Origin of the sequence: Streptomyces sp. NPDC048392 (genome assembly GCF_043200575.1) — a bacterium.
Classification (GTDB): Bacteria; Actinomycetota; Actinomycetes; order Streptomycetales; family Streptomycetaceae; genus Streptomyces.
In genome coordinates this window covers 1-55,859 of record NZ_JBICYB010000031.1, presented here as the reverse complement: position 1 = coordinate 55,859, position 55,859 = coordinate 1, and the positions used below count along the sequence as shown (strand labels likewise).

The 55,859-nt window shown below is 70.4% G+C and carries 53 protein-coding genes and 1 pseudogene (1 of these 54 running past the window's edge); 17 read left to right on the top strand and 37 right to left on the bottom strand.

What is annotated here, in order from left to right:
* A protein-coding gene (locus tag ACGFYH_RS29680) for an amidase (protein ID WP_393806252.1) crosses the window boundary here: on the bottom strand, nt 1-881 show its 5' portion. 571 nt of this gene lie to the left of the window's left edge; the window shows 881 of its 1,452 coding nt (coding positions 1-881); its start codon is at nt 879-881; the stop codon falls past the left edge of the window.
* A 117-nt stretch (nt 882-998) separates the two neighbouring features.
* On the opposite strand from ACGFYH_RS29680, the gene ACGFYH_RS29675 reads away from it, so the two are divergent.
* Both ACGFYH_RS29675 and ACGFYH_RS29670 read left to right on the top strand, forming a co-directional pair.
* The gene (locus tag ACGFYH_RS29675) at nt 999-1,622 is read left to right on the top strand and encodes a TetR/AcrR family transcriptional regulator (protein ID WP_393806251.1); all 624 of its coding nucleotides are present in this window, start codon (nt 999-1,001) and stop codon (nt 1,620-1,622) included.
* A 253-nt stretch (nt 1,623-1,875) separates the two neighbouring features.
* Nucleotides 1,876-3,091, top strand: a pseudogene (locus ACGFYH_RS29670) (IS1380 family transposase).
* A gap of 155 nt (nt 3,092-3,246) precedes the next feature.
* On the opposite strand, the gene ACGFYH_RS29665 reads toward ACGFYH_RS29670, so the two are convergent.
* From ACGFYH_RS29665 to ACGFYH_RS29635, 7 genes are all read right to left on the bottom strand, one after another.
* Entirely contained in the window at nt 3,247-4,146 is a 900-nt protein-coding gene (locus ACGFYH_RS29665) for an LLM class flavin-dependent oxidoreductase (RefSeq protein WP_393806250.1), read from the bottom strand.
* 41 nt (nt 4,147-4,187) lie between these two features.
* On the bottom strand, nt 4,188-4,850 hold the full coding sequence (locus ACGFYH_RS29660) for a hypothetical protein (RefSeq protein WP_393806249.1): 663 nt from the start codon (nt 4,848-4,850) through the stop codon (nt 4,188-4,190).
* Entirely contained in the window at nt 4,822-5,463 is a 642-nt protein-coding gene (locus ACGFYH_RS29655) for a hypothetical protein (protein ID WP_393806248.1), read from the bottom strand. Before ACGFYH_RS29655 ends, ACGFYH_RS29660 begins: the two co-directional genes overlap by 29 nt.
* An 84-nt stretch (nt 5,464-5,547) precedes the next feature.
* Nucleotides 5,548-6,912, bottom strand: coding sequence for a hypothetical protein (locus ACGFYH_RS29650; protein ID WP_393806247.1), 1,365 nt, complete (start codon nt 6,910-6,912; stop codon nt 5,548-5,550).
* Entirely contained in the window at nt 6,909-7,226 is a 318-nt protein-coding gene (locus tag ACGFYH_RS29645) for a hypothetical protein (RefSeq protein ID WP_393806246.1), read from the bottom strand. The genes ACGFYH_RS29650 and ACGFYH_RS29645 overlap by 4 nt, the downstream gene beginning before the upstream one ends.
* A 130-nt stretch (nt 7,227-7,356) precedes the next feature.
* Complete coding sequence (locus ACGFYH_RS29640) at nt 7,357-8,388, bottom strand: hypothetical protein (RefSeq protein WP_393806245.1); 1,032 nt, start codon at nt 8,386-8,388, stop codon at nt 7,357-7,359.
* A complete protein-coding gene (locus tag ACGFYH_RS29635) occupies nt 8,376-9,038 on the bottom strand; it encodes a hypothetical protein (RefSeq protein WP_393806244.1) in 663 nt (220 codons plus the stop codon). The genes ACGFYH_RS29640 and ACGFYH_RS29635 overlap by 13 nt, the downstream gene beginning before the upstream one ends.
* A 270-nt stretch (nt 9,039-9,308) precedes the next feature.
* Here ACGFYH_RS29635 and ACGFYH_RS29630 point away from each other — a divergent pair, with 270 nt between their 5' ends.
* Nucleotides 9,309-9,689 carry a DUF192 domain-containing protein gene (locus tag ACGFYH_RS29630; RefSeq protein WP_393806243.1) on the top strand — a complete coding sequence of 127 codons (381 nt, stop codon included), beginning with the start codon at nt 9,309-9,311 and terminating at the stop codon, nt 9,687-9,689.
* A gap of 26 nt (nt 9,690-9,715) precedes the next feature.
* On the opposite strand, the gene ACGFYH_RS29625 is transcribed toward ACGFYH_RS29630, so the two are convergent.
* From ACGFYH_RS29625 to ACGFYH_RS29565, 13 genes are all read right to left on the bottom strand, one after another.
* Entirely contained in the window at nt 9,716-10,252 is a 537-nt protein-coding gene (locus ACGFYH_RS29625) for a hypothetical protein (RefSeq protein ID WP_393806242.1), read from the bottom strand.
* 6 nt (nt 10,253-10,258) lie between these two features.
* Nucleotides 10,259-10,891: an OmpA family protein gene (locus ACGFYH_RS29620; RefSeq protein ID WP_393806241.1), complete on the bottom strand. Its 633-nt coding sequence runs from the start codon at nt 10,889-10,891 to the stop codon at nt 10,259-10,261.
* An 8-nt stretch (nt 10,892-10,899) separates the two neighbouring features.
* A complete protein-coding gene (locus tag ACGFYH_RS29615; RefSeq protein ID WP_393806240.1) occupies nt 10,900-11,481 on the bottom strand; it encodes a hypothetical protein in 582 nt (193 codons plus the stop codon).
* 16 nt (nt 11,482-11,497) lie between these two features.
* Nucleotides 11,498-12,103, bottom strand: a complete 606-nt coding sequence (locus ACGFYH_RS29610) for a pilus assembly protein TadG-related protein (RefSeq protein ID WP_393806272.1) — start codon at nt 12,101-12,103, stop codon at nt 11,498-11,500.
* The gene (locus ACGFYH_RS29605) at nt 12,100-12,300 is read right to left on the bottom strand and encodes a Flp family type IVb pilin (RefSeq protein WP_393806239.1); all 201 of its coding nucleotides are present in this window, start codon (nt 12,298-12,300) and stop codon (nt 12,100-12,102) included. Before ACGFYH_RS29605 ends, ACGFYH_RS29610 begins: the two co-directional genes overlap by 4 nt.
* Nucleotides 12,301-12,628: 328 nt before the next feature.
* The gene (locus ACGFYH_RS29600) at nt 12,629-13,531 is read right to left on the bottom strand and encodes a DUF5936 domain-containing protein (RefSeq protein WP_393806238.1); all 903 of its coding nucleotides are present in this window, start codon (nt 13,529-13,531) and stop codon (nt 12,629-12,631) included.
* A gap of 13 nt (nt 13,532-13,544) precedes the next feature.
* A complete protein-coding gene (locus ACGFYH_RS29595; RefSeq protein WP_393806237.1) occupies nt 13,545-14,489 on the bottom strand; it encodes a type II secretion system F family protein in 945 nt (314 codons plus the stop codon).
* 57 nt (nt 14,490-14,546) lie between these two features.
* The gene (locus tag ACGFYH_RS29590; RefSeq protein ID WP_393806236.1) at nt 14,547-15,884 is read right to left on the bottom strand and encodes a CpaF family protein; all 1,338 of its coding nucleotides are present in this window, start codon (nt 15,882-15,884) and stop codon (nt 14,547-14,549) included.
* Nucleotides 15,885-15,902: 18 nt separating this feature from the next.
* Nucleotides 15,903-16,268: a TadE/TadG family type IV pilus assembly protein gene (locus ACGFYH_RS29585; RefSeq protein WP_393806235.1), complete on the bottom strand. Its 366-nt coding sequence runs from the start codon at nt 16,266-16,268 to the stop codon at nt 15,903-15,905.
* A 1-nt stretch (nt 16,269) separates the two neighbouring features.
* On the bottom strand, nt 16,270-16,599 hold the full coding sequence (locus tag ACGFYH_RS29580) for a pilus assembly protein (protein WP_393806234.1): 330 nt from the start codon (nt 16,597-16,599) through the stop codon (nt 16,270-16,272).
* Nucleotides 16,600-16,919: 320 nt separating this feature from the next.
* Nucleotides 16,920-18,176 carry a CpaE family protein gene (locus ACGFYH_RS29575; protein ID WP_393806233.1) on the bottom strand — a complete coding sequence of 419 codons (1,257 nt, stop codon included), beginning with the start codon at nt 18,174-18,176 and terminating at the stop codon, nt 16,920-16,922.
* 7 nt (nt 18,177-18,183) lie between these two features.
* Nucleotides 18,184-18,891 carry a Flp pilus assembly protein CpaB gene (gene cpaB, locus ACGFYH_RS29570; protein WP_393806232.1) on the bottom strand — a complete coding sequence of 236 codons (708 nt, stop codon included), beginning with the start codon at nt 18,889-18,891 and terminating at the stop codon, nt 18,184-18,186.
* Nucleotides 18,892-19,035: 144 nt separating this feature from the next.
* Nucleotides 19,036-19,995 (bottom strand): hypothetical protein, encoded by a 960-nt coding sequence (locus tag ACGFYH_RS29565; RefSeq protein WP_393806231.1) that lies wholly within the window; start codon nt 19,993-19,995, stop codon nt 19,036-19,038.
* 302 nt (nt 19,996-20,297) lie between these two features.
* On the opposite strand from ACGFYH_RS29565, the gene ACGFYH_RS29560 reads away from it, so the two are divergent.
* Entirely contained in the window at nt 20,298-22,007 is a 1,710-nt protein-coding gene (locus tag ACGFYH_RS29560; protein ID WP_393806230.1) for a chitinase, read from the top strand.
* Nucleotides 22,008-22,257: 250 nt separating this feature from the next.
* Here the strand turns inward: ACGFYH_RS29560 and ACGFYH_RS29555 are convergent, their stop codons facing one another.
* Nucleotides 22,258-22,746 carry an ATP-binding protein gene (locus ACGFYH_RS29555; RefSeq protein WP_393806229.1) on the bottom strand — a complete coding sequence of 163 codons (489 nt, stop codon included), beginning with the start codon at nt 22,744-22,746 and terminating at the stop codon, nt 22,258-22,260.
* Nucleotides 22,747-22,953: 207 nt separating this feature from the next.
* On the opposite strand from ACGFYH_RS29555, the gene ACGFYH_RS29550 reads away from it, so the two are divergent.
* From ACGFYH_RS29550 to ACGFYH_RS29535, 4 genes are all read left to right on the top strand, one after another.
* On the top strand, nt 22,954-23,805 hold the full coding sequence (locus ACGFYH_RS29550) for a helix-turn-helix domain-containing protein (RefSeq protein ID WP_393806228.1): 852 nt from the start codon (nt 22,954-22,956) through the stop codon (nt 23,803-23,805).
* Between the two features lie 11 nt (nt 23,806-23,816).
* Nucleotides 23,817-24,008: a hypothetical protein gene (locus ACGFYH_RS29545; protein ID WP_393806227.1), complete on the top strand. Its 192-nt coding sequence runs from the start codon at nt 23,817-23,819 to the stop codon at nt 24,006-24,008.
* 86 nt (nt 24,009-24,094) lie between these two features.
* Nucleotides 24,095-24,604 carry a SigE family RNA polymerase sigma factor gene (locus tag ACGFYH_RS29540; protein WP_393806226.1) on the top strand — a complete coding sequence of 170 codons (510 nt, stop codon included), beginning with the start codon at nt 24,095-24,097 and terminating at the stop codon, nt 24,602-24,604.
* Nucleotides 24,605-24,685: 81 nt separating this feature from the next.
* Complete coding sequence (locus tag ACGFYH_RS29535; RefSeq protein ID WP_393806225.1) at nt 24,686-25,963, top strand: hypothetical protein; 1,278 nt, start codon at nt 24,686-24,688, stop codon at nt 25,961-25,963.
* 9 nt (nt 25,964-25,972) lie between these two features.
* On the opposite strand, the gene ACGFYH_RS29530 is transcribed toward ACGFYH_RS29535, so the two are convergent.
* The 6 genes from ACGFYH_RS29530 to ACGFYH_RS29505 all read right to left on the bottom strand — a co-directional run bounded on the left by ACGFYH_RS29530 (nt 25,973) and on the right by ACGFYH_RS29505 (nt 32,058).
* Nucleotides 25,973-27,295, bottom strand: a complete 1,323-nt coding sequence (locus ACGFYH_RS29530; protein WP_393806224.1) for an Nramp family divalent metal transporter — start codon at nt 27,293-27,295, stop codon at nt 25,973-25,975.
* Nucleotides 27,296-27,362: 67 nt separating this feature from the next.
* The gene (locus tag ACGFYH_RS29525; protein WP_393806223.1) at nt 27,363-28,154 is read right to left on the bottom strand and encodes a hypothetical protein; all 792 of its coding nucleotides are present in this window, start codon (nt 28,152-28,154) and stop codon (nt 27,363-27,365) included.
* 64 nt (nt 28,155-28,218) lie between these two features.
* Entirely contained in the window at nt 28,219-29,697 is a 1,479-nt protein-coding gene (locus ACGFYH_RS29520; RefSeq protein WP_393806222.1) for a GntP family permease, read from the bottom strand.
* A gap of 128 nt (nt 29,698-29,825) precedes the next feature.
* Nucleotides 29,826-30,236, bottom strand: coding sequence for a RidA family protein (locus tag ACGFYH_RS29515; protein WP_393806221.1), 411 nt, complete (start codon nt 30,234-30,236; stop codon nt 29,826-29,828).
* A complete protein-coding gene (locus ACGFYH_RS29510) occupies nt 30,233-30,997 on the bottom strand; it encodes an IclR family transcriptional regulator (protein ID WP_393806220.1) in 765 nt (254 codons plus the stop codon). Before ACGFYH_RS29510 ends, ACGFYH_RS29515 begins: the two co-directional genes overlap by 4 nt.
* Complete coding sequence (locus ACGFYH_RS29505; protein WP_393806219.1) at nt 30,994-32,058, bottom strand: sugar kinase; 1,065 nt, start codon at nt 32,056-32,058, stop codon at nt 30,994-30,996. The genes ACGFYH_RS29510 and ACGFYH_RS29505 overlap by 4 nt, the downstream gene beginning before the upstream one ends.
* Nucleotides 32,059-32,197: 139 nt before the next feature.
* Here ACGFYH_RS29505 and ACGFYH_RS29500 point away from each other — a divergent pair, with 139 nt between their 5' ends.
* From ACGFYH_RS29500 to ACGFYH_RS29485, 4 genes are all read left to right on the top strand, one after another.
* The gene (locus ACGFYH_RS29500) at nt 32,198-33,493 is read left to right on the top strand and encodes an alanine racemase (protein ID WP_393806218.1); all 1,296 of its coding nucleotides are present in this window, start codon (nt 32,198-32,200) and stop codon (nt 33,491-33,493) included.
* 56 nt (nt 33,494-33,549) lie between these two features.
* Complete coding sequence (locus ACGFYH_RS29495) at nt 33,550-35,160, top strand: amidohydrolase family protein (protein WP_393806217.1); 1,611 nt, start codon at nt 33,550-33,552, stop codon at nt 35,158-35,160.
* A 108-nt stretch (nt 35,161-35,268) separates the two neighbouring features.
* The gene (locus tag ACGFYH_RS29490; RefSeq protein ID WP_393806216.1) at nt 35,269-36,480 is read left to right on the top strand and encodes a pyridoxal phosphate-dependent aminotransferase; all 1,212 of its coding nucleotides are present in this window, start codon (nt 35,269-35,271) and stop codon (nt 36,478-36,480) included.
* Nucleotides 36,481-36,615: 135 nt separating this feature from the next.
* Nucleotides 36,616-37,038, top strand: a complete 423-nt coding sequence (locus ACGFYH_RS29485) for a hypothetical protein (RefSeq protein ID WP_393806215.1) — start codon at nt 36,616-36,618, stop codon at nt 37,036-37,038.
* Between the two features lie 145 nt (nt 37,039-37,183).
* On the opposite strand, the gene ACGFYH_RS29480 is transcribed toward ACGFYH_RS29485, so the two are convergent.
* Together ACGFYH_RS29480 and ACGFYH_RS29475 are read right to left on the bottom strand one after the other, a co-directional pair.
* Complete coding sequence (locus ACGFYH_RS29480; RefSeq protein ID WP_393806214.1) at nt 37,184-37,366, bottom strand: hypothetical protein; 183 nt, start codon at nt 37,364-37,366, stop codon at nt 37,184-37,186.
* Between the two features lie 282 nt (nt 37,367-37,648).
* Nucleotides 37,649-39,496, bottom strand: a complete 1,848-nt coding sequence (locus ACGFYH_RS29475) for a phosphoenolpyruvate carboxykinase (GTP) (RefSeq protein WP_393806213.1) — start codon at nt 39,494-39,496, stop codon at nt 37,649-37,651.
* Nucleotides 39,497-39,783: 287 nt separating this feature from the next.
* On the opposite strand from ACGFYH_RS29475, the gene ACGFYH_RS29470 reads away from it, so the two are divergent.
* Entirely contained in the window at nt 39,784-40,488 is a 705-nt protein-coding gene (locus tag ACGFYH_RS29470; RefSeq protein ID WP_393806212.1) for a hemolysin III family protein, read from the top strand.
* 171 nt (nt 40,489-40,659) lie between these two features.
* A complete protein-coding gene (locus tag ACGFYH_RS29465; RefSeq protein ID WP_393806211.1) occupies nt 40,660-41,391 on the top strand; it encodes a Mut7-C RNAse domain-containing protein in 732 nt (243 codons plus the stop codon).
* A 122-nt stretch (nt 41,392-41,513) separates the two neighbouring features.
* Here ACGFYH_RS29465 and ACGFYH_RS29460 read toward each other — a convergent pair whose 3' ends face one another.
* From ACGFYH_RS29460 to ACGFYH_RS29440, 5 genes are all read right to left on the bottom strand, one after another.
* Complete coding sequence (locus tag ACGFYH_RS29460; protein ID WP_393806210.1) at nt 41,514-43,556, bottom strand: thioredoxin domain-containing protein; 2,043 nt, start codon at nt 43,554-43,556, stop codon at nt 41,514-41,516.
* A gap of 98 nt (nt 43,557-43,654) precedes the next feature.
* The gene (locus tag ACGFYH_RS29455; protein WP_393806209.1) at nt 43,655-44,158 is read right to left on the bottom strand and encodes a nucleoside deaminase; all 504 of its coding nucleotides are present in this window, start codon (nt 44,156-44,158) and stop codon (nt 43,655-43,657) included.
* A 360-nt stretch (nt 44,159-44,518) separates the two neighbouring features.
* Entirely contained in the window at nt 44,519-45,328 is an 810-nt protein-coding gene (xdhC, locus tag ACGFYH_RS29450; protein WP_393806208.1) for a xanthine dehydrogenase accessory protein XdhC, read from the bottom strand.
* Between the two features lies 1 nt (nt 45,329).
* Nucleotides 45,330-47,765 (bottom strand): xanthine dehydrogenase molybdopterin binding subunit, encoded by a 2,436-nt coding sequence (gene xdhB / locus ACGFYH_RS29445; protein WP_393806207.1) that lies wholly within the window; start codon nt 47,763-47,765, stop codon nt 45,330-45,332.
* Nucleotides 47,762-49,258 carry a xanthine dehydrogenase small subunit gene (locus ACGFYH_RS29440; RefSeq protein ID WP_393806206.1) on the bottom strand — a complete coding sequence of 499 codons (1,497 nt, stop codon included), beginning with the start codon at nt 49,256-49,258 and terminating at the stop codon, nt 47,762-47,764. The genes xdhB and ACGFYH_RS29440 overlap by 4 nt, the downstream gene beginning before the upstream one ends.
* 536 nt (nt 49,259-49,794) lie before the next feature.
* On the opposite strand from ACGFYH_RS29440, the gene ACGFYH_RS29435 reads away from it, so the two are divergent.
* Nucleotides 49,795-53,334, top strand: a complete 3,540-nt coding sequence (locus tag ACGFYH_RS29435) for a tetratricopeptide repeat protein (protein ID WP_393806205.1) — start codon at nt 49,795-49,797, stop codon at nt 53,332-53,334.
* On the opposite strand, the gene ACGFYH_RS29430 is transcribed toward ACGFYH_RS29435, so the two are convergent.
* A complete protein-coding gene (locus ACGFYH_RS29430) occupies nt 53,331-53,576 on the bottom strand; it encodes a hypothetical protein (protein WP_393806204.1) in 246 nt (81 codons plus the stop codon). The genes ACGFYH_RS29435 and ACGFYH_RS29430 overlap by 4 nt on opposite strands.
* A complete protein-coding gene (gene mca / locus ACGFYH_RS29425) occupies nt 53,569-54,429 on the bottom strand; it encodes a mycothiol conjugate amidase Mca (protein ID WP_393806271.1) in 861 nt (286 codons plus the stop codon). Before mca ends, ACGFYH_RS29430 begins: the two co-directional genes overlap by 8 nt.
* Before the next feature lie 202 nt (nt 54,430-54,631).
* On the opposite strand from mca, the gene ACGFYH_RS29420 reads away from it, so the two are divergent.
* Both ACGFYH_RS29420 and greA read left to right on the top strand, forming a co-directional pair.
* Nucleotides 54,632-55,030, top strand: a complete 399-nt coding sequence (locus ACGFYH_RS29420; protein WP_393806203.1) for a DUF4307 domain-containing protein — start codon at nt 54,632-54,634, stop codon at nt 55,028-55,030.
* 180 nt (nt 55,031-55,210) lie between these two features.
* Nucleotides 55,211-55,708, top strand: a complete 498-nt coding sequence (greA, locus tag ACGFYH_RS29415) for a transcription elongation factor GreA (RefSeq protein ID WP_393806202.1) — start codon at nt 55,211-55,213, stop codon at nt 55,706-55,708.
* Nucleotides 55,709-55,859: the final 151 nt, after the last annotated feature.

Here is a 55,859-nt window from a genome sequence, read left to right as displayed (position 1 = left end):
ACCTCGGCCTCCTCCACCTGGTGACCGAGGGATTCGAGCAACCGCACGGTGCGGGAGAGGGCGTCGGTCACCGGTGCGGTGGTGCGGCGTCCGCCCCACGCCTGGGCGAGGACACCGATTCGCAACGAGCCCGGACGACGGGTGACTTCCTCCGCGTACGGCCGTGACGGCTGCTGGGCGAAGTAGGGGTCGCCCGATTCCGGGCCGCGTATCTGGTCGAGCAGTACCGCACTGTCGCGTACGGTGCGGCTGACGCTGCCGTGCACGGCCAGGCCGTTGAAGACCTCGTCGACGCCGGGCCCCATGGACACCCGGCCCCGGGTGGGTTTGATCCCGAAGAGGCCGTTGTAGGCGGCGGGGACACGGAGCGATCCGGCGGCGTCGGTGCCATGGGCGACCGGGGCCATCCCTGCGGCGACAGCGGCGGCCGCGCCTCCACTGGATCCGCCCGCGCTCCGCTCCAGATCCCACGGGTTGCGGGTCGCGCCGTACAACGCTGATTCCGTCGAGATGCCGTAGGCCATCTCCGGTGTCGCGGTGCGCCCGAACGTCACGAGGCCGGCGCGACGGAAGCGCAGCATCAGTGAGGAGTCGGAGCCTGCGACGTTCCCGGCCGCCAGACGGCTTCCCAGCTCCATTCGCCTGCCGGCCATGGCCACCGCGATGTCTTTGATCAGAAAAGGGACGCCGGCCAGGGGTGCGCTGCCGGGGACAGGTTCGTCGTCGGGCGGCCAGGTCTCCACGATGGCGTTGATCCGCGGATCGACTGCCTGTACAGCCTCGCGTGCGGCTGCCTCCAGTTCGGCGGGGAGCACCTCGCCCTTGGCCACCAGCTCCGCCAGCCCGACCGCGTCGAAGCTCACGTATTCAGAAACTTTCACTGTCACTCCCTGACAAGACCGATACCGTCGAGTGCCGAACGATACTATACGGTATCGAAAGGGTCTGGCTGGTACCGTAGGGGGTTGCAACCCCACGATCGGAGTGACGGAGTAGTCATGGCATCGACCCTCAGCAGGCCGAGCAGAGTGGCGAAGCTGCCGCCTCGTGAGCGCATCCTCGACGCGGCCGAAGAGCTCTTCCAGAGAGAAGGGATCCGGCAGGTGGGGGTCCAGACGATCGCCGACAAGGCCGAGACCACCAAAATGGCGATCTACCGGCACTTCGAGACCAAAGACGCGCTGGTCGCGGAGTGGCTGCGGATCGTCGCCGCCGATTATCAGGCGGCCTTCGACCGCGTGGAAACCGAATACCCCGACCGGCCCGAGGAGCAGATTCTGGGCCTGGCCCGCTTCATCGCCGAGGGGCTGCCGGCGATCTCATACAGAGGCTGCCCGTTCATCAACTCCCTCGCCGAGCTGCCCGACCGCCTTCATCCGGCACGGCAGGTGATCGAGGACCACAAGGCCCACCAGACCCGCAGGCTGATCGGCATGTGCACCAAAGCCCAGATGCCCGACCCCGAACAGGCCGCGGCCGAGATCACCTTCGTACTCGAAGGGGCGCAGGTCAGCACACAGAACGGAAGCATCGATCAGACGGGAGACCGCCTAATGAAGATCGTCGAGGGAATCGTGGACCGGCACCGCTCCCACCTCGGCGCATACAAGGCGGCAAACTGACCGCCCGTGCCGCCCGCCCGACCACCGCTCAACGTGGGCATACGAGTGTGACCTGGCGCGCCCGCTCACCTGAAAGCGTCTTTGACCGGAACGGGAACAGGGGCCTGGACGATCCTCGTTCTCGCTGGTCAGCTTCGCCTGTTACCGACGCGCTCGTCCATGCCCTGATCAAATAAGCAGAGAGTGCTTCTGACCTGCAACGATTGGTCTTGTCTAGGGTCCTGTCGGTTGCACGGAAAGAAGCACTCTCCAGGTGAAGAAGCGTATCGGGTCGTACCCGCGTGTCCGTATCGAGGGCGGCGGGGTGGTGGTCTCGCAGGCCGGAGGCGTGCTGCTGGTCGAGCCCGACGTGTTCGGCCCGGTGGCGTCCGACCCCACGGTCTCCCGGCTCATCGACTCCCTCGCCGCAACTGCACCGAAGGCGCTCACCGCGATCCGGTCGGCGCGGGCCGAAGCACGGTCGCAGGTCTGGGAACTGGCCGGAGCGGACGCTCCGGCCGCCGACGGTCACGTGATCGTGGACATCGACGGCGTGCTCGTACTTGCGCACTCCGAGGAAGCAGGATGCCACCGTGACCTGGAAGAAGACCTTCGGCCACCATCCGCTCGTCGCGTTCGTCGATTACGGCCAGGCCGGTTCCGGAGAGCCGGTGGCAGCGATACTGCGCCCCGGCAACGCCGGCTCCAACACCGCGAGCGATCACATCGAAACAGCTCAACTCGCCCTAGCCCAGCTCCCCAAGCACCTACGGCGAGGCCGCAAGACACTGATCCGCGCCGACTCAGCCGGTGGCACCCACGCCTTCCTCGACTGGCTCTCCCACCGGGGCCGGTGGCTGTCGTATTCCGTCGGGATGACCATCACCGACGCCATCCACCAGGCCGTTCTGAAGATCCCAAAGAAGGCATGGACGCCGGCCTACGACGCCAATGGCACCGAGCGGCCCGGCGCCTGGGTCGCAGAGATCACCGACATCCCCGACCTGAGCACGTGGCCCAAGGACATGCGGCTCATCATCCGCAAAGAACGGCCGCACCCCGGCGCCCGATTGCGCTTCACCGACTTCGACGGACTGCGGCTCACCTGTTTCGCGACCAACACCCAAGGTGGCCAGCTCGCCGACCTGGAACTACGTCACCGCCGCAGGGCCCGCTGTGAGGACCGCATCCGAAGCGCCCGCGACACCGGCCTGCGTAACCTCCCCCTGCACGACACCGCCCAGAACCGGATCTGGCTGGAGATCGTCTCTCTCGCACTCGACATCCTGGCCTTGATGCCGATGCTCGCCATGACCGCAGAAACCCGCCGCTGGGAGCCCAAACGGCTTCGTCTACGGCTGTTCTCTGCCGCTGCCCAACTGGTCACCACCGGCCGCCGCCGCTGGCTCCGTCTCAACGCCCGATGGCCCTGGACGGCTGTGATCACTCGCGCGATCCAACGAATCGCAGCCCTGCCGAACCCCGGCTGACCAGCAACTCGACCGTCCCGACGAGCCTCAGCACATCCCGGAGCCGTGGAACCCCGGCGCCCACCCGACGCGACAGCCAGGCCGCCAACCTGCCCCAGCCCACGAAATTCCGCACCACGCAAGCACAAGGTCCCCGTCAGCGAACCGACGAGGACTCATGAACGATCGAGGCCAGGACACCCTTGGGCAATCAAAGGCCGCACCTGCTCGGCGGCGAACCGTACGAATCCCTCCGGATCGGGCTCGCCGCCGGTCGGCTGAAGAATCACGGTGTCGGCCCCGGCCCCGGCCAGCCGACGCACGGCCTCGGCAACGGCCTCCGCGTCCCCGGCGACCCCGAGGTCCGGCACGGCCCCGACACCTTCGGCGACCAGCTCGGCCCGAAGACGTGCACGCGCATCGGGCCCGGTCGCCGCAAGGAGATACACGACGACCTTGTGCGCCTCGGTCCGCCCGGCCGCCGCGCGCCCTTCGTCAATGAGCCGCCGGGCCCGGCGCACTCCGTCCGGCGAAGTGTTCGCGGTGAGTACGGTCCCGTCGGCGGCCTCACCGGACAGCCGCAGTGAACGGGGTCCGGTGGCCCCGGCGAGTACCTCGACGGCCTGTTCCGGCGGCCAGTCGAGCGCGACGTCGTCGAGCCGGACGTAGCGCCCCTCCGACGTCACCCGCTGGCCACGCAGCAACGCCCGCAACGCGATGAGATGCTCCCGCAAAAGCGTGACGGGCGACTCGACCCGCGCCCCGACCTGCCCCATCCAGTCCTGCACCCCGTGCCCCACGCCGAGGACGGCACGGCCGGGGAACATCCGGTGCAGTGTGGCGGCTTCCATCGCGGTGACGGCCACGTTCCGCAACGGCACGGGCAACAGCCCGACCCCGACCCGCGCCCGCTCGGTCCACGCGAGGGCAGCGGCGGCGGTGGAGATCCCGCCCTCCCGGAAACAGTCCTCCCACAGCCACAGCTCGTCGAGCCCCACCTCATCGGCGACACGAGCCACGGCGCGCAGCCGCTCGGGGGCGAGCTGAGGACGGAACACGGCACCGAATCCAGTCATGGACTCTTCCTACCCTCGGCCCGCGCCGCCGGACAACAGCATTACGCCTCCGCACGCAGAGGATTCTCAAAACGCACGGTCTCGACAATCTGCCTCAACACCGCCCGGTACTCCTCCCGACGCGCGACCGCAGTGGTACTGAGCGTGAACACGGCCAGTCGCTTGCAGTCGGGGTGGGGGAGATGGGCGTGGATCTGGAGGAGGGGGAGTTGGGGGATCCCGCTCTCGGCGACGTAACGCAAGGTGGCCTCACTGAGGGCTGCGGGCCCGCAGGGAAACTCCTCAAAGGCAACGTGCGTATGCCCGTTGGCCGACGTGGCGACACGGGCGGCGGTGACTCCACGTGGAGCTACTTTCGTGTCGCGCCAGGAGATGGTGAAGAGGGAGAGCAAGTGTGCATTCGTCGGGTCGATGTCGTCTCGATGCAGGCCGACTGAACAGTGGACCGTACCGAATCCACACAGCGCCCCAAGCATCTGCTGACCCAGGGCTAATTGAGCAACGAACCGCTGGCGCACTACTTCATTGGGGGCCGCATCGAGTAGCGGGGCGACGGTCTCGCGCATCACTTCGGCGTCTGCCGAGCCAGGCGCAGTTAGCAGGGATTCGAGTGGCAGAGACATGAATCCAGAGGGTTCAGCGAACCACAACTCTGCTTGTTCGTCGTTGACAGAATCATGCATCATAATCCGGGGAGTGTTCACGCTGTGTCCCTGTACGGCTCAAGAGTGAACGGAACGGCCGACTGCCCGGTACCCCACGCACAATATCATCTGGACCAGCGCCCCAACCATTGAGCCGCTCATCGGTCTGAGCGTTCATACGCTGTTCGATGACGTGCATGCGCCGGGGTGATTTTCTCCGCCGTGCGGGTGCGGCGATGACTCCCACGAAGCGAGCATCCCCCGCAAACCAAATCTCCTCGATCTGAGCCTTCAGATGCGGCTTGGCACGAGGAGCCATACGCCGAGACCACCATTCCAGACGCAGATGCCGTGCGAAGACCATCGGGAGCCACTGACTTGGAACAGCAGGATTGGGAAACTCGAACCAGCCATAGTGCCTGCTGGCGATCTCCGGTCGGTTGCTTAATCCGTGCGGAACTCCTCGCAGAAGTTGCCATCGATAGGTGCGCAGGATACGCAGTATCGATAGTGCTGCGGGAAAGTATTGCAACTGTGTCAGCACACGGTAGGGCCCATAAATGAAGTATGGGAGAAATACCCACACGAGCCAGTCGGCCGAGTATACCGAGATGCCGAGCAAGATGACCCAGCCACTCACCCAGCCGAAGAGTCCGACGACGTTCATCACCATGTGGCTGAGCCAAGCTCGACGGGTAGGCGGGTGATCCCAGGCAGTCGCACAGACGACAGGATTCACGAACCCCTTCTCTCTTAATCAACGACAGAAAACGTACCGTGCGATGTTCACGAGGCCACCACTGTCAAGAACAAGACGTGAACCATCGATTCCGGCAACAGCGCCGTCCTTGATTACGTCGTCCTCTGCGTCTACGACCTTGTTGTAGAGGCCGAAACCTCCCGTACCAACGCCGACGACGCCCGAAGTACCGGCAATGACATTGGCTGCTCTGTCGGGATCACTGAAGCCGCGCACCGCTCGGGCAACCATTGTGTTATCCAGGCTAGTGATTGATCCGGCCTCGTCGAGAACCTTGGAACCGTAGGTGCCGGCCTTCTGCCAGAAATCCAGCACTTGACCGCTCCTCCGAACGGCTCGCGTCGCTTCGAAGGCACCCTTGGCCACTGCCGCGACACCGGGCAGGGAACCAGCGGCGTCTGCTCCTACTGAGACTGCGTTGCTCCAGAAGTCGGCGTCGAGTTCTCCCTCCGTCATGCCGTCCCACAGAGACGCACGCACTTGCGGGTCTGCGAGCCGCAGGCCAAGCGCTACTGCGCTCAGCCCTGAAGCGATGAGCATCAAGGCAGCAACCGTCGCGATGCCCCACCCCAACGGCCCAGCGAGTAGAAGCGCCACAACCCCAATGAGCCCCGCCACGAAGCTGAGGATGTCCGGCAGGTTGTCGCCCAGCCAGTCCAGTACCTCGTCGAACCATCCCGGCTCATGCGGCACCAACTTCTTTGTGGCGTCGCGGATCTTCCGCGCCCGGTACCCGGCCCTCTCCTCATGCTCCTCGGCCAGCCTCTTCGCCTTGCCAATGACCTTCCTCAGCTCGGCCTGCGCGTCGTCGAGGTCGCCGTTCGCCCGCGTGAGGGCCTTCTGCGCGGCATCGCCGTCGGCCCCGTCCTTCTCGAGGCCGGGGTCGCTGCCCGCCTTGTCCGCGCGCCCCTGTGCGCGATCGACCGCGGCCTGCGCTTCCCGCGCGTCGCCCTCCAGCTTCCTGGCCCGCCGCTGGAAGTCGTCGAGTTCGCCCTCCCAGCGGTCCAGCTGCCTGGCAGCCTTGCGGATCGAGTGCGCCGCGTTCTTCAGGTTGAGCGGCAACGGCCCGCCGTCGAGCTGCTCACGGAAGGCCACCGCGGCGTCGCCCTTCCAGTAGCCGCCGTCGAGAAGCTTGGTGACGAGGTCGTACGCCTCCTGGAGCACCTTCGCGCATCCACTGAGCTTCTTCTCCAGCCCCCGCACGGTCTCCGTGTCCCCCGGCACCGGATGGAAGCCGAGGCACGGATACTCGGGGTTCGGAATGCGTGGAGCGGACTTGAGTCCCTGCGGTTTGCCCAGGTCCGCCCGCGACTGCGGATCAAGCGCGGCACCGTACTGGTCGTTGCCGGCGGTGACGGTCACCTCTCGCCGCCGCTCTTGGCTTCGCGCGACTTCCGCAACGCCGCATCGAGCGCCTTGTCGACCTCGAGGTAGCTGTCCTTACTCTTGCCGATGATGTCGGCGAGGTCCTCCGTCTGCTTGCCGATCTCCTCGGAGCCGTACTTCCAGTCCTCCTGGAAGGCCTCGCACGCCGAATCGAGTTCATCCGTCCCCAGGCCGACGATCGTCGCGTCCGACAGCGCCTTGCGAACGCCCCTGAGTGATGTCGACGACTCCTTCAACGACTTCATGAAGCGCCCGAGTTCGTCGCCGTCCACGGCAAGCCGCTCCGTCACTTACCCGCCTCCCCTCACCGGTCCACCTGCACCGATGAGAGGAACGACGACAACGGCGTTTCGTGGCGCCCCCGCGGCTGCCACGGCCCTCAAGGGGTCCACATTCCGCTCTGAGGACTGGCTGAACCGATCAGCGGTTGACGGCCTGGATCTCCTGGACGACGACGTCCTGGGTGGCGCCGAACGTGCCGTCGGGGAGGTCGCCGCCCGCGTTGCCGCTGCCCGTCCAGTGGATCTTCCAAGTGACCGTCGCCTGCAACGGGAACGTGCCGTCACCCGAAGAACGCAGGTACTTCACCCCGCACGGCGGCGTGTCATCCGCCCTGCCCTTCTCGTACGGCGCACCGATACGACCGTCTCTGATCTCGCAGACACCCGACACCGGGTAGGTCACGGCATCCGGCGTACCCGCCTTGATCTGCAACGACACCGGCTCCGCCGTCGCCGTCGCGCTGATACCGATCTCCTCCACGGACGCGGTCACCGAAACCGGCTTGAACTCCGCACCGTCCAGCCACGCCCACGTCGGAAGATTCACCTTGGTCGCCCCAGCCGGCGCCAACGTCACCTCGGTACCCGGGACACGGATCTCCGCATAGGCAAGTTCGGCCAAAACCTCCGGAGTAACGGCATTCTCCCTGTCCGCGGGCGGCGCATCACCCTTGTCCACCCAGAAGTAATCCGTATCGCACTTGTCCCACCCTGGCGGATAGCTCCTGTTCACATACGAACCCCACCAAAAGCCCTTACCAGTCTTGTCCTTGTTGAAACCCTTCTTCTCATCCTCCGCGTTGTACTTCTCCCGCTGCTTGGCATCCCACTCATACCCCGTGGACTCAGCCTCCCAGATCGGCTCCAGGTAATCCTGCAACTCCTCAGGCGTATACTTCGGGGCATACCAACACGCCGGCGGCGACCAAGACGTCGACGACGTCACCGCACCGACCGAATCACCACGCCCATTTTTCGAACGGTCAAATACAACACCCCCGACGGTAACGGAAACGGTGCCATCACCATCTGCATTGGCCTGTTGGTCCGTGGAACCGCGGCTACCGCCCTCGCCGCGGCCGCCTGCGAAGGCCGCCGGGGCCGATATCACCGAGATGAGAACGGTCGCGGCGACGGTCGCACACCTCAGCGATTGACTCACGGCTGGCATTTTTTACTCCCCCGATTTGACGCGATGTCGGTCGTCTGCCAAACGCCCTCAGCGTTCTTCGCCAGCTTTGCGTTATAAAGGACGTAGCTATCCACCGTCGTTGGCGTATCCTTCACCTCCCCCGTCTTCTTGTCTTTGATGAAGGACTTACTCTCGTCCGAGCAGTAAGTGATGTATGCCTCGCGGTCTCCGGAGAGATTAACCTTGTAGTCGAAGTACCGCGTCTCACCGACCCACGTGTGCTTCTTGTTGATGTATCCCAACGCATACGTGATCGAATCACTCAAAGCGGACTCAGCGTTGTAGAAGCCGAGGGCCTTAGTGTCGGCACTCCCTTCGAAAATCGCCTCATCAACAGCGTTGACGCTCAGCGTACTGTCCGCAAGGGCAGCATCCTTCGCCGCGTTCCCCGTCTTCTCGTACTCGAAAACGTTCTTCGCGTCGGAAGGAAATGTGATTTTCGGTCGGCCAATGGTGTCCGTCGAGCTTGGGCTTGGGACGGCTGGCGTTCCACTGCTCGTGTCAGCGCCCTCGATCTTGCCGCTGTCTTCCGCTGCGGAGCTGTCGTCGCTTCCGCACGCGGACAGCGTCAAGGCCGCAGCGGCGGTCAGCGTGAGCGCTGCGGGGAGGGTAGGGCGGCGGCGATTCACTGTCGGCTCCTGGGTGGGACGAGGCTTCTCTTCAGCGAGGCAACGCTATCCACCGGCAACGAACGGCACCAGGGTGAGCCCCGTCTCCCTGCGGTGGCAGGGGTGTCCAAATCCGCGGTGCATGTTGCTTCTTGGGCCATAGCGGTTGCGCGACACACCGGAAGCGGCAAAGCGGACCGGCCGCCACGCGGGCCCAACGAACGTCGTGTTGCGTCCGGCTCGGGACGGATACCTTCGGCGAGGCGGCGAACGGTGCGGAGGGGGCCCGGTGTGGGATGGCGACGTTGGCGGGACGGGGCGGGCACGTTGGTCGTGGAGGGGCGGGGCGGCAGCGGGAGCGTTCGCGTGCCGCTGGAGATCGCGGGCTCGTATCGCGGCCGGGCCAAGGGGCTGTTGGGGCGCGACTCGATCGACGGCGCGATGCTCCTGACCCCCGCCAACAGCGTGCACACCTTTCGGATGCGGATGCCCATCGACGTCGCCTACCTCGACCGGCGGCTCAACGTCATCGCCGTACGCACCATGCGGCCGGGCAGGCTGGGGTTGCCCCGAGTGCGTTCCAGGATGGTGCTGGAAGCGGCCGCCGGAGCGATGGCCGGGTGGGGCCTGCGGGTGGGGGCACGGGTACGGGTGGAGATCGCGGACGAATAGGGCGGTTCCGCCGCGGTCGGGGCGCGTCAGGGGGAGACGATATGGAGCAGGGCCGTGCCGTCCGCGCCAGTGGTTGCCTGGATCACCACGGCGCCGGGACGGGCGCTCGGGCGGGTGGTGGTCAGGTCGCCGCAGGAATTGCCGCTGCCGTTCTTCCGGAGGATCGTCAGGCAGCCTTGGTCCGGGCCGCTCGCGCCGCCCTTCGACTGGCCGTTGCCCGACGTCACCTCGTACTCGATCCTGTTCGAGCCGACCTCGGTCACCGAAAGCGTGGCCGGGCCGTGCGGCCCTTCGAAGCGGATGGTCACGGGCTTGGACACCGCGATCTCGCAGTCACCGTCCGTACAGGCATCGATGTCATGACCGTCCGCTGCCGATACGGAGGACGGCTCGGGGCGCGGGGCGGGCGAGGCCGTGGGGCGCTCCGGGGGTGTGGACGGTGTCGCGTCCGTACCGTCCGCGCCGTTGCAGGCAGCCGCCGTGAGAGCCGTCAGCGCGACGAGGGCCACGGGCAGTGAACGTCGTGGCTTGCGCTGCGTCACCTGGTTGTCGGGGTTCGGCATCTGTCCTCAGGGCTCCGAGCGGGGGAAGGAGACCTCGACCCTGCGGTTCTTCTTGCGGCCGGCCTCCGTCGAGTTGTCGGCGATGGGGTACTGCTCGCCGTACCCGCGGACCTCATAGGTGATGTCGGCGTCGTTCAGGACCTGGGACAGGACGTCGTGAACGGCATTGGCGCGCTTTTTGGAGAGTACGTCGCCGTGGGCGGAGGAGCCGAGGTTGTCGGTGAAGCCGAAGACGCGGACCCTGGCGGCGTTCTGGGTTCGGATCTCGTCGGCGATGCCCGTGATGCGGGCCTTCGCCTCGGCGCCGAGCTTCGAGCTGTCCTTGCCGAACAGCACCTCGGCCTGGAGCGCGAGTGTCACGCTCGTGTTGGTGTCCTCGCGGCGTTCGTCGCCGCTCTGCTCTTCCACGACCGACTTGATGTCCAGGACCTTCGCCTGGGCGAGTGTGGCTCCGTCCGGGAGCTTCAGGTCCGGGTCGTTGGGGTCCACTTCCACGGGGGCGGAGGCGGAGGGTTCGGTGCCTGGGGGGTCGTTGGGGTCGTCTTCGGCGTGGGCTGCGGTTGTGCCGTGGAGGGTTGTGGCGAGCAGGAGGGTGACCGCGGTCAGGGAAAGGGTGAGGCGGCGCGGGGTCGGGGTCATCGCGGGCCTCACCCGGAGATGGAGATGGTCGCGCTGGCGAAGGTGGGCAGTTGGAAGGTGACCTCGGTGGTGTCCGCGGGGGGAGCCGGGAACTGCATGAAGACCGCTAGGCGGTCACCAGCCTTGATCGTCGACAAGCCAGTGGTCGTCAACGGACGACCGTCTGTATCACGCAGCACGTAGTACCGCTTCTTACTTCTGGAGTCCACGAGCGTCGCTCCGCCGAGCGACCTGCCGTTTCTGATGATCTCCGTCTCGTTTCCGCTCAGCCCGGATGGCACCGCGACACTCTTGTCACCGTCGTTCTTCAGCTCACCGTTCACAGTTACGAAACCACCCGAATCACGCTCGGCAGAGAGGATTCGCAGGAGTAGACCGTTGCTTCCCTGTAGCTCGGCCAACGGCTCCACAGCATTGCCTTCCTGAGCACTCGGCCCGGACCCGTCTTCCTTCGAGGCTGACGCCGACGCCTTCGGTTTCTCGTCGTCGCCGCCTCCACCGCCGCAGCCGACAGCACCGGCTGCCAGGCTGGCCAGAACGGCCAGTGTGAGCGTCCCTCTGCGGACCGTCGTCATGAACCGAATGCTCATGTCTGCGTTTCCTTCGTCACTCGTCATTCGCTTGTGAGTCGGCCAAGTGGACGTCGAAAAGATCCTCGGACTTCGGCAGGTCCGTGAGATCATCTGGTCTCAACTCCCACTCCTCGCCCTTGCACGAGAGGCTGGGTAGCTCGTCTTCGCCAGTGTCCTCAGATGCGAAGGAGCAACGGGCCTCGATGACGGCAGTGGCGGATTCCGTGGCCTGCTGGTTCTCCGTGCCCGGAACGATGCTGTCCCCTACGGAATCGTGAGTCTCCGCGACGACGGTGTAGCCCAGCAAGCCGTCCGCACGACAAGTCACGCTCGCGTCATTTCGTGCCGCGAGCTGATGTGCACGCCAACAGGAGCTGGGCACAGGCGCCTCGCCATCGAAGATGGCCTGCCATGAGTCCGGATCGAGGATGTTCGTAACCCACTGATCGGCAAGCTGATCCCGCGTTTCAAGAGCCGCCGCGAGGGCGGCAGCATCTGCCGCTGTCTGGGCGTCACTGCGAGTCGCTGCGGCTTGGCCGAGCGCGAAGTACGCAAGCGCGAGAAAGAGCAGGCCCCCCACCACTGTGATGTAGATGGGAAAAGCCTGCCCTGCATCGCCGCGCTGAGCGAGCCGACTCAGCCACCCGTGACTTCGGCGATCTTCGAGGTAATGGCGTCGAAGATCGTCTGCCCGATGTCCGTCCCCGTGATCGCCAGTACGATCGCCACCACCACCGCGATGATCCCCAGGTACTCCACAGCCGTCTGGCCCTTGTCGTTGCGGGCGGTGGCGCGGGAGTGCAGGTGTGCGGCGGTGGTGTGAAGCCAGTTGGTCATGGTGTTCCCCTCCAGGGTGGACGGAGCCGCGTTCCTCGTGCGGAACGTACGGGTGGGCGGCGGTGATCGGCTGGCTGGTCATGCCGGACGTCATGGTGTCCACGATCTCCACCTCCCCTGCGCTCGGTTGGGACCTCGGCCTGTCGGGAGTACCAGGCAACGACTGTCCCACAGCGGATTGCGAGTGCGAAAGGCTTTGGGTGAAAGTGGCCCGACTGGGCCGTAGGTCACGGGTTGTTGACGTTGATGATGCGTGTGCAGTCGCACTTTTAGTGTGTACGTCCTCCTCCCGTCCCGGGTACTTGATCCGCATGCCGTCGCTCCTCCCCTACTCGCCCGTGATCGTTCCGAAGTCGGTGCCCGAGCCCAGGATCAGGCCGGCGCCGAGGAGGATCATCGTGGCCGGGACCATGAAGGTCGTGATCATCATCGTGGCCTTGGGTACCGCTCGGGCGGCCTTGCGGCGGGCGTTCTGGGCGTCCGTGCGGCGCATGTCCTTGGCCAGGGAGACCAGGGTGTCGACGATGGGGGCGCCCAGTTCCTCGCCCTGCTGGAGTGCGGTCACGAACATCGCCACCTGCTCGGAGTCGTTGCGCCGGCGCAGTTCCGAGAAGGCCGCTCGGCGGCTCATGCCCAGGTCCATCTGGCGGAGTGTGATGCGCAGTTCGTCGGCCCAGGGCCCCTCGTAGCGCATGGCCACCCGGTCGAGGGCCTGGCGGAAGCCCAGGCCCGCGCTGACCACGACGGCCAGGACGTCCAGGAAGTCGGGGAGCGTGCGCTCGATGACGTCCTTGCGGATGCGGATCGCCGACCAGATGCCCACCTCCGTCCAGAAGGCGCCGAAGGACAGCAGGAGGAGCGCCATCAGGTACTGGCCGCGCAGGGCGAAGACCAGGAAGCCGACCGCGCCCAGGAAGCCGTACACCGCCCGGCGTGCCGCGTAACGGTCGATGGTGAGGCCGCCGGGGTTGCCGGCCAGGTCGATCCTGCGGCGGTACCTGGCGACCAGGGCCGGGCCCATCAGGCGCAGTACGGCGGGGGCGTAGCGCATGCCCATGCGGTCGATGAGGGAGTCCACCGCGCCGGTGCGGGTGGAGCCGACCTCCAGGGCGAGGGCGAGGTCGTCGGGCAGTCTGGCGTCGGCCCGGTACATGCGGATGCCGGCGAAGACGCCCCAGACGCTCAGGCCCATGAGGAGGGCGAGGAATGTTCCGGCGAGGCCCGTGTCCATCTGTCCTCTCCTCTCAGACGTCGATGCGGGACAGGCGGCGGATGAGGACGAACCCGACGGCGTACAGCGCGAAGGCGGTGATCACCGCGGCCTGGCCGACCGGGGAGCCCGTCATGCGTTCCAGGGCGCCGTCCTTCACCCCGTTCATCAGGAGCAACGAGCCGATGCCCAGGACGGGGACGGCGTAGGACGTCATCGTGACCTGGGAGAGCTGGGTGCGGACCTCGCGCCGGGTCTCCTTGCGCTCCTCCAGGGTCTCCGTCAGGTTGCGCAGGGCGCTGACCACCTGGCCGCCCGCGCGGTTGGACAGGACGAGGGTGGTGACCAGGACGACCAGCTCGCGGGAGGGGAGGCGGCCGGCGAGTTCGCCGAGGGCGTCGTCCATCGAGGCGCCGAGGGCCAGTTGGTCGGCCACCTTGCCGAGTTCCTCGCCGGCGGGGGCCTCCAGCTCTTCCGCCGCCATGCCGACGGCGGTGCGCAGGGCTAGGCCGGCCTGGGTGGCGTTGGCGAGGATGCGGGCGAGTTCGGGGAGCTGGTTGATGAACTTCTCGATGCGTTTCTGGCGTTGCCAGTTGAGGAACTGGATGGCCACGCCGATACCCAGCAGGCCGGCGAGGGGGCCGAAGAAGGGGGCCAGGGCCGCCTGGCCGATCAGCCACAGGCCGGCGACCGTGGCGAGCATGTAGGCGAAGAACTCGCCGGGCGTGACGTCCAGGCCGGTCGCCGCCAGGCGCAGCTCCAGATTCCTGCCGGGTCCGGTGCGGCGCAGGCGGCGGTCCAGGGCGGGGAAGCGGCGTCGGCGTCCCGTCGACGGTAGCTGCCCCGTCGCGGCGAGGCGGTCGACCAGGGCCGCGCGCTGGGCCTTTCCGGCGGCGTAGGAGTGCAGGCCCGTGACCGCCAGGACGCAGGTCAGCAGCGTGATGCCGGTGGTGAGCGTGACGAGCGTTTCCAGTTCCATCGGGCGGTTCCTACCTGGCGTGAGGGGCTGAGGGCGGAGCGGGCGGCGGCGGCTGTTCTACCTGGCTTCTCGGGTCGTCAGCTGGTCCGGGGAGTGGGCCACGCCGAAGGCCTGCGGGATGGGCTGGTTGGCCATGTAGAGGCGCTCGGCGGTGCGGTGCGGGAGGGGTGAGTACGCGTACGTGCCGTGGATGCGGCCGTCGGCGGTCATCGGCCTGGCGTCGAAACGGGCGACCGTGGCCAGGCGGTACGGCTCGCCCCCGTGGCTGGCCAGCAGCGCGATCTCGGTGATGCGGCGGGCGCCGTCGGCGAAGCGGGTGAGCTGGACCAGGACGTCGACGGAACTGTTGATCTGGTCGTGCAGGGCCACGAAGGGGATCTCGACGTCCGACATCGAGGCCAGGGTCTGGAGCCGCATCAGGGCGTCCTCCGCGCTGTTGGCGTGGACCGTGGCGAGGGAGCCGTCGTGGCCCGTCGACATGGCCTGGAGCATGTCCAGGGACTCGCCGCCGCGGACCTCGCCGACGACGATGCGGTCGGGGCGCATGCGCAGTGAGTTGCGGACCAGGTCGCGGATCGTCACCCGGCCCTGGCCCTCGACGTTGGGCGGACGGGACTCCAGGCGGATGACGTGCGCCTGCTGGAGCTGGAGTTCCGCCGAGTCCTCGATGGTGATGATGCGTTCGGTTTCCGGGATCAGGCCGGAGAGGGCGTTGAGCAGGGTGGTCTTCCCGGTGCCGGTCGCGCCCGAGACGATGATGTTGAAGCGGGCCTGCACCAGCCCGGCCAGCAGGTACAGCATGTGTTCGTCGAGCGAGCCGAGGCCGACCAGCTCGTGGAGGGTGAAGGAGCGGGGGAAGCGGCGGATGGTGAGGGTGGCGCCGGTCAGCGAGAGCGGCGGGATGATGACGTTGACGCGCTCGCCGGAGGGGAGGCGGGCGTCGACCATCGGGTTCGACTCGTCCACGCGGCGGTTGACCGTGGAGACGATCCGCTCGATGGTCTGCATCAGCTGGTCGTGGGAGGCGAAACGGAGCGGGAGTTGTTCGACGCGGCCGCCGCGCTCGACGAAGATCGCGTCGGGGCCGTTGACCATGATCTCCGTGATGGACGCGTCTTCCAGCAGCGGTTCCAGGATGCCGAGACCCAGGGCCTCGTCGACGACCCGGCGGATCAGCTGGGAGCGTTCGGCCGTGGACAGGACCGGGCCCTCGCGGCTGATGATGTGGCCGAGGACCCGTTCGAGGCGGGCGCGGCGTTCGGCCGTCGCGAGCGAGCTCATCTCGGCGAGGTCGATCTCCTCCAGGAGCTTGGCCCGGTAGGAGGCGACCAGGTGTCCGTCCTCGCCCCGGCTGCCGTTCTCCTCGGGCGAGTGGATGCGCGCGCGCAGGCTCATGCGTCCTCGGCTCCTCGGTCAGTGGTCCAGCGGCATGGTGGCGGTCCGGGTGGCGTCCCCGAAGTCCCAGCCGGGGACGATGGAGGGGATGTCGACGGTGGCGGTGACCGTCACCTCGTCGCCGCCGTAGGACGACGGGCAGTTCGTGCCGTCGGCCAGCCAACTGCTGACGGCGGCCGCGCAGGCGTCCGCGGCGCTCTCCTGGAGCGAGGCGCTGCGGGCCCCCGCACGGGCGGCGGTGCCGGCCTGCTGGGCGGTGTACGCGATCAGGCCGAGTTGTACGGCGGCCATGCCGACGATGATCAGGACGGGAAGGAAGCCGAGGTACTCGATGGCCGCCTGGCCGCGGTCCCCGACGCGTCTGTTCCGGCGGGAGTACGGCATCTCAGTCGTCCTCCTCTTCCACGGCGCCCGCGTGGCCGTGCACGGTGAACGGGAAGCTGACGGTGCCCGGGAAGAGGAGGGGGACCTCGATGCGCACGTCGGCGGTGACGTAGCCGCCCGCGGTGCCGCAGTCCACGTCGGCACCTCCCTCCCACGAGCCCGGCAGCTTGTCCAGGCCCGCTTCCCGGCAAGCTCCCTGCCGCGCCCCGCGATCGGCGGCCGTCGCCGCCCGTACCGCCTCGTCCGCAGCATTCCCCGCGAGCGTGTACGTGTATCCCACGAGTACGAGCTGCCACAGCACCACCAGCGTCGCGATGATCGTCGGTGTCATGCCGAGGAACTCGATGGTGACCTGGCCGCTCTCCCGGTCCCAGTCCCGGCCACGGTCCCAGGCCCGGCCACGGCCCGAGTCCAGGCCACGGTCCCAGGCCCGGCCCGAATTCCGGCCACGGTCCCAGTCCCGACCACGACCCCAGGTCCGACCCGAGTCCCGACCATGACCCCAAGTCCGACCCGAGTCCCGACCACGACCCCAGTCCCAGCCCCGGTCCCGGTCCCGGCTCCACTCCCGACCACGACCCCGGGCCCGGCCCGAGTCCCGACCACAACCCCAGTCCCAGCCCCGGTCCCAGCCCCGATTCCGTAACCCGTTCACCCCGCACCGTCCTTCCGGCGCCGGAAGCCGGTCGGGCCGCGGTCCCCGCGGAAGCGGCCGTGGCCCTTGCGGGCGCCCTCGGGGGCACCGGCCAGGCCCAGTTCGCCCGCGAGTGCCCACAGGGCCTGCTTCACGGTGCTCTTGGCGTCCAGTTCGTGGACGCGGCCGGCGTCCACGGCGCCCTGGAGTTCCCTGAAGTTCGCGGGGACGGTGGTGGCGGCGACCGCCGTGCCGGTGATCTTCTGGATCAGCGGGGGCTGGATCTCCGTACCCCGCGTGTGCCGGTTGACGACCACGGTCGTCTCCTCCGCCTTGCGGATCTGCAACCGGTCCCACATCCGCACCGCCCGCTTGGCGCCCCGTACGGCGACCACGTCCGGGGTGGTGACCAGCAGCGCCGTGTCGGCCATCTCCACGGCGGCCGCGCCGGCCCCGCCGAGCTGGGCGCCGCAGTCGATGACGACGACCTCGTACCGGGAGCGCAGGGCGCCGACGATCTGGCGGGCGGCGCGGTCGGTGACCTCCTCGCCGCGTTCCCCCTCGCCGGGGGCGAGCAGCAGGGCGAGGCCGCTGTCGTGGCGGAAGACGGCGTCGGCCAGGACGCGCGGGGAGATGTCGGTGATGGCGGCCAGGTCGGCGACCGAGCGGCGGAACTGCACGTCCAGGTAGGAGGCGACGTCGCCGGTCTGGAGGTCCATGTCGAGCAACGCGGTGGACCGGCCGGACGCCTGGGCCGCCAGTGCCAGTTGGACGGCGGTCAGGGTGGCGCCCACACCGCCCTTCGCGCCGCTCACGGTGACGACGGTGCCGCCCGCTCCGGTGAACACGTCGACGCCGCTGCCGAGGTGCCGGCGTACGCCCACCGACCACTGGGCCACCGCCTGGACCCGGTTGGCGAGTTCCTCGTAGCCGAGCGGGAGGGCGACCAGGCCGCGGGCGCCGTGGTCCATGGCGGCCTGGAAGAGGGCGGGGCCGGGGTCGGAGGTGACGAGGATGACGCCGACGGCCGGGAAGCGGAGGGCGACCTCACGGATCAGCTCCAGCGCCGGGACCGGACCGATGCGCTCGTGGACGATCACGACCTCGGGCAGCTCGTCGACCGACTCGGCCGCCAGCCGGGCGAGGGTGTCGACGAGCTGAGTGGAGTCGGTGACGGGGGCGACCGGTTCGGCGTCCGGGAGCTGGCTGAGCAGGGTCGTGAGGGACCGTACGGCGTCCGCGTCACCGACTGCGGGGAGGATCCTCGTGGCCATACGGCTCTCACTTGTCCTTCGCGAGTTCGTACGTCCGGTCCTTGTCCGGGACCGTGGTGTCACCGCCGGGGGCCACCAGCGCGAGCCGGACCCGCCGGGCGAACGACTCGGCGTAGGTGATGCGCTGGGCGTCGATGGTGGACAAGGCGAAGGTGATGGGGACGGCGTCGGTGGGTTCGCGGTCGCGGCTGCCCTCGTCGGGCTTGAGCGAGGTGAGTTCGCCGACGTCGATGACCTTGGCGTTGGTCACGATGATCTTGGACTGGTCGGGGTCGCCCTCGCGCTGTCCCTCGAAGGTGGCGTACACGTTGACGGAGGAGCCGGGCGTGATCTTGCCGGCGACGCCGGTCGCCGCGTCGATCAGGATGGCGACCTCCTGCTGCCCGGGCCGCAGGGCCGGAGGGTCGACGATCATGTCCGTCTGGAGCAGCGAGCCCGCCTTCAGTCTCGTCACGGCTATCTTGCCGCGGACCTCGGAGAGGTCGGTGACGGCGTTCTCCGACAGCCAGCGCTCGGGCATCTCGATCTTCTCGAACTGCGTCGCACCGAGCTCCGTGTAGGGCTTGATGTCGGACTTCAGCCGGTACGCGGCGACCTCGGGGCCGACCTTGGACTTCACGTCGTTGACGACGGACAGCACGCCGGCGAACGCGCCGAGGGCGCAGAGGATCGACAGGATCAGCAGGATGATGCCGCGGCGCTGACGGGAGTTCATGGGCCGTGCAACCTCATTGGGGGGAATCGGTCGGACCGGACCGGACCGGACCGGGCCGGGCCGGATGGGATCGGATGGCGGTACGGGGCGGACGGAAGAGGGGCGGACGGAAGAGGGGCGGACGGAAGAGGGGCGATACGGGGCCTACCCAGTCAGCGCTCGTCTCTCACGGTGACGGCCGAGTGCGGCGTCGCGGCGGGGACCTAGAGCCGGGTCGCGGCGGTGGCCGAGTGCGCCATCCCGGCCGCTGCCGCCTCCGTCGTCGTACACGGGCGGTGTAGCGGAGCAGAACACGCAGCGGTCGCCGATGACGTCGATGCCGCACCAGTGGCAGGTGCTCTGCCGCACCGAGGTGACCAGTTGGTAGAGGACCGAGAGGTCGGGGAGGTACGCGCAGAACTCGGTCAGCCGTCCGGTCCCCCACCAGGCCGGGGACTCCGCGGGCAGCGCCATCTCGCGCAGTCCCTGCACGCGCCATGACGGGGCGAGGGTGCCGGTGACCCAGTCGGACGGGAGCTGCCCCTTGGCGACCAGCAGCCAGGTGCCGAACTCGGGTCCCTCCAGGGCGGCCTCGGGGCCGACCCGCACCAGCTGGGGCACGGGGTGGGCCACGACGCCGAACTGGCTGCCGGGCACCCAGGACCTGGCGTGCGCCTTCAGGCCGACCGGAACGTGGTCGAGCCGGGCGACGGAGCCGAGCAGGGCGCCGGCGTGGATGTAGTGGGTGAGCAGCCGGCCCGCGGAGGCGAGGACGCCGGGGCTGAGGTCGCAGGAGGCCAGCTGACGCAACTGGCGTGCCAGCACGGCGATTCCGAGCGGGGGCAGGGGTGGCCGGAACAAGGCGATGCGGTCGGTCTCCAGGAGGGCGCGGACGGTGTGCAGGCGTCGCTCCACACTCGCCGGTACGGCCCGCGAGCACACCACGATCACGTGTCCGTACTGGTCGACCAGCGTCTGCAGCTCGGCCAGCACCTGCTCCAGGGGACGCCGGCCGACGTCCTGGAGCACGGCCGCGGGCAGCGTCCGTTCGTCCTGCGGCGGCAGTGCCATGTCGGCACTGGTCACGGCGATGGCAGTTGGCACGCGCGGCTCCCCGTCTTCCATGCCCGTCGGTCCACCGGTGTTACTCCGGCACACCCGGATGACTTCACTGCGTGACTACGTGAGCACTGTATCCACGCGTCTGTGACCGGAGAACAGCGTTTCTGTACCTGTGGAACAACTCGTGTTGCACAAGATGCTTCAAATCGGGGCAGGTTGAGTGATTTCGAGGCCGCGCCGACCGCACGGGGCTCGGGGAATGTGGTCCGTACCCACCTCTTGACACCTTCAATTGGTCTGGACCACCTTGTACGTCAACGGTGGCCGCCGTCCCCCATCCCTCCCCACTCCCCCCGGAGGCAGCAGTGGACCCCGTACGCAGACGACGCGGAAGACGTCTCGGCACCTGGTCGGGCGCCGTCACCGCCGCCCTGGCACTCGCGTTCACGGCCGTCGGCCCGGCCTCGGCCGCGGACGTCAACAATGCCAGGAACGCCGGTTTCGAGTCCGGTCTGAGCAACTGGTCCTGCTCGGCGGACAGCGGCACGACCGTCGCCTCCCCGGCACACTCGGGGTCCGCCGCGCTGAAGGCCACACCGGCCGGGCAGGGCAACGCGCGCTGTTCGCAGAGCGTCGCGGTCAGGCCCGACTCGACGTACACGCTGAGCGCCTGGGTGCAGGGCGGGTACACCTACCTGGGCGTCACGGGAACGGGCACGACGGACGTGTCGACCTGGACCCCGGACGCGGCCTCCTGGAAGCAGCTGAAGACGACGTTCACCACCGGCTCCTCCACGACCTCGGTGACGGTGTACACGCACGGCTGGTACGGACAGTCGGCCTACTACGCCGACGACCTGTCCGTCTTCGGTCCGGACGGGGGCGGCGGCGACGACGGGGACCCCGACCCCACAGTCCCGACGGCCCCGGCCGGCCTGAACGTCTCCGGTACGACGTCGAACTCGGCGTCGCTCGCCTGGAACGCGGTGCCGGGCGCCACCGGGTACAACGTCTACCGGGGCGGCACCAAGGTGACGGCGGTGACCGGCACCTCGGCGACGGTGACCGGCCTCGCGGCCTCGACCTCGTACTCCTTCCAGGTCACGGCGACGAACGCGGCCGGTGAGTCGGCGAAGTCGGCGACGGTGACGGCCCGCACCGCCGAGCAGGGCGGCGGGGGCGGCGGTGACCTGCCCAAGCACGCGGTGACCGGCTACTGGCAGAACTTCAACAACGGGGCGACGGTCCAGAGGATCTCCGACGTGCCGTCCGCGTACGACATCATCGCGGTGGCCTTCGCCGACGCGACGACGACGCCGGGCGCGGTGGCCTTCCACCTCGACTCGGCCGGGCTCGGCGGCTACACGGTCGACCAGTTCAAGGCGGACGTCCGCGCGAAGCAGGCCGCGGGCAAGAAGGTCATCATCTCGGTGGGCGGCGAGAAGGGCACCGTCTCGGTGAACAGCTCCGCCTCCGCGACCAACTTCGCCAACTCCGTCTACTCCCTCATGCAGGAGTACGGCTTCGACGGCGTCGACATCGACCTGGAGAACGGCCTCAACGCGACCTACATGTCACAGGCCCTGCACGCCCTGTCGGCGAAGGCGGGCCCCGACATGATCCTCACGATGGCGCCGCAGACGATCGACATGCAGTCGACGTCCGGTTCCTACTTCCAGACGGCGCTGAACGTGAAGGACATCCTCACGGTAGTCAACATGCAGTACTACAACAGCGGAACGATGCTGGGCTGCGACGGCAAGGTGTACGCCCAGGGCACGGTCGACTTCCTCACCGCCCTGGCCTGCATCCAGCTGGAGGGCGGCCTCGCCCCGTCCCAGGTCGGCCTGGGCCTGCCGGCCTCCACCCGCGCTGCGGGCGGCGGCTACGTCTCCCCGTCGGTGGTCAACGCCGCCCTGGACTGCCTCACCAAGGCGGCCAACTGCGGTTCCTTCAAGCCGTCGAGGACCTACCCCGACCTGCGGGGCGCGATGACCTGGTCCACGAACTGGGACGCGACGGCCGGCAACGGGTGGTCGAGTGCGGTGGGGCCTCACGTACACGCGCTGCCGTAACCCACGACCGACCGGCTCCCCCCGCCCGCGGAGACACGGGCGGGGGGATGCCCGTGCGTGTCCGCCCCCGCCCCGGGCTCAGCAACCGCCCCAGGTGACCCGCACGAGCGAACGCGCGACCGGCAGGTGCTGGACACGGTGACGACTTCCCGTTGTCCGGGCGTGCGCCGACGCGGGCGCTCTCCGGTGTACGGGAGGTGCGGGCACAACCAAGGCAGGGTGCAGGTCGGTTGTGACGTGCGCCGTGCCGTCAAGGTGCCCCGTACGCCGCCGCGCTCGCCCTCGGCAGGGTCGCCCACATGCGTGTGCCGCCACCCGGTTCCCTCGCCTCGCCGAAGCCCCATGTGCCGTCGCAGGCGCGGCAGACACAGGCCAGGACGCGGAGGGCCGCTCGGCGGCGGGTGTCGCAGGCCGTGGACAGGTGGGGGCTCGTATGGCGCGGGTGGCTGTCGTAGGCGATCACCCGGAGCGTGGAGAAGCGGTAGCGCAGGGTCAGGTAGTAGTTGTGCGACTCCGTGAACTGGCAGGCGACCGCCGTCAGTTCCCCGACTGCCTGCAACGCCGGGTCCAGCATGTCCGTCAGACCGTGGGCCCGCAGCACCTCCCGTGCCGTCGCTCGCGCCAGGGCCGGGCTGGCCAGAGCGGCGGGGAGCGTGAAGCTGTAGGCCAGGGTTTCGGGGATGGGGGGTGTCGGGTCCGCCGGGTAGGCGGGAGCGGCGGGACAGCGGGTCGCGGGCATGGTGACTCCTTCGTCGGGCGGCCGGTGGCTCCGTCGCGCGGGCAGGCTCGCGCGATGCACTGCCGGACTCCCTGTGTAGCGTTGGCGCTACTGAATGTATCGGCCTCGGTGCCTAATTTGGCACCTGTCAGGAAAAAATGCGCTCGTTCGTGGGTAGCGGTGGGTGTCGACGGCAGACTGGCCCAGGGCGAATGTGGAGGGAGCGGAATGGGAGCGAGGACGTCAGCCACAGCACGTCAGAAGCGGCTGGGAATCGAGGTTCGTCGCATGCGCACGTCGGCGGGCATGTCCGCGGAGTTCGCCGCAGGACTGCTGGGAGTGGACCGAGGCACGATCTCGCACATCGAGTCGGGAGTGCGCGCGGTCAGCCCGGAGCGCATCCGTACCCTGGCCTGCAACTGCGACTGTCCCGACCCAGCGTACGTCGAGGCTCTGGCCGGTATGGCCGCCACCGGTCGGCGGGGCTGGTGGGAACGGTACCGCGGGTCCTTGCCCCAGGGGATGTTGGACATCGCGGAGTTGGAGGCGCACACCGTACGCATGCGGGCCGCCTATTCCATGCACATTCCAGGCCTGTTGCAGACCTCGGACCACGCCATGGCCGTCTTCCGTGTTGTCATCCCACAGTTACCCGAGCACGAGGTCGCCCTACGCCTGGCACACCGCGTGGAACGGCAGAACGTACTGGACGGGGCCGAAGCGACACCGCTGATCGCCATCGTGCATGAGGCGGCCCTGCGCATGCAGTTCGGTGGTCGCGAGGTGGCCAAGGCTCAGCTGCGTCACGTACTGGAGAAGTCGGAGCAGGACAACGTGACCGTCTTGGTCATCCCCTTTGCCGCCGGGGCGTTTCCCGGAGCCGGACAAACTGTGCTGTACGCGGAGGGGCCAGTGGCCCAACTTGACACGGTGCAGGTCGACAGCTCGCACGGGCCGGATTTCCTGCACGCCGAGGCTCAGTTGGCGAAGTACCGTGCCCACCTGGACTGGATGGAGCGCATCGCCCTGTCGTCGGCGAAGTCACGCGACTTCATCCGCGAGATTGCCAACGATCTCTGAGGAGAAGCCCGATGAGCGACATCACCTGGGAAGAGCCCTTCTGCGGCGAGGGAAACTCCTGTTTCCGCCTCGGTACCGACACCGCCGGCAACGCCTACATCGCCATAGCCGGTGAGGAGGACAGCCCCCTCACCGACAGCCGGGACGCACTGCGCCGCATGATCCTCGACATCAAGGCGGGCAGGGCCGACCACCTCCTGTGAGGCTCGTATGAAACATTTTCACGGGCCCACCGCATCAATGAGGTGAAGGCAGTACACGGCAGCGGTGACTACGGGAGAACGCGTACATGAGGCAGGGGCGGGCGGACGAGTACGCCGAGTTCGCGGTGGCGCGGGCCGGGCATCTGTACCGGTCCGCGTGTCTGCTCACCGCCGGGGACACGCATCTGGCCGAGGATCTCGTGCAGGAGACCTTCGGGCGGCTGTACGTGCGGTGGGGGAGGATGTCGCGCGTGGAGAATCCCGCCGCGTACGCGCAGACCGTGCTCACGCGTGCCTTCCTCGCCCACCAGCGGCGCCGCAGCAGCGGGGAGCGGGCGACGGACGTGCTCCCCGATCGGCCCGGCTCCGGCGACGGGGACGCGTCGCTGCGGCTGACGCTGCTGGACGCGCTCGCGCGGCTGCCCGCCAAGGACCGGGCCGTAGTCGTCCTGCGGTACTGGGACGACCGCTCGGTCGAGCAGACCGCCGACGTGCTCGGCGTCAGTTCGGCGGCGGTGCGGACGCGGTGCTCGCGGGCGCTCGGCCGGCTGCGGGGGCTGCTGGGCGAGGACCTCTCGGAGTACGCCAGACCCTGAGACGACGCGCCGCCCTGGCAGCCGCCGGTTCGCCGCTCCTGGTTCCTCATCTCGACTCACTTGTGGAAAGGGTGGTTCGTCATGCTCGAAAACCATCGTCAGGGCCCCTTCGAGGACCGGCTGTCCGACGCCCTGCGCGATGCCGGTGACGGCTTCGAGGCCGACCGGTCGGCTCTCGTCACCGCCGGCCGGGTCCGGGGGCGGCGGGCCCTGCTCCGGCGCAGGGCGGCCGTGGTGAGCGGGGTGGCCGGGGTGGCCCTGGCCGGGGTGGCCCTGGCCGGGGTGGGCGGGGTGATGGTCCTGCCGGCGGACGAGCCGGCCGGTCCCGGACGGTCCACCGTCGCGTCCGGCGGCGCCCCGACCGCCGCCGCCACCGTCTTCTCGGGCGACGAGCTGCTCCGGGAGCTCAAGGGCATGCTGCCCGAGGGAACGTTCAGCGGGGAGTCGGCCCGGGCCTCGGACGACGAGCTGGGGCCGTCCGCGCACCTCGTGTACGACGACGGCGAGGGGGCCGCCGCGGTCGGCCTGGGCTTCGGCCGGGTCGATCCGGGCAGCGCGCAGCTTCGCCAGCTGATGGCGTGTCCGGACAGGAACTTCACGCCCTACGACGACTGCAGCACCGCCGAACTGCCGGACGGCTCGCAGCTCAGGCTGTACCAGGGCTACGAGTACCCGGACCTGCGCGTGGACACCAAGTACTGGTCCGCCGACCTCGTCACCGCCGGGGGCGAGCACATCACCGTGTCCGAGTGGAACTCCCCCGCCGAGAAGGGCGCGGCGGTCAGCCGTGCGGAGCCTCCGCTGTCGACCGGGCAGTTGAAGACGATCGTCACGGCGGGAGTGTGGCGCAAGGTGGTCGACGCCGTCCCTGAGCGCCCCGAACCGTCGAAGGCGGCCTCGCCCGGCACCGAGCGGCCGCCGGCGGCTTCCGGGAAGGCGGTCGGCGAGACGCTCGCCGCGCTGCTCCCCCGGAAGCTGCGCGTCGTCGCACACGGCGGGCAGGAGGACGAGTACGCCTACGTCGTCGTGGACGACGGCCGGGGCAGGAGCCTCGTCCAGATCAACGTCCAGCACGGGATGGGTGACGCCGAGACCGTCGGCCAGCTGTACTCCGCCGCCGAGGCCCTCCCCGACGGCACCCGTGTCACCACCCGGCAGGGGCCCGGCGAGAAGGCGGGTTCCGGCGTCGTGATGTGGACCGTGGACACCCTGCGTCCCGGTTCGGACGGCCTCCGCGTGGTCATCAGCGCCTTCAACACCGGCGACCAGAACAAGGACGCCACCCGCGACACTCCCGCGCTGACCATCGGCCGGCTGCGGGAGATCGCGCTCAGCGAGAAGTGGGACGAGCTGAAGTAGCCGGCCCGTCTAGAAGAACTCCGACCACGGCTGGTCCCAGACCTGCTTCACGCACAGCACCAGGAACAGCAGGCCCGCCATGGCGAGCATGCCGTTGCTGAGGCCGCCGTTGCGCCACTCGCGGGGCGTGCGGGAGGAGTTGAGCAGCCACATCAGAGTGAGGGCGAGGAAGGGCATGAAGGCGGCGCCCAGGACGCCGTAGAGGATGATCAGGCGGAAGGGCTCGTCCTGGAAGAGCAGGATGATGGGCGGGAAGGTGAGCCAGAGCAGGTAGGCGCGGAAGGCCCAGGAGCGTTCGCGGCGGCCCGAGGCCAGTCCGTCGCCCCGTGCCTCCCGTTCGCCCCGCCGACGGGCCAGGAAGTCGGCGAACATCAGACTCACGCCGTGCCAGACGCCGATCAGCGAGGTGAAGGAGGTGGCGAAGAAGCCGATCAGGAAGAGCTTGCCGGTCGCCGTGCCGTACTGGTCCTCCAGGATGTCACCGAGCTGGATCAGTCCCTTGTCACCGCCGGCGATCGCGATGTTCGCCGAGTGGAGCAGCTCGGCGCCGACGAAGAGCATCGCGAGGACGAAGATGCCGGTCGTGGCGTAGGCGACCCGGTTGTCCAGGCGCATCACCTTCATCCAGCCGGTGTTGGTCCAGCCCTTGGCGTTGACCCAGTAGCCGTACGCGGCCAGCGTGATGGTGCCGCCCACGCCGCCGATCAGGCCCAGGGTGTTGAGGACCGAGTCCTTCTCGTCCGGGAGGACCGGGAGGAGACCGGCGAAGGCGTCGCCCAGGTTGGGAGTGACCCGGATCGCCAGGTAGACGGTCACGACGAACATGACGCCCACCAGGACCGTCATGACCTTCTCGAAGACGCTGTACTTGTTGAACCAGACGAAGACCAGGCCCACCAGGCCGCAGGCGATGCCCCACCGTTCGAGGTCCATCACGTCGGGGAAGAGGGCCTGCAGCGGCAGGGCGCTGGACGACATCGCCGCGGCGCCGTAGACGAAGCCCCAGATCACCGCGTAGATCGCGAAGAACCACGTGGTCCAGGGGCCGATGCTCGCCCAGCCGTCGAAGAGGGTGCGGCCGGTGGCGAGATGCCATCGGCCGCACGCCTCCGCGAGGGAGATCTTCACCAGGCAGCCGATGACCGCGGCCCACAGCAGGGTGTAGCCGAAGTTGCTGCCCGCGATGAGAGTGGCCACGAGGTCGCCGGCGCCCACGCCGGTCGCCGCGACGACGATGCCGGGGCCGATGTAGCGCCAACTGGACTTACGGGGTGCCGAGTCGGGCCCGCCCGTCACGCCTACGTCTCTGGTGTTGCCCGTGGTGTCCGCCATGGGGGCCAAGAAAGCCCATGGCCGCCGGTGGGACAAGAGGGCGTGCGCGGATCTTCACCCGATGCGCTTACTCCTTGCCGTCCTCGTCGGCCTTCGTCACCGCGTGGGCGTGCGGCCCGGCGTCGGCCTCCGCGTCCGTCCCAAGGGTCGGCTCGGCGTCCGCTGTCGCATCCTCCGCGCCCGTCGTCGCCGCGGACTTGGCGCCCGTCGTCGCCGCGGACTTCGCGTCGTCCTCGGCGTCCGTCGGTGCCCCGGACTCGGCGTCGTCCTCCGCTTCCGTCGGTGCCCCGGACTCGGCGTCGTCCTCCGCTTCCGCCTGCGCCGCGGCCTCCGCCTCGCCGTCCTCGAAGTACGCGTCCAGGACCTCGTCCAGCGCGGACTCCCACTCGGCGAAACGGCTTCGGGACGTGGCCTCGATCTCGATCGGGTACCAACGGCGGTCCGGCGTGTGCACCGTGAGGGTGAACCGCTTGCCGAAGCGGCCGGTCTCCGTCTCCACGGCCCCGATCTCGTCCCAACGGAACTCGCAGCTCTGGTCGTCGAGAGAGAGACGGACGCCCTTGTGGTCGGCGACGATCCTGGCGCGGCGGTCGGCGGCCTCGAAGACGGGGCCGTCCACGGGAGCCTCGTCATCCGCTTCCGTGGGTCGCCCGGCGGGCTCGGCGACGGACGAGCCGTCGACCGCGGCATCCGCCCGCCCGCCCTCCGCGTCGGTCTCCGCCTCGGGCTCCGCCTCGGTCCTGCCGCGTCTCACGTCCTCCGGCTCACCGGAAACGGGCGCGGTGAGCCCGGGGATGAATGCCGGGTCGAATCCGGCGCCTTCCAGGGGCTGGCTGGTCGATCCTCTGCGCTGCTCCACAGCGGGCAGTATGGTCGACGATCCTGTGTCGGACACAGCCAGCCCCGACTTCGTTATCAGACGCCTACACGAACAGGCTCAGCACGGCCGCCACCACGAACCCGGCGACCGACAGGACGCTCTCCAGCACGGTCCACGTCTTCAGCGTGTCCCGCTCGCTGATGCCGAAGTACTTGGCGACCATCCAGAAGCCGCCGTCGTTGACGTGCGAGGCGAAGATGGAGCCCGCCGAGATGGCCATGATGACCAGGGCGACGAACGCCTGCGAGTGGTCGCCCTCCGCCAGCAGCGGCGCCACGATGCCCGCCGTCGTCACGATGGCCACCGTCGCCGAGCCCTGGGCGACCCGCAGCACCAGGGAGATCAGGTAGGACAGGACGATCACCGGCAGGCCGACGTCGTTGAAGGTGTCGGAGAGGGCCTGGGCGACGCCGCTGGCCTTGAGGACGGCGCCGAAGACACCGCCCGCGCCGACCACCAGCAGGATGTTGCCGACCGGCTTCAGGGAGGCCGTCGAGACGGTCTCCAGGGACTTGCGGGACCAGCCGCGCCGGATGCCGAGCAGGTAGTAGGCGAGGAGCAGGGCGATGGTCAGGGCCACGAACGGGTTGCCGAAGAACTCGATCACCGAGCGGAGGGTGGAGGGGTCCAGGGCGATGGAGGAGAAGGTCGCGGCGAGGATCAGGACCAGCGGGGTGCCGATGATGCCGATGACGGTGCCGAGCGCGACCGGGCTCTCGTGCGGCGCGACACCGGCCTTGCGCTGTTCCTCGATGACGGCCTGCTTGGCCTCCTCGGCCGCCTCGACCATGTCCTGCGGTACGGGCACGAAGATGCGGCGGCCGATCCAGGCGGAGTACACCCAGGCGGCGAGGACGGCGGGGATGCCGCAGACGATGCCCATGAGGATGATCCAGCCGAGCTTCACGTGCAGCAGTCCCGCGGCGGCCACCGGGCCGGGGTGCGGCGGCAGGAAGGCGTGGGTCATCGAGAGGCCGGCCAGCAGGGGCAGGCAGTAGAGCAAAATCGACTTGCCGGAACGCCTGGCGGCGGCGTAGACGATGGGCGCGAGGACGAAGATGCCCACGTCGAAGAAGACCGGGATGCCGAAGATGAGGCCGGTGAGGCCCATGGCGAGCGGGGCGCGCTTCTCTCCGAAGAGGCCCAGGAGCCGGGAGGCCAGCACCTGTGCCCCGCCGCTGACTTCGAGGATCGCGCCGAGCATGGTGCCCAGGCCGATGATGATGGCGACGTGGCCGAGGATGCCGCCCATGCCGGACTCGATGGTGGAGACGGCGTCCGACCTCTGGACGGTGCCGAAGAGTTCGGTGACCGAGAGGCCGGCGAGCAGGCCGACGGCTATGGAGACGGCGAGCAGCGCGACGAACGGCTGCAGTCTCACCTTGATGATCAGGAAGAGCAGGAGTGCGATGCCGATGGCGGCGACGGTCAGCAGGCCCGCCGTGCCGTCGATCAGGGTGAGCAGACCGCCGGTGTGCGGTGGGGTCTCGGCAGCGGCGAACTGGAGGGAGGCATGGGGCATTCGGGGGTCCTCTGGGTAAGCACATACAGCTTTCGGGCAGGGCGGGGCGCGGCACGGCGCCCCGCGAGTGCGGGCGCCGCGCCGTGCGACAGACAGGCAGACGGAACGGAGGAGAGACCGGGGAAGGGTCAGCCGAGGACGGCCAGCGCGTCGATCTCGACGAGGAGGCCGGCGGGCAGACCGACGTAGACGGTCGTGCGCGCGGCGGGGGGCTGGGTGAGGCCCTGTTCCTCGAAGTAGGCGTTGTAGATCTCGTTCAGCTCGGCGAAGTGGTCCACGTCCGTGAGGTAGACGCGGATCATCATCACGTCGTCCCAGGAGGCGTCGCCCTCCTCCAGGATCGCCTTGACGTTGGCGAGGGTCTGGAGGGTCTGTTCGCGCAGCGTCGGGCCGGCCGGGGTGGGGGCCTTGCCGTCCTCGTGCGGGAGGAAGCCGACCTGGCCGGCGACCTGGAGGAGGTTGCCCTTCCTGACGCCGTGGGAGAACTTCGCCGGGGGGACGGTGTGGGTCGCGGGGACGAGGGCGATCTTGTCGGTCATGCGGTGACTTCCTTGGCTGGGGTCCTGCCGGAGTACTCGCCGCTGATGGCGTCCGCCGTACGGCGCACCAGCGGGAGCAGGGTGAGGAGTTCGTCGGCGGTGACGACGACGTTCGGCGCGGAGACCGACATGGCGGCGACCACCCGGCCGTCGGCGCCCCGGATGGGCGCGGCGACGCAGTTGATGGACTCCTCGTGGCCACCGAGGTCGGTGGCCCAGCCCTGTTCGCGCACCTTGGCCAGTTCCTTGAGGAACCCGTCGGCGTTCGGTGTCGAACGGGCCGTGTACATGGGGTAGTCGAGCTTCTCGGCCACGGCTAGGCGTTCGTTGTCGGGGAGGTCGGCGAGCAGCAGTTTGGCGACGGCCGCGACGGTGATGGCGACGGGCTTGCCGATCCGCGAGTACATGCGGACGGGGTAGCGGCTCTCGACCTTGTCGATGTAGAGGACCTCGTCCTCCTCGTGGACGGCGAGGTGGACGGTGTGTCCGACCTGCTCGTTGAGGCGTACGAGGTGGGGGTGGGCGATCTCGCGGACGTCGAGGTTCTCCATCGCTTCCTGGGCGAGGGAGATGAGCCGGGCGCCGAGGCGGTAGCGCTGGTCGGACTGGCGGTAGACGAAACCGTGCTCGTGCAGCGTGCGCAGGAGGCGCAGGGCCGTGGACTTGTGCACGCCCAGGCGCTCGGCGACCCTGCCCAGGTCGGCGGGGCCCTCGGCGAGCAGGGGCAGGATGCTGAGCGCGCGGTCGACGGTCTGACTCATGGCGTACGTACCTCCTCGTCGGCCCCTTCGCCGGCCCTTTCGCCGGCCCTTTCGCCGGCCCGGGTCCAGCCGGGGCCGAGTCGCAGTCTCCCCCACGCGGCGTCGTCGAGGGCGGCGAGCCGGTCGGCGAGGTCGCGGGCGGGTGGTGCGGCGAGGTCGCCGGGGACGGTGAGGGCGGCGGCGGCCATGAGGTGGCCGCGGCGCAGGCGGTCGCGTACGGGCAGTCCGCGCAGGGTGGCGGAGAGGAACCCGGCGGCGAAGGCGTCGCCCGCGCCGACGGCGGCGACGACGTCGACGGTGAGGGCGGGGACGGTGGTGACGTCGGTGCCGTGGAAGGCGGTGGCGCCGGTCGCGCCCTGCTTGACGACGAGCAGGGCGGGTTCGGGCAGCGCGGCGCGTACGGCGCCGGGGCCGCCCGCTCCCCAGGCCTCGTCCTCGCCGACGAAGACGATGTCGGCGCCGCGGGCCAGTTCGAGGAGCACCTCGGGGCCGTTCCCGGCCTCGCGCCACAGGCCGGGGCGGTGGTTGACGTCGAAGGAGACGAGGGGCCGGCCGGGGCGGCGGGCGGTCAGTTCGCGCATCAGGCCCAGGCAGTCGGCGGAGAGCGCGGGCGTGATGCCGGACAGGTGGAGGACGCGGCCGGAGCGGATCGCGTCGAGGTCCATGGTGTGGACGGACATCGCGGAGGCGGCCGACCCGGCCCGGTAGTACGCCACCTCGTGCGCGTCGGTGGCGCGGTCGCCGGCGGTGCGGAAGTAGATGCCGGTCGGGCGGGCGGGGTCGCGGCGTACGGCGGAGACGTCGACGCCGTAGGCGCCGATCGCCTCGACGAGGTGGTCGCCGAAGCCGTCGGCGCCGACGCGGCCGACCCAGCGGGCGGAGTGTCCGGCGGCGGCGAGCACGCAGGCCACGTTGGACTCGGCGCCGCCGATGGCCCGGTCGAAGGAGGTGACGTCGGCGAGGCGTCCGGGGCGGGAGGGGAGGAAGGTGACCATGGACTCGCCGAGCGCGACGACGTCGACGACGTCGGGGGCGGTGCTGGTTCGTCCGATGGCGGTCACGACGGTGAGGGCTCCTAGTAGTCGCGTCTCGCGGGCGGCGGCTCCGTTGACCCCGCGTTCGCCGAGATGTTAGACAGCAGTAAGCGATATACGCAACGATCGTTGCATCTTTTGCAACGGTTCAGACCAGGGAGGCTCCATGGCCCTCGACACCGGCTCCGAAGCCCTCGCCCGTCTGGCCGAGGAGCACGTCGACCACCGCTTCAAGGGCCTCCCGCCGGACACGTACGGCCTGACCGTGGCCGAGCTGGCCGGTCAGCGCCGCAATCTCTTCACCGGCGGTTTCGCCACCCCCGTGCTGGCCCTGTCCGCCGAGCGTCTGACGCACAACCTCGCGCTGATGGAGACGTACGCGGCCCGGCACGGCCTCGCCTTCGCGCCGCACGGCAAGACCTCCATGGCCCCGCAGCTCTTCCACCGCCAGATCGAGCACGGCGCCTGGGGCATCACCCTCGCCGTGCCGCACCAGGTGTGGGTCGCCCGGGCCTTCGGCATCGGGCGGATCTTCCTCGCCAACGAGCTGGTCGACGCCGCCGCCCTGCGCCGGCTCGCCGCCGAGCTGGACGCCGACCCGGACTTCCGCTTCGTCTGCTACGTCGACTCCGTGCGCGGCGTGGAGCTGATGGACGCGGCGCTGACCGACGCGGGGGCCGCCCGCCCGGTGGACGTCGTGGTCGAGCTGGGCGCCGGTGAGGGCGCCAGGACCGGGGCGCGCACGGAGGCGGACTGCGCGGCGGTCGCCGACGCGGTGGCCGGCACGCGGACGCTGCGGCTGGCGGGCGTCGCCGGGTACGAGGGCGAGGTGCCGGACGCCGACCCGACGCGTGTGCAGGCGTGGCTGCGGCGGCTGGTGGCGCTGGCCGCGGACTTCGACAAGGCCGGCCGGTTCGCCGGGGCCGGGCTCGACGAGATCGTGCTGAGCGCGGGCGGCAGCGCCTGGTTCGACGCGGTGGCCGACGTGTTCGCCGAGGTCCCCGGCCTCTCCCTGCCCGTACTCAGGCTGCTGCGCTCCGGTGCCTACGTCTCCCACGACGACGGCCACTACCGGGAGGTGACCCCCTTCAACCGGGTCCCCGCCGAGGGCGCCCTGGAGCCCGCCTTCCGGCTGTGGACGCAGGTGGTCTCGCGCCCCTCCCCGGAGCAGGCCTTCGCCAACGCCGGCAAGCGGGACGCGGCCTACGACCTCGACCTGCCCTTCGCCCAGGTGGTCCGCCCCTCGGGCGGCGGCCCCGAGCGTCCGGCGACCGGCATCACGGTGAGCGGCCTGTCCGACCAGCACGCCTGGCTGCGCACCGGTCCGGGGGCCGGTCTCCAGGTCGGCGACTGGGTGGGCCTGGGCCTGTCCCACCCGTGCACCTCCTTCGACAAGTGGCAGCTGATCCCGGTCGCGGAGGCGGACGGGACGGTCGTCGACTACATCCGCACGTTCTTCTGAGACGGCCGGGATCCGAGCACACGTTTCTCCGGGACAGCCGGGAAAGGAAGCGGGACATGGAAGATCTGGTCATCCGGGACGCGGACGTCGTGGACGGCTCCGGCGCCGACTCCTACCGTGCCGACGTCGTGGTCGACGGCGGCCGGATCGTGTCGATCGTCAAGGAGGCGGCGGCCGCCGGCTGCCAGCGGCCCGGGGCGCGCCGGGAGCTGGACGCCGAGGGCCTGGTGCTGGCCCCCGGCTTCATCGACATGCACGCCCACAGCGACCTCGCGCTGCTGCGGGACCCCGACCACGGCGCCAAGGCCGCCCAGGGCGTCACCCTGGAGGTCATCGGCCAGGACGGGCTGTCGTACGCGCCGGTCGACGACCGCACCCTGGGCGAGGTGCGCCGGGCGATCGCCGGGTGGAACGGCTCCGGTGACGACATCGACTTCGACTGGCGTTCGGTCGGCGAGTACCTGGACCGGCTCGACGGGGGCATCGCGGTCAACGCCGCGTATTTGATCCCGCAGGGCACGGTGCGCGCCCTCGCGGTGGGCTGGGACGACCGGGAGGCGACGCCCGCCGAGCTGGAGCGGATGCGGCGACTGGTCGCCGAGGGCATGGAGCAGGGCGCGGTCGGCATGTCGTCCGGGCTGACGTACACGCCGGGCATGTACGCCAAGGATGCCGAGCTGACCGAGCTGTGCCGGGTGGTGGCCTGGTACGGCGGCTACTACTGCCCGCACCACCGCTCGTACGGGGCCGGGGCCCTGAAGGCGTACGAGGAGATGGTGGCGCTGACCCGGGAGGCGGGCTGCCCGCTGCACCTGGCGCACGCCACGATGAACTTCGGCGTGAACAAGGGCAGGGCCCCCGAGCTGCTGACGCTGCTCGACGAGGCGCTGGCCGGCGGCGCCGACATCACCCTCGACACCTACCCCTACACCCCCGGCTGCACCACCCTCGTGGCGCTGCTGCCGAGCTGGGCGAGCGAGGGCGGCCCGGACCGGATCCTCGAGCGGCTGGCGGACGACGACACCGCCGAGCGGATCCGGCACCACATGGAGGAGATCGGCTCCGACGGCTCCCACGGCGTGCCCATGGAGTGGGAGACCGTCGAGATCTCCGGCACGGGCGACCCCGCGCTCGCGGAGTACGTCGGCCGTACGGTCCTGGAGTCGGCGCGGCTGCGCGGCGAGACCCCGTGGACGGTCGCCCGGCACCTGCTCCTGGCCGACCGGCTGGCGCCGACCATCCTCCAGCACGTCGGCCACGAGGAGAACGTGCGCGCGATCATGCGGCACCGCGTCCACACCGGCGGTTCGGACGGGATCCTCCAGGGCGGCAAGCCGCACCCGCGCGCCTACGGCACCTTCCCGCACTACCTGGGGCACTACGTGCGTGAGCTGGGCGTGCTCTCGCTGGAGGAGTGCGTCGCCCACCTCACCTCGCGCCCGGCGGCCCGGCTGCGGCTGCCGGACCGGGGTCTGGTCCGCGAGGGCCACCGGGCCGACCTGGTGCTCTTCGACCCGGCGACGGTCGCGGCGGGCAGCACCTACGCGGACCCGCGCCGGCTGCCCACGGGCATCCCGTACGTGCTGGTCGACGGGCGGTTCGTGATCGAGGACGGGCGGCGCACGGACGTGCTGGCGGGGCGCTCGGTACGGCGGACTCCCCGGTGACGCACACCGGCGGCGCCGTGCCGGATCGGGGAAATCCACCCAAAGCACACGTCCCACGTGGCGGACAACACCGCCCACGGGGCGCGACCGGGTCGTAAGCTCACGGACATGCAGGTGATCCAGTCGACCAAGCTCGCCAACGTCTGTTACGAAATCCGGGGCCCGGTGCTCGAGGAGGCGATGCGGCTGGAGGCGGCCGGGCACCGCATCCTGAAGCTGAACACCGGCAACCCGGCCGCCTTCGGCTTCGAGTGCCCGCCGGAGATCCTGGAGGACATCCTCCGCAACGTCTCCACGGCGCACGGCTACGGCGACGCGAAGGGCCTGCTGGCGGCGCGCCGGGCGGTCGTCATGCACAACCAGACCCTCGGCATCGAGACGGACGTCGAGCACGTCTTCATCGGCAACGGCGTCTCCGAGCTGATCGTGATGGCGATGCAGGGCCTGCTCGACGACGGCGACGAGGTGCTCGTACCGGCGCCCGACTACCCGCTGTGGACGGCCGCCGTGTCCCTGTCCGGCGGCACGGCGGTGCACTACCGCTGCGACGAGCAGTCCGACTGGATGCCCGACCTCGCGGACGTGGAGCGGAAGATCACCGACCGCACCAAGGCGCTCGTCATCATCAACCCGAACAACCCGACGGGCGCGGTCTACGACGACGCGGTGCTGCGCGGGCTGACGGACCTCGCGCGCCGCCACAACCTGCTGGTCTGCTCCGACGAGATCTACGACAAGATCCTGTACGACGAGGCCACGCACACCCCGACCGCCGCGATCGCCCCGGACCTGCTGACCCTCACCTTCAACGGCATGTCCAAGGCGTACCGGGTGGCCGGCTACCGGGTGGGCTGGATGTCGGTCTCCGGACCGCGCGCGCACGCCGAGTCCTACATCGAGGGCCTGACGATCCTGGCGAACATGCGCCTGTGCGCCAACATGCCGGGCCAGCACGGTGTGGTCGCGGCGCTCAGCGGGCGGCAGACCATCAACGAGCTGGTGCTGCCGGGCGGCCGGCTGCGCGAGCAACGGGACGTCGCCCACGCGGCGCTCACCAGCATTCCCGGCGTGACCTGCGTGAAGCCGAAGGGCGCGCTGTACCTCTTCCCACGGCTCGACCCCAAGGTCTTCAAGATCAAGGACGACCGGCGGATGGTCCTGGACCTGCTGCGCCAGGAGAAGATCATGGTCGTCCAGGGCACCGGCTTCAACTGGCCCGAGCCCGACCACTTCCGTGTGGTGACCCTGCCCGCGGCCGTGGACCTGCACGAGGCGGTGGACCGGATCGGCAACTTCCTGGACGGCTACAGCCAGCCCTGACCCACTCCGGGCCCGGCCGTGCGCCGAGTGTGCGCCGAGCGCGGACCGACGGCCCCGCACCATCTCCCGAACGCAATCAACTTTAGATTGAATCCAATGTAGGATGGTTTCCTGAAGCACTCAGGAGGCCATCCCATGTACGAGCCGATCCGCGGCAAGTCGGTCCACAGCACGATGGCCGACGGCACTCCGGACTTTCCCCACCGGTCCCGGGACGAGGAGCTGGACATCCAGCTCACGGGCCATCTCGCGGCGCTGCTCGCCGTCACGGACGAGCTGCGCGCGCTGGCGCCCGACCCCGGCCTGGACGCCGCCGCCGACCGGCTCGCCGAGCAGGTGGCCCGGTTGCGGGGAGGGCAGCCCCCGGCCCGGCTGCCGGCGCCCGCCACCGGTCCGGAGCCTCAGCTCCCGGCCCTGCACCGGCGGGCGCACACCCTGGCGGCCCGCACCCTGGTGGTGGCGGCCTCCCGTGCCGACACGGCGGCCGCGATCCTGGCCGCCGAGCGTATGGACGCGCACTCCGCGGCCCTGGAGCCGCGCGAACTCGCGTCCCGCTGAGCCCGTTTCCGCCGGGCCCTCCCGCGGGCCCGCACCGGGGGCTCCCCCGTACGGCCCCGGTCCGCGCGCATCCGCAGCGACGCGCGGACCGGGCGCCACACACCTCACCGTCCGCGGGGTCAGCCGAGGATCACCGTCCGCCGGATCAGCCGAAGATCACCGTCAGCACGACGAAGGCCGCGATGACCGCGAGGACGATCGCCCACACGGGCCAGTTGCCGCGGCGGTGCGGGTCCTCAGGGCCGCCACCGCGTGGGCGGTCCTCCTCCAGCTCGGGGTCCGGGTCCCGCGGCCGGTCGCGCGAGTAGAAGTCACCACCGTCTGCCATGGCGTATCCCTCCTTGTGCCGGTCTCCCGGGTACCCGCCCCGGGGAGAGCCGCACCTGCGGCGACCCGAACGGTCAGAGAGGGACCACCGCGCCGGAAAACGCCGAAGGGCCGGGTCCGCCGCACGCCGTTGTGCGGGGACCCGGCCCGGGCGGGGTCTTCCCGCGCTCCGGTTTACTGCGAGCCACTGGAGCGCGGGGAGACCCCCTCGCGGCCGGCCTTCGTGACGACTTCGCGGGTCAGGGCTAGCCGGACCGGCCGCGGAGACTGGTGGTGACGGTGCTCAGCCCAGGCGCTGCACCAGGGCCCGGTACTGGTCCCACAGCTCGGTGGGCGTGTGGTCGCCGAAGGTGTTCAGGTGCTCGGGGACGAGCGCCGCCTCCTCGCGCCACACCTCCTTGTCGACGCTGAGCAGGAACTCCAGGTCGGCGTCGGCGAGGTCGAGGCCGTCGGTGTCCAGCGACTCCTTGGTCGGCAGCACACCGATCGGGGTCTCGACGCCGTCCGCCGTGCCTTCGAGGCGCTCCACGATCCACTTCAGGACGCGGCCGTTCTCCCCGAAGCCGGGCCAGACGAACCTGCCCTCGTCGTCCTTGCGGAACCAGTTGACGTAGTAGATCCTGGGCAGCTTGGACTGGTCCTTGTCCTTGGCCACGTCGACCCAGTGCCCCATGTAGTCGCCCATGTTGTAGCCGCAGAACGGCAGCATGGCGAACGGGTCGCGGCGCAGCTCGCCGACCTTGCCCTCGGCGGCGGCGGTCTTCTCGGAGGCCACGTTGGCGCCGAGGAAGACGCCGTGGTTCCAGTCGAAGGACTCGGTGACCAGCGGCACGGCGGTGGCACGGCGCCCGCCGAAGAGGATCGCCGAGATCGGCACGCCCTTGGGGTCCTCCCACTCCGGCGCGATGATCGGGCACTGCGCGGCGGGCGTGGTGAAGCGGGCGTTGGGGTGCGCGGCCGGACGGTATCCCTGTGCTGTGCGGGCAGACTCGGGCGTCCAGTCGTTGCCCTTCCAGTCGGTGAGGTGGGCCGGGGCCTCCTCGGTCATGCCCTCCCACCACACGTCGCCGTCGTCGGTCAGCGCCACGTTGGTGAAGACGGAGTTGCCCCACAGGGTCTTCATCGCGTTGGCGTTGGTGTGCTCACCAGTGCCGGGCGCGACGCCGAAGAAACCGGCCTCGGGGTTGATGGCGTACAGGCGGCCGTCCTCGCCGAAGCGCATCCAGGCGATGTCGTCGCCGATGGTCTCCACGGTCCAGCCGGAGATGGTGGGTTCCAGCATGGCGAGGTTGGTCTTGCCGCAGGCCGACGGGAAGGCGGCGGCGACGTACCTGGGCCCGCCGGTGGGCGGGGTCAGCTTCAGCACCAGCATGTGCTCGGCGAGCCAGCCCTCGTCGCGGGCCATGACGGAGGCGATGCGCAGGGCGTAGCACTTCTTGCCGAGCAGGGCGTTGCCGCCGTAGCCGGATCCGTAGGACCAGATCTCGCGGTCCTCGGGGAAGTGCGAGATGTACTTGGTGCTGTTGCAGGGCCAGGGGACGTCCGTCTGGCCGGGCTCCAGCGGGGCGCCGACGGAGTGCACGGCCTTGACGAAGAAGCCCTCGTCGCCCAGCTCCTCCAGGACCGGCTGTCCCATGCGGGTCATGGTGCGCATGGAGGCCGCCACGTACGCGGAGTCGGTGATCTCGACGCCGAGCGCGGAGAGCGGGGAGCCGAGGGGGCCCATGCAGAAGGGCACCACGTACATGGTCCGGCCGCGCATCGAGCCGCGGAACAGGCCGCCCTCGCCCTTTTCGCCGGTGAAGATCTCCCGCATCTCGGCGGGGTCCTTCCAGTGGTTGGTCGGGCCGGCGTCCTCCTCCTTCGCGGAGCAGATGAAGGTCCGGTCCTCGACGCGCGCGACGTCGGAGGGGTCGGAGGCCGCGTAGTACGAGTTGGGGCGCTTGATCGGGTCGAGCTTGCGGAAGGTGCCCTTCGCCACGAGCTCCCCGCACAGGCGCTCGTACTCGGCCTCGGATCCGTCACACCAGACCACTGCGTCCGGCCGGGTCAGTTCGGCGATCTCGTTCACCCACGAGATCAGTTCCTGATGGTTGGTGGGGACGGGGGGAGCCGCGATGTCGCGCGCCACGATTGCTCCTAAGTGAGGGGTTTTTTGTTGGAAGGCCCCGTGGGGGCTGCGACCCGGACGCGTGACGTCCGCCTCTTGGGCGCTCATCCGGTGTCGACCGCACTCATTTGATCATCCGACGCGAGCGCCCATCTGTCCAGAGGGCGTCACACCTGAGCGGCGTGAGGAGCGCCACGTGCCCGAACCGGGCGCGCACCCCCGGGTCCGCCGTGAGAGAATGACCACTCGCCGTTCGTCATACGGTCGTACTGATGCGTAACCTACGGAACCGTAGGTACGATGCGTTCATGACTGCGTCCGTCCCCGACGCGCCCAGGGACTCGGCGGCCGCCGGCCCCGGCCCTGCAGCGCTCTCCCTTCCGCACCCGGTGAAGCCGAAGCTGCGCGGCTGGCTGCACCTCGGCATGTTCCCGGCGGTCCTCGTCGCCGGCCTGGCGCTCACCGCCCTCGCCGAATCGACCGAGGCCCGCCTCGCCTGCGCGATCTACGCCCTGACGGCCTGCCTCCTGTTCGGCGTCAGCGCGCTCTACCACCGGGGCAACTGGAGCCCGCGCATGGACGGCGTGCTGCGCCGCCTCGACCACGCCAACATCTTTCTGATCATCGCGGGCACCTACACGCCGCTCACGATGCTGCTGCTGCCCGGCGCCCAGGGCGAGTGGCTGCTGTGGGGCATCTGGGCGGCCGCCGCGGTCGGCATAGTGTTCCGTGTCTTCTGGGTCGGCGCCCCGCGCTGGCTCTACACCCCCTGCTACCTCGCCATGGGCTGGGCGGCCGTCTTCTATCTCCCGGAGTTCATGCGGGCCGGCGGTATCGCCGTCCTCGTCCTGGTGATCGTCGGCGGGCTGCTCTACAGCGTGGGCGGGGTGATCTACGGCCTCAAGCGCCCCAACCCCTCACCGCGCTGGTTCGGCTTCCACGAGGTCTTCCACTCCTTCACGCTGGCCGCCTTCATCGCGCACTACGTGGGGATCTCGCTGGTCGCCTACTAGCGCCCGGGGGCACGGGGCAGCCCCGACAGCCGGGCAGGGGGACGTCGTGGTCACGATCGGGAGGAGAGCCCGGCCGAGCTGGTGGAGCCCGGCCCGGCCGCCCCGGAGAGCGGGCTGCCCGCCCCCTCAAGAGACTGAGGCCGCGCCCATGCTCCGTGGCATCCTGACCGGGTGAACGGTCCCGAGATCCACGTCGAGTTCGCCCCCGAACTGCACCTGTTCGTCCCGCGCGCCCGCCCCACCGGCGCCGCCCGCGCGGCCACCGACGGCGTCTCCACCCTCGGCCATCTCGTCGAGTCCCTCGGTGTTCCGCCGACCGAGGTCGGCGCCCTTCTCGTCGACGGCCGCGAGGTCCCGCCGGGGCACATCCCGGCGGGCGGCGAGTCGGTGCGCGTACGGCCCGTCGAGCACCCCCAGCGGGTCCCCGGCGCTCCCCTGCGGTTCGTGCTCGACGTGCACCTCGGTACCCTCGCCCGCCGGCTGCGGCTGCTCGGGGTGGACACGGCGTACGAGTCGGCGGACCTCGGCGACCCGGCGCTCGCCGCCCTGTCGGCGGCCGAGAAGAGGGTCATGCTCAGCCGCGACCGCGGTCTGCTGCGCCGCCGCGAGCTGTGGGCCGGCGCCTATGTCTACAGCACCCGCCCCGACGAGCAGCTCCAGGAGGTCCTGGACCGGTTCCGGCCCGAGCTGCGCCCGTGGACGCGCTGCACCGCCTGCAACGGGCTGCTGGAGGCAGCCACCAAGGAAGAGGTGGCGGACCAGCTCAAGGGCGGCACCGAGCGGTCCTACGACGCCTTCGCGAAGTGCGGCGCGTGCGGGCGGGCGTACTGGAGAGGCGCGCACCACGAAAAGCTGGAGGCGATCGTGGAGCGCGCTGTGAGCAGGAGCGCCCAGGACGGCTGAGCGGTCAGGGCGGCGGAGTACTCGGAACGCTGAGCGCTCAAGGTAGCTGAGCGCTCAGGGCGGCTGCGTACTCGGAACGGCTGAGCGCCCAAGGTAGCTGAGTGCTCAAGGCGGCTGAGCGGTCAGGTGTTCGTGGCGGTGCCCAGCGCGGTGCGCAGCCGCTCGGGGTCGGTCGTCGGCGCGTCACAGGTGAAGTTCCGGCAGACGTACGCGGCCGGTGCCCCGCCCGCCAGGGGACGGTCGGCGAGCAACGGGAACTCGTCGCTGCCCTCGACGCCGAAGGCGACGACCGCCCCGGGCGCGGTCCCCAGCAGCGCCGTACGGTGCAGCCCCCGCGCGTCGCCGTCGGCCGGCGCCGCTGCGACGACGGCGACTTCACGCGGGCCGTCGAGCAGCGCCTCGGCGGCCGCCAGCCCCCAGCCGACGAAGCGCGGGACCCGTGGGCCGAGCGCCCTGACCACGCCGAGGGCCTGCTCGGCGGCGGCGCGGTGCGGCTCGGAGCCGGTGTGGGCGGCGTACGACAGCAGGGCGCCCGCCGCGGCGCTCCAGCCCGACGGGGTCGCGTTGTCGGTGGGGTCCTGCGGACGGCGGATCAGCCGCTCGGCGTCGGCCGCGGTGTCGAAGAGGGAGCCGGAGCCGTCGGTGAAACGGGTGAGGACGTGGTCGAGCAGGAAGCCCGCGAAGTCCAGCCAGACACCCTCGCCGGTGACCGACGCCAGCGCGAGGAAGCCCTCGGCCACGTCGGCGTAGTCCTCGAGCACCCCCGCGTTGGCCCCGGCCCGGCCGTCCTTGCTGGTGCGGGTGAGCCTGACCTGCTCGTCCAGGTGCAGCCGCACGAGCAGGTCGGCGGCGGCGACGGCGGCCTCGACCAGGTCGGGGCGCTCGAAGTAGGCGCCGGTCTCGGCGAGCGCGGCGATCGCCAGACCGTTCCAGGCGGCGACCACCTTGTCGTCCCGGCCCGGAGCGGGTCGCCCGCCCCGCGCGGCCAGCAGCCGCTCCCGGATCGACGCGATCCGCCCGGCGTCGAAAACGCCCTCCCGCTGCGGCAGTTGCAGCACGGAGGCGCCGTGCTCGAAGGTGCCCTCCTGGGTCACGCCGAAGTACTGTGCGGCCAGTTCCGCGTCGTCCGCCCCGAGCACCTCGGTGAGCTGGGCGGGCGTCCACACGTAGTACGCGCCCTCCACGTGCCGGCCCATGCCGTCGTCGCTGTCCGCGTCCAGCGCGGAGGCGAACCCGCCCTCGGCGGTGCGCAGTTCACGCACCATGAAGTCGGCGGTCTCCAGGGCGACCCGGCGGGCGAGCCCGGAGCCGGTGGCCCGCCAGAGGTGGGCGTACGCCCGGCACAGCAGCGCGTTGTCGTAGAGCATCTTCTCGAAGTGGGGCACGACCCACTCGCGGTCGACGGAGTAGCGGGCGAAGCCGCCGCCCAGCTGGTCGTAGATCCCGCCGCGCGCCATCCGTTCACAGGTGTCCCGCGCCATCTGGAGCGCCCCCTCGGCGCCGGTGCGGGCGTGGTGGCGCAGCAGGAACTCGATCACCATCGACGGCGGGAACTTAGGTGCTCCGCCGAACCCGCCGCGCTGCGCGTCGTACTCCCGGGTGAGCCCGAGCAGCGCCTGCCCGAGCTGCTCCTCGCCGGGCGCCTGCCCGTCACCGTAGGAGATCTCCCTTCCGGCGAGGTCCCGCACGATCTTCCCGGCGACCTCGCCGACCTCGTCGCGCCGTTCCGCCCAGGCCTGCTGGACGCCCTGGAGCACCTGCCGGAAGGACGGCATGCCGTGCCGGGGTTCGGGCGGGAAGTAGGTGCCGAAGTAGAAGGGCTCCGCGTCCGGTGTGAGGAAGACGGTCATGGGCCAGCCGCCCTGCCCGGTCGCCGCCTGGACGGCCTCCATGTAGACGGCGTCGACGTCGGGGCGTTCCTCGCGGTCGACCTTGACGCTCACGAAGTGCGAGTTGAGGTACTCGGCGGTGGGGCCGTCCTCGAACGACTCGTGCGCCATGACGTGGCACCAGTGACACGCGCTGTAGCCGACGCTCAGCAGGACGGGGACGTCGCGTCGTCGGGCCTCCTCGAACGCGCCGGCCTCCCACGGCCACCAGTCGACCGGGTTCTCCGCGTGCTGGAGGAGGTAGGGGGACGTCGCCTGCGCAAGTCGGTTGGGCATAACCCCCATCCTCGCGCACGCGCCGCAGCCCCGCCCGTACGCCACGGGGGAAGGGGGCGCACGGACGGGGCGGCCGGCCCCGCGAAGGGGGCTCGTCCTCAGTAGTCGACGCGGTCGGACTTGGCGATCCAGGCGTCGAACGGCTGGGTGCGGTGGGGCAGGTCGAGGTGCTCCACGGTCATCGGCCACAGCTCCTGGGGCCGCTTGTCGAACAGGTCGTAGAACTTGCGGTCGTCGAAGCCCGCCACGGCGGCGTCATGGCGGTCGGCGGAGAAGACGAGCCGGTCGACACGCGCCCACAGGGCCGAGGACAGGCACATCGGGCAGGGCTCGCAGGAGGTGACGAGGGTGCAGCCCTCCAGGCTGAACGTGCCGAGCGCCTTGCAGGCGGCGCGGATGGCGCTGACCTCGGCGTGTGCGGTGGGGTCGAGGCTGGAGGTGACCTGGTTGCTGCCGAGGGCGACGATGTCGCCGCCCCTGGCGACGAGGGCGCCGAAGGGCCCGCCGCCGTTCCGGACGCTGGTGGTGGCGAGCTCGATGGCCTTGTCCATCCAGGCGCGCTCGAACTCGCGGATGCCGGTCTCGAGGGTGTCGGTGGTCATGCGTGCTCCTTCTTGGGCAAGCAGCGTGCGGACATGCGAGCGTACGGGCGAACGGGCAGACGGGCTTCGCGGGGAGGAGGACTCGTAGGAGCAGTACACAGCCCGCCGACGACAACCGGCCAGGGGCCGAAAACATGAACAACGGGCAGGCTGGGACGGACGCTTCGTAGACTCCTACAAGGCCGGAACGTCCCCGAGCGGCCCAGAACGACGGCCCGGGAGGGGCGGCCCGGGAAGGGCGGCCCGGGAAGGGCGGCGGGGAAAGGGAGGCGGGGAAAGGCGCGGCCGGGAAGGCGCGGTGCCCGCCCCGGCGGACGCGGGGCGGGCACCGGGGCGCCTGGGAGAACACCGGGCCGGGTGTCAGTCCCCCTCGGTCTCGAAGGTGCGCAGCAGGTCGGCCGCGACGCTCACGGCGATGGTCGCGGGCTCCTTGCCGGTGACGTCGGCCAGCCCGATCGGGGTCTTGATCCGGTCGATGACGGCGTCGTCGTGGCCGCCCTCGGTGGCGAGGCGCTTGCGGAACCGCGCCCACTTGGCCGCCGACCCGATCAGCCCGACGGAGCCGAGGTGGGGCGTGCGCAGGGCGGCGTCGCACAGAGCGGCGTCCTCGGCGTGGTCGTGGGTCATGATCAGGGCGTGGGTGCCGGGCGGCAGTTCCGCCAGGACCTCCTCGGGCAGCAGCGGAGTGTGGTGCACGTGCACCTGCGCGACCGCGTCCGCCAGCACGCCGAGCCGCTCCTCGGCGAGGAGGTCGGCGCGGCTGTCGATCAGGTGCAGGTCGAGGTCCTGACGTGCCAGGATGCGCGCCAGTTCCAGTCCGACGTGCCCGACGCCGAAGATCGCCACCGCCCGGACCACCGGAAGCGGTTCGAGCAGCACCGAGACCGTGCCGCCGCAGCACTGCACGCCGTGCCGGTTGGCCACCTTGTCGTTCAGGGCGAAATCGAGCAGCTCCGGTTCCGGCCTGGACGCGGCGATCATCTCCCGGGCCCGGTCGATCGCGACGGCCTCGACATTGCCGCCACCGATCGAGCCCCAGGTCCGGGTCTGCCCCACGACGAGTTTCGCACCGGCGTCGCGCGGGGCGTGGCCGCGCACGGTCGCGACGGTCACCAGCACGCCGGACTCCCGGCGTGCCCGCAACCGTGCGACCGCGGCGAACCACGTCATGTCAGGCACCGCTCAGCGCTTCCGCGCCGGTGCGGACCCGGCCGCCTCCGGAGCGGCCGTCGGCGGCGACACCGTCGCGGTCCCGACCGTTCCGGGAGGCGTCGCCGCTCCCGCGGGCCGCCTGGATCGCCCAGTACACCGCCTCCGGCGTCGCGGGCGAGGCCAGTTCGACACCGACTCCGCCCGGCCCGAACGCGGCGGCGGCCTGCCGCAGCGCCTCCCGCACCGAGAACGCCAGCATCAGCGGGGGCTCACCGACCGCCTTGGACCCGAACACGGCACCCTCTTCGGTGGCGTTCTCCAGCAGGGTGACGTTGAACTCCTCGGGCATCTCCGAGAAGCTCGGCAGCTTGTAGGTGCTGGCGGCCTGGGTCAGCAGCCGGCCGCGGTTCGGCCCGTCGCCGGTGTCCCAGCGCAGGTCCTCCAGCGTCAGCCAGCCCGCGCCCTGCACGAACCCGCCCTCGACCTGGCCGATGTCGATCATCGGGGACAGGCTGTCGCCGACGTCGTGCACGATGTCCACCCGCCGGATGCGGTACGCGCCGGTGAAGCCGTCCACCTCCACCTCGGTCGCCGCGGCGCCGATGGCGAAGTACTTGAACGGCGAGCCCTGGAATCTCTGCGCGTCCCAGTGCAGCCCCTCGGTCCGGTAGTAGCCGGCCGCCGACAGCTGGACCCGCTGGAAGTACGCGGTGCGCACGAGGTCGTCCCAGGCCAGCTCCTCGTCGCCGCCCAGGGTGCGCGCGACGCCCTCGACGATGCGCACGTCCGAGGCGTTCGACCCGAGCCGGCCCGCGGCCACCCGCAGCAGCCGCTCGCGCAACTGCTCGCAGGCGTTCTTCACCGCCCCGCCGTTGAGGTCGGCTCCGGAACTGGCAGCGGTGGCCGAGGTGTTGGGCACCTTGTCGGTCCGCGTCGGTGCGAGGCGCACCTTGTGCAGCGGGACGCCCAGCGTGGTCGCGGCCACCTGCAGCATCTTGGTGTGCAGGCCCTGGCCCATCTCGGTACCGCCGTGGTTGATCAGGACCGAGCCGTCCTTGTAGATCAGCACCAGCGCGCCGCCCTGGTTGAAGGCGGTGAGGTTGAACGAGATGCCGAACTTCACGCCGGTGATCGCCAGGGCCCGCTTGGTGTGCGGGTGCGCGGCGTTGAAGGCCGCGATCTCGCGCTCGCGATCGGCGAGGCCGCCGTTGTCCCGGACCTGCTGCCAGACGGCGGAGATCCGCTCGGGCTGCGTGACCGGCTGCCCGTACGGCGTCGTCTGGCCCTGGCCCGGCCGGTAGAAGTTGCGTTCCCGCAGCTCCCTCGGGTCCAGACCGAGCTGTGGCGCGCAGCGGCCCAGGATGTCCTCGATCACCAGCATGCCCTGCGGTCCGCCGAAGCCGCGGAAGGCGGTGTTGGAGACCGTGTTGGTCTTGGCGATGCGGCCGGCGACGTGCGCGTTGGGGATCCAGTAGGTGTTGTCGATGTGGCACAGCGCCCGGGCCAGCACCGGCTCGGACAGGTCCAGACTCCAGCCGCCGTCCGCGGTCAGCGTGGCGTCCAGGGCCTGGATGCGGCCCTCGGCGTCGAAGCCGATCCTCCAGGTGGCGTGGAACCCGTGCCGCTTGCCGGACATGGTCAGGTCCTGGGTCCGGTTGAGCCGGAACCGGACCGGGCGGCCGGTCAGCGTGGCGCCGAGCGCGGCGATGGCCGCGAACCCGTGCGGCTGCATCTCCTTGCCGCCGAAGCCGCCGCCCATCCGCAGGCACTGCACGGTCACCTCGTGGGCGGGGACACCGAGCACGTGCGAGACGATCTCCTGGGTCTCCGACGGGTGCTGGGTGCTGCTCTGGACGAACACCTGCCCGTTCTCGTCCACCTGGGCCAGCGCCGCGTGCGTCTCGAGGTAGAAGTGCTCCTGTCCGGAGAACTGGAACTCGCCGGTGAACACGTGCGCGGAGTCGGCGAAACCGGCGTCGATGTCCCCGTGTGCCATGACGGGCCGGGCGCCGTGGTAGCTGCCCGCCTCGATGGCCTCCCGCAGCGTGATCAGGGAAGGCAGCTCCTCGACGTCCACCTCCACGGCGGCCGCGCCGAGCCGGGCCGCCTCCAGCGTCTCGCCGAGCACCCAGGCGACCGCGTGGCCGTGGAACATGACCTCGTCGGGGAAGAGCGGTTCGTCGTGCTTCATGCCGGCGTCGTTGACGCCCGGCACGTCCGCGCCGGTCAGCACACGCACCACGCCGGGCACGGCCAGGGCCGGCCCGGTACGCACCGCCGTGACCCGGCCGCGGGCCTTCATGACCTGGACCGGGTACGCGTGCAGCACGTCCTTGGTGCGCTGGACCAGGTCGTCGGTGTACAGCGCCGTGCCGGTGACGTGCTGGACGGCGCTCTCGTGCGGCATGGAGACCCCGACGACGGACTTCTCGGGACGCTCGGACAACTGGCTCATGACGGCACCGCCTCGGTGGTCTGTGCGTACAGCTTCAGCAGGCTCTGCCCGAGCATCGCGGCGCGGTAGTCGGCACTGGCGCGGTGATCGCTCATCGGCGTGCCCTCACCCCGCAGCACCTCGGCCGCGGCCTCGACGGTCTCCGCCTCCCACGGCCTGCCCTCCAGGGCGGCCTCGGTGGCGAGGGCGCGGACCGGGGTGGCGGCCACGCCGCCCGTACCGATGCGGGCCTTGCGGACCATCCCTCCCTCGACGTCGAGCGCGAAGGCGACCGCCACGCTGGAGATGTCGTCGAAGCGCCGCTTGGCGATCTTGTGGAAGGCCGCGACCGGCGACAGCGGCAGCGGGACGCGCACCGCGCGGATCAGTTCGCCGGGGCGGCGCACACTCTGCCGGTAGCCGGTGAAGTAGTCCGCCAGCGGCACCTCGCGCGTACCGTCGGCGTCGGCGAGCACCAGCGACGCCTCCAGCGCGAGCAGCACCGGCGGGCTGTCGCCGATGGGCGAGCCGGTACCCAGGTTGCCGCCCAGGGTCGCACCGTTGCGGATCAGCCGGGACGCGAACTGCGGGAACAGCTGCGCCAGCAGCGGGACGGTGCCGTCGAGGCGGCGTTCGATCTCGGTGAGCGTCAGCGCCGCCCCGATCTCGACGTGGTCGGACTCGACCCGCAGTTCCCGCAGTTCGGGCAGCCGGTCGACGGCGACCACGCAATCCGCCCGGCGGGACCGGATGTTGACCTCGACACCCCAGTCGGTACTTCCGGCGACCACCACCGCGTCGGGCCGCTCACGCAGCAACCGCAGTGTCCCGGCCAGGGTGCTCATCCGCAGGAAGGCACGGTCGTCCCGGCGGTACTCGGTGGCGACCGGGGCGGGCGGGGCCTGCTCGCGGCGCTGCGCCAGCGGGTCATCGTCGGTGGGCGCGCCGACGGCGTACGCGGCGTCGCGGATCGGCCGGTAACCGGTGCAGCGGCAGAGGTTGCCGCTGAGGGCGTGCAGGTCGAAGCCGTTCGGACCGTGCTCGCCGTCGGCGCCGTCGGTACCGTCCGCGCCGTCGGCCGCCGCGTCCGGGTCAGGGCCCGCGTGGGCGCAGCGGTCGGGCCGGTAGTACTCGGCCGCCATGCTGCAGACGAATCCCGGTGTGCAGTAGCCGCACTGGGAGCCGCCGCGGACCGCCATCTCCTCCTGCACCGGATGCAGGACGGGCGGCGTGCCGGGTGCGCCGACGGTGGCGAGGCCTTCGGAGGTGACGACCTCCTGCCCGTCGAGTGCCGCGACCGGCACCAGGCAGGCGTTGACCGGCACCCAGTCGGTGGGCTTGTCGACCCCGGGGCGGGCCACCAGGACCGAACAGGCGCCGCACTCACCCTCGGCGCAGCCCTCCTTGGTGCCGGTGAGGCCGCGCTCGCGCAGGAAGTCCAGCACCGTGGTGTGGGGGGCGGCCGGTGCGATCGGTGCTTCTTTTCCGTTGACCGTGATCCGTGCCGCTACCATGGCAGACCTTCATTTCGACTCGGGACAGGTCGATTCATCATGTTCGCCAATTTCAGGCAGCTTTCTGTGTCCGGACGCGCCGCATAGAAGAAGCGAGCGCAAATCGGCACGCGTCAGTGGCATGCCGTGAAGTGATGAAGGTGGGGGACAAACCCGGAACGTGCCACGTGCGGGCACAGCGGAACGGCGTGTCAGCAGCCGTGCGCGACCCGACCCGAAACCCACACCGTACGGCGGGCGAGGCGACTCAGATCAGAGTTGGTGTACATCTGCCGGTCGCCTCCTTTCGGTAGTCATGGGTCTACTTTCCCTTGCAAATTAGTGGCTGCGGTCACCCTGGTCAAGAGGGGAATTCGTCGAATTTCCCGGCCGGTACGGACCAGCTCTCCCCAGGGTCTCCTCATCACGGGACACTTGACCCACGCACAACCGGGGAATGACCCGGGGACGGGCCGGAAGGCCGCGGGGACGCCCGGAGCCACCGGGGGCGCCCGGGGCTCCCGGGAGGAGACCGATGCCGCCGGAGGGGGCGCGACATGCGGGACAGTCATCGGGCGGAGGCCGAGGGGCTGCTCAGGCGGGCCGTGGAGGAGGAGGTACGGCGCTCGGGCGGTCGCACGGACGGGACCGTACTGCTCTCCAGGGCCCGTGCGGCGCTGGACGCGATGGCGGGGACGGCGGGTGGGGAGTACGAGGCCTACACCCGCGCCCTCGACGAGGCCGCGGCCGGGCAGCTCACCTTCCGCGAGCGCTACGCCCGCGAGGGCGCCGGCACTCCCCTGCTGGTGGCCGCCGTGGCGGCGGTCGCGGCGGTGGTCGCCGACGTGGCGCTCGGCACCGGCACCGGCACGGCGGTCGGCGCGGGCGCCGCCGTGGGTGTCGTCGGCGCGGCGGCGACCGTGGTGAAGGTGGTCGGGGTGCATGTGCCGGCCGCCCACCACCGCGCCGGGGCGGTCAGCCAGCCCGGCGGGCCCGAGCAGTTGCGGCTGCAGTGGCTCACCGCGCTGGAGGTGCGCGGCATCCGGCCGTTCCTGGACCAGCAGCGGATGCTCGCCGCGTCCACCGGGCCCGCCAGGACCGGGCCGAGGCTGCGGGGCGCCGACAAGAGCGCGGCCGCCCGGGGGCGCAACGCGCTTGAGCAGTCGTTCGGACAACTTCCTGAGCCCGAGGGCACGTTCGTGGGTCGACGCCGGGAGATGGCGCGGCTGCGGCAGTGGGTGCAGGCGGCCCGCGCGAGCACGGAGACCAGGCCGACGGTGGTGGTGCTGCACGGGGCGCCCGGCAGCGGCCGTACGACGCTGGCGGTGCGGGCCGTCCACGAGCTGCGGGACTACTTCCGCGGGGCGTGCCTGGTGGATCTGCGCGGGGGCGGGTCCGCGACGGGCGGCCCCGCGACGGGCGGGTCCGCGACGGGCGGGTCCGCGACGGGCGAGTTCGGGACAAGCGGGTTCGAGACGGACGGCTCCGCGACGGGCGGGTCCCGGGCGGGCGAGTTCGGGGCGGGCGGGTTCGAGGCGGACGGCTCCGGGACGGACGGACCCAGGACGGACGGCTCCGAGGCGGGCGGCTCCGGGACGGACGGACCCGCGACGGGCGGCTCCGCGGCACACGGCTCCGGGACGGACGACTCCGCGACGGAGGGGTCCGCGGCACACGGCTCCGTGGCGGGCGGCCCAGGGGCGGGCGGCGAGACGCCGCTGAGCACCCGGGACGCCCTGCTGCACCTGCTGAACCGGCTCGGGGCCCCCCGCGAGCAGCTGCTGTTCCGTGAACGGACCTCCGCGGACCAGCAGGTCAAGCGACTCAGCGAGCTGTACCACCAGCATCTGACGGGTGTGCCGGTCACCGTCGTCCTCGACGACGCGTCGGACCCCGAGCAGGTGCGCACGCTGGTGCCGCAGCGGTCGGACAGCCTGGTGCTGGTCACCGCACGCCGACCGCTCGAACTGCCGGCCGACCTCCCCGCGCACGTGTACGACCTGCCCGTCCAGGCGCTGGACGCGGCGAGCGCGGAGGAACTGCTGGGCGCCACCGCCGAGGACGCGTCGGGACCGTACGACGCCGAGTCGAGCGAACTGATCCGACAGCTGTGCGGCGGGCTGCCGCTGGCGCTGCGGATCGCCGGATCGTCGCTGGGCCCGCGCTCGCCGCGCGCGCTGGCGACCGATCTGGGCGCCTACGGGCCGGTCGAGCCGGTCGAGCGGGCTCTGTGGCTGCGCTACACCGACCAGCCCGAGCCGGCGCGGCGGCTGCTGCGCAGGCTGGCGCTGGCGGGCCGCACCTCCCTGGGCGCCGCTGCCGCCGCCGCGCTGCTGGCCACGGACGAGACGGAGGCGACCCGGCGGCTGACGGCCCTGTCGCGGGCAGGGCTGATCGACCACGTCCGGGGCAGCCGCTACCGCCTGCACGACGTGGTCCGCGCCTTCGCCCTCGCCCGGCTCGCCGACGAGGAGGAGCCCGGCGAGCGCACGGCCGCTCAGGAACGGCTCATCGCGAACTACGCCGAGCTGGCCGACTCCGTACTGCGCCTGGTCGACGGCAACATGTCGACCCGCTCGAACCAGTTCGGGCAGTACGGCTTCACGTCCCTGGACGAGGCGCTGCGCTGGCTGGACGACGAGTCGAGCTTCATCACGGCGGCGCTCAGACACGCGGAGGGCGTCGACCAGGGCACGGTGCTGAACCTGCTGGGCGCGCTGTGCGACTACTGCCTGCTGCGCGGCGACCTGTACCGGCTCGGTGAGATCAGCGAGCTGGCGCAGTCCGTGGACCAGGGGCTGCTGGTGCGCTCGGTGCAGTGGCGCACCGGTATCGCGGCCCGGCAGCTCGGCGAGCTGGACAAGGCGCGTACGACGCTGACCTCCGTGGTCGACCTGTACCGGGAGGCCCACCACGACGCCGGCGCGGCCCGGGCGCTGTGCTCGCTGGGGATCACGCTGCACCACCAGGGCAATCTGACCGAGGCTGCGGCGAAGCTCCGGGAGGCGCTGGACCTGCAGGCCTCGCCCGAGCTGGACACGGACCGGGCGTGGACGATGCACGCGCTGGCGGCGGTGCAGCGCGACCGGGCCCGGCTGGCGGAGGCCCTGGAGCTGCTCACCGAGTCACTGGTACTGCACCGCGCGGGCGAATCGGTGCACGGCCAGGCGTGGGCCCACTTCCAGCTCGGGCAACTGCACCTGCGCACGGGCGACTTCCCGCGCGCCGAGTCGGGCCTGCGTGCCGCCCTGGAGCTGTACGGCCGCACCCAGGACGCCCGCGGCGAGGCCTGGGCGCTGACCCAGCTGGCGCGGGCCCGCCTGGTGGACGGCGACGCTTCCGAGGCGGTGGCGGAACTGCGGCGGGCTGCGGCCCGGCACCGCGAGAACGAGGACGCGCGCGGCGAGGCATGGACGGTCTACTACCTGGGCCAGGCGCTGGAGGAGACGGGCGACCTGGACCAGTCGGTGCGGGAACTGGAACGCTCCCGCACGATGTTCTCCCGGATGCGGGACGTCTACGGCCTGGCCTGCGCCCGGCACCACTCGGCGCGGGTCACCCGCGATCAGCGCGCCGCCCGGACCGGCTCGCTGCGCAACTCCGGCTTCGCCCGCCAACTCCTGGTCGACGCCCGCGCCGACTTCCAGCGCATCGGCGTCGGCCACGGGGAGGCGTGGACGTGCCTGGAACTGGCGGTCGTGGACGCGGGCAACGCCCGTACGCCGCAGGCGCTGGCCCTGTGCGACGAGGCGGCCGCCCTCTTCGCCGCGTACGGCGACCGACGGGGCGGGGACTGGGCCGGCTTCCTGCGCTGCACCCTGCTGCCCTACGCCGCGCCCGGAGGCGTGGAGGTCGGTACGGCGGTGGCGCAGGAGGAGCTGACCCAGCTGTCCCGCGCCCGTCACCCGGCCCGCGACACCAAGCTGGACGATTACGTGGACGCGTACCAGCTGCTCCTCGAGCGCGGCGTGCGGCTGGAGGCGGGCTGGCAGGCCTGGCGCCTGGGCATGGTCCCGAACCGTCAGGCGAGGGAGGTGATGGGCGTGGCGGTCACGGCGAGCGCCCACCCGGCGGCGCCCGCCCCGCCGGACGCCTAGCTGTCCCGCTGCGGCTTCGCCTCACCACCGCCGGAGGCCGAGGTCTCGGCGTCCCCCGTCTCCGTGAAGTCCACCTTGCCCATGTGCCGGTTCATGGACTTCATCAGACCCCACACCGCCAGGGCCATCACCGCGAACACGATGAAACCGAGGACGCCGGGGGTGACCTTGTCCTCGTCCAGCTCGGCGAGAGTGACGAGGTGCGTCATTGCCAGGCTTGCGCTTGCACTCATGTCAGGCATTGTCCCGGATGCCCGCGAAGAGGTCGTCCTCGGGGAGGGAGGTTTCCACGTGGGACTTCGCGAGCTCGTACTCCTCGGTGGGCCAGACCTCCCTCTGGATCTCCATCGGCACCCGGAACCAGCCCCCGTCGGGGTCGATCTGCGTGGCGTGCGCGATCAGCGCCTTGTCGCGGATCTCGAAGAAGTCCGCGCAGGGCACGTGCGTGGTGAGGGTGCGCTCCTTGCGCTCGAACTCCGCCCAGCGCTTGAGCCAGTCCGCGTAGGGCGACTCCAGGCCGCGCTCCAGCAGCGCGTTGTGCAGCGCCTCGGTGCGGGGGCGGTTGAAGCCCTGGTTGTAGTAGACCTTCAGCGGCTGGTACGCGGCGCCGTACTCGGCCTCCGGGTACTTCTCGGTGTCGGCCGCCCCCTCGAAGGCCACCATCGTGATCTTGTGGGTCATGATGTGGTCGGGGTGCGGGTACCCGCCGTTCTCGTCGTAGGTGGTGATCACCTGCGGTCGGAAGGAGCGAATCCTCCGCACCAGCTCACCGGCCGCCTTGTCGACGTCCTCCAGGGCGAAGCAGCCCTCAGGCAGCGGCGGCAGCGGGTCGCCCTCGGGCAGGCCGGAGTCGACGAAGCCGAGCCACTCCTGCCCCACTCCGAGGATCTCGCGGGCCTCGTCCATCTCCTTCTTGCGCACCTCGTGGATGTTCTCCTCGATGTACGCGTCCCCCTGGAGCTTCGGGTTGAGGATGGAGCCGCGCTCCCCGCCCGTGCAGGTCACCACCAGCACGTCCACTCCCTCGGACACGTACTTCGCCATGGTGGCCGCGCCCTTGCTCGACTCGTCGTCGGGGTGGGCGTGGACGGCCATCAGTCGCAGCTGGTCAGTCAAGACTCAATCCTCGGTCAGTCGGCGCCCTGTGTGCGGAGGCGCAAATCAATGGGTGCCGCCCTGCGGGAGCGCCGTTGAGGGGCGGCGGTCGGGTGGCGGGCGGGAGGCTTCTATAGTGACCGAATCGGGCACGGAATAATTCCGCGGCCCGGGAAGACCCGCTCCCGCGAAGAGGACGATCATGAGTACGGCGAGCACGCAGACGCCTCAGGGTCGGTACGGCCGCTCCTCGGACGAGCGGGCCGACCGCACACTCAAGGTCGTCGGCGCCGTGCTCGGTGCTCTCCTGCTCGCACTGATCGGCTGGTTCGGCTACCACTACGTCGGTCAGAACAAGATCAGCGGCCAGGTGATCGGTTTCGAGCTCGCCGAGGACTCGGTGCAGGTGCACCTCGAGGTCCGCAAGGACGCGGGTGTCGCGGGCTACTGCACGGTGCGCTCCCAGGCGGAGGACGGCGACGAGGTGGGGCGGGCCGACTTCCGCTTCGACGGGAACGACACCCGCATCGACAAGGTCGTCACCCTGCGGACGAAGGCCGCGGGTACGTCCGCCGAGCTGCTCGGCTGCCACCCGGAGTGACCCAGCAGGGCCCGCTGGTGCGAATACATGGCACCTGACCTGCGGTGACACGAATCTAGAGGCTTATGTCCTCCCCCTTTGGCCACTGAATTGTTAGGCTCGTGGTTTCGCCCTTCCGTGAAGGAACATCCTTCTGGGTAGGGCGTTGATTTGTATTCCCAGTACCAACGAGGAGCACCCGTGACCCAGACCAGCGAGAACGTCACCTGGCTGACCCAGGAGGCGTACAACAAGCTCAAGGAGGAGCTTGAATACCTTACTGGTCCTGCGCGCACCGAGATCTCTGCCAAGATCGCCGCGGCTCGCGAGGAGGGGGACCTGCGTGAGAACGGCGGGTACCACGCGGCGAAGGAAGAGCAGGGCAAGCAGGAGCTCCGCGTGCGCCAGCTGACCCAGCTGCTCGAGAGCGCCAAGGTGGGCGAGGCCCCGGCCGCCGACGGCGTGGTGGCCCCCGGCATGGTCGTCACGATCGCCTTCGACGGTGACGAGGACGACACGCTGACCTTCCTGCTCGCCTCACGCGAGTACGCGAGCTCGGACATCGAGACCTACTCGCCGCAGTCCCCGCTGGGCTCGGGCGTCATCGGCCACAAGGTCGGCGAGGACGCCCAGTACGAGCTGCCCAACGGCAAGCCGGCCTCGGTGAAGATCCTCACGGCCGAGCCGTACAACGGCTGACCCGGCCGTTCGTAGTCTGGCCGGCTGTCCGGCTCTGTGGTGGGGGGGGGGGGGGCGGGCCCCCCCCCCCCCCCGCCGGGCGCCCCCCCCCCCCCCGGGGGGGGGGGGGGCCCCCGGCCGCCCCCCCCCCCCCCCCCCCCACCCCCCCACA

What these genes read in the sequence shown, in the direction of transcription:
- ACGFYH_RS29675 (WP_393806251.1), top strand. Translation starts at nt 999, where the DNA reads ATGGCATCGACCCTCAGCAGGCCGAGCAGAGTGGCGAAGCTGCCGCCT.
- ACGFYH_RS29665 (WP_393806250.1), bottom strand. Translation starts at nt 4,146, where the DNA reads ATGACTGGATTCGGTGCCGTGTTCCGTCCTCAGCTCGCCCCCGAGCGG.
- ACGFYH_RS29655 (WP_393806248.1), bottom strand. Translation starts at nt 5,463, where the DNA reads ATGGTGATGAACGTCGTCGGACTCTTCGGCTGGGTGAGTGGCTGGGTC.
- ACGFYH_RS29640 (WP_393806245.1), bottom strand. Translation starts at nt 8,388, where the DNA reads ATGCCAGCCGTGAGTCAATCGCTGAGGTGTGCGACCGTCGCCGCGACC.
- ACGFYH_RS29625 (WP_393806242.1), bottom strand. Translation starts at nt 10,252, where the DNA reads ATGCCGAACCCCGACAACCAGGTGACGCAGCGCAAGCCACGACGTTCA.
- ACGFYH_RS29620 (WP_393806241.1), bottom strand. Translation starts at nt 10,891, where the DNA reads ATGACCCCGACCCCGCGCCGCCTCACCCTTTCCCTGACCGCGGTCACC.
- ACGFYH_RS29615 (WP_393806240.1), bottom strand. Translation starts at nt 11,481, where the DNA reads ATGAGCATTCGGTTCATGACGACGGTCCGCAGAGGGACGCTCACACTG.
- ACGFYH_RS29605 (WP_393806239.1), bottom strand. Translation starts at nt 12,300, where the DNA reads ATGACCAACTGGCTTCACACCACCGCCGCACACCTGCACTCCCGCGCC.
- ACGFYH_RS29600 (WP_393806238.1), bottom strand. Translation starts at nt 13,531, where the DNA reads ATGGACACGGGCCTCGCCGGAACATTCCTCGCCCTCCTCATGGGCCTG.
- ACGFYH_RS29595 (WP_393806237.1), bottom strand. Translation starts at nt 14,489, where the DNA reads ATGGAACTGGAAACGCTCGTCACGCTCACCACCGGCATCACGCTGCTG.
- ACGFYH_RS29590 (WP_393806236.1), bottom strand. Translation starts at nt 15,884, where the DNA reads ATGAGCCTGCGCGCGCGCATCCACTCGCCCGAGGAGAACGGCAGCCGG.
- ACGFYH_RS29585 (WP_393806235.1), bottom strand. Translation starts at nt 16,268, where the DNA reads ATGCCGTACTCCCGCCGGAACAGACGCGTCGGGGACCGCGGCCAGGCG.
- ACGFYH_RS29580 (WP_393806234.1), bottom strand. Translation starts at nt 16,599, where the DNA reads ATGACACCGACGATCATCGCGACGCTGGTGGTGCTGTGGCAGCTCGTA.
- ACGFYH_RS29575 (WP_393806233.1), bottom strand. Translation starts at nt 18,176, where the DNA reads ATGGCCACGAGGATCCTCCCCGCAGTCGGTGACGCGGACGCCGTACGG.
- cpaB (WP_393806232.1), bottom strand. Translation starts at nt 18,891, where the DNA reads ATGAACTCCCGTCAGCGCCGCGGCATCATCCTGCTGATCCTGTCGATC.
- ACGFYH_RS29565 (WP_393806231.1), bottom strand. Translation starts at nt 19,995, where the DNA reads ATGGAAGACGGGGAGCCGCGCGTGCCAACTGCCATCGCCGTGACCAGT.
- ACGFYH_RS29555 (WP_393806229.1), bottom strand. Translation starts at nt 22,746, where the DNA reads ATGCCCGCGACCCGCTGTCCCGCCGCTCCCGCCTACCCGGCGGACCCG.
- ACGFYH_RS29550 (WP_393806228.1), top strand. Translation starts at nt 22,954, where the DNA reads ATGGGAGCGAGGACGTCAGCCACAGCACGTCAGAAGCGGCTGGGAATC.
- ACGFYH_RS29545 (WP_393806227.1), top strand. Translation starts at nt 23,817, where the DNA reads ATGAGCGACATCACCTGGGAAGAGCCCTTCTGCGGCGAGGGAAACTCC.
- ACGFYH_RS29540 (WP_393806226.1), top strand. Translation starts at nt 24,095, where the DNA reads ATGAGGCAGGGGCGGGCGGACGAGTACGCCGAGTTCGCGGTGGCGCGG.
- ACGFYH_RS29535 (WP_393806225.1), top strand. Translation starts at nt 24,686, where the DNA reads ATGCTCGAAAACCATCGTCAGGGCCCCTTCGAGGACCGGCTGTCCGAC.
- ACGFYH_RS29530 (WP_393806224.1), bottom strand. Translation starts at nt 27,295, where the DNA reads ATGGCGGACACCACGGGCAACACCAGAGACGTAGGCGTGACGGGCGGG.
- ACGFYH_RS29520 (WP_393806222.1), bottom strand. Translation starts at nt 29,697, where the DNA reads ATGCCCCATGCCTCCCTCCAGTTCGCCGCTGCCGAGACCCCACCGCAC.
- ACGFYH_RS29515 (WP_393806221.1), bottom strand. Translation starts at nt 30,236, where the DNA reads ATGACCGACAAGATCGCCCTCGTCCCCGCGACCCACACCGTCCCCCCG.
- ACGFYH_RS29510 (WP_393806220.1), bottom strand. Translation starts at nt 30,997, where the DNA reads ATGAGTCAGACCGTCGACCGCGCGCTCAGCATCCTGCCCCTGCTCGCC.
- ACGFYH_RS29500 (WP_393806218.1), top strand. Translation starts at nt 32,198, where the DNA reads ATGGCCCTCGACACCGGCTCCGAAGCCCTCGCCCGTCTGGCCGAGGAG.
- ACGFYH_RS29495 (WP_393806217.1), top strand. Translation starts at nt 33,550, where the DNA reads ATGGAAGATCTGGTCATCCGGGACGCGGACGTCGTGGACGGCTCCGGC.
- ACGFYH_RS29490 (WP_393806216.1), top strand. Translation starts at nt 35,269, where the DNA reads ATGCAGGTGATCCAGTCGACCAAGCTCGCCAACGTCTGTTACGAAATC.
- ACGFYH_RS29485 (WP_393806215.1), top strand. Translation starts at nt 36,616, where the DNA reads ATGTACGAGCCGATCCGCGGCAAGTCGGTCCACAGCACGATGGCCGAC.
- ACGFYH_RS29480 (WP_393806214.1), bottom strand. Translation starts at nt 37,366, where the DNA reads ATGGCAGACGGTGGTGACTTCTACTCGCGCGACCGGCCGCGGGACCCG.
- ACGFYH_RS29470 (WP_393806212.1), top strand. Translation starts at nt 39,784, where the DNA reads ATGACTGCGTCCGTCCCCGACGCGCCCAGGGACTCGGCGGCCGCCGGC.
- ACGFYH_RS29460 (WP_393806210.1), bottom strand. Translation starts at nt 43,556, where the DNA reads ATGCCCAACCGACTTGCGCAGGCGACGTCCCCCTACCTCCTCCAGCAC.
- ACGFYH_RS29455 (WP_393806209.1), bottom strand. Translation starts at nt 44,158, where the DNA reads ATGACCACCGACACCCTCGAGACCGGCATCCGCGAGTTCGAGCGCGCC.
- xdhC (WP_393806208.1), bottom strand. Translation starts at nt 45,328, where the DNA reads ATGACGTGGTTCGCCGCGGTCGCACGGTTGCGGGCACGCCGGGAGTCC.
- xdhB (WP_393806207.1), bottom strand. Translation starts at nt 47,765, where the DNA reads ATGAGCCAGTTGTCCGAGCGTCCCGAGAAGTCCGTCGTCGGGGTCTCC.
- ACGFYH_RS29440 (WP_393806206.1), bottom strand. Translation starts at nt 49,258, where the DNA reads ATGGTAGCGGCACGGATCACGGTCAACGGAAAAGAAGCACCGATCGCA.
- ACGFYH_RS29435 (WP_393806205.1), top strand. Translation starts at nt 49,795, where the DNA reads ATGCGGGACAGTCATCGGGCGGAGGCCGAGGGGCTGCTCAGGCGGGCC.
- ACGFYH_RS29430 (WP_393806204.1), bottom strand. Translation starts at nt 53,576, where the DNA reads ATGCCTGACATGAGTGCAAGCGCAAGCCTGGCAATGACGCACCTCGTC.
- mca (WP_393806271.1), bottom strand. Translation starts at nt 54,429, where the DNA reads ATGGCCGTCCACGCCCACCCCGACGACGAGTCGAGCAAGGGCGCGGCC.
- ACGFYH_RS29420 (WP_393806203.1), top strand. Translation starts at nt 54,632, where the DNA reads ATGAGTACGGCGAGCACGCAGACGCCTCAGGGTCGGTACGGCCGCTCC.